Raw genomic sequence first — 57671 nt, forward strand, 5'->3', positions numbered from 1 at the left:
GCTTTAAAGAAGTATAAACTAGATGATGATTATAGTTCTAAAGCTTATGTGAGCTTTGGGAAGTATTTTTAAGTTTTTAAAAAATTATTTTTGATTAAATATTTAATGCATATAATTTATATTGCCATAAAAGCTTTTAATGTTATAATTTAGTATTAAAAGCAAATGTCAAGGATAAAAATGCAAGAAAATTTACTCGAAAAACAATTTCTAAATCACCCTTTATATGCTAAAATACAAGAACTTAAAGCTCTCAATCTTGCTTGTAATTTTTCTTTAGATGATAGTGTAAATTTATCTACAAATTCTCAAGCCAAAGATGAAATCTTAGCTATAACAAAAGAACTCAAACCATGGAGAAAAGGTCCTTTTAAAATAGACAATCTTTTCATCGATACAGAATGGCAAAGTTTTATTAAATTCAACATTCTAAAGCCTTTCATGAACGAAATTTCTCAAAAATGCGTTGCTGATATAGGCTGTAATAATGGTTATTATATGTTTAAAATGCTTGAATTTAATCCTGTAAAACTCATAGGTTTTGATCCTTCTATCAAATACCGTTTGCAATTTGAACTCATTAATGCTTTAGCTAAAACTCCTATAAAATACGAACTTTTAGGTGTAGAGGATCTTCCAAGCTATGGATTGAAATTTGATGTGATTTTCTGTCTTGGCGTGATTTATCATAGAAGTGATCCTATAAAAATGCTAAAAGATTTAAAAGCAGGACTTAATAAAAATGGAGTTGTTTTTTTAGATACCATGTATATAGAAGATGAGAGAGAAATCGCTCTTGTACCTAATAAAACTTATTCTAAAATTCCAAATATTTATTTTGTGCCAAGCATTAGTGCATTAAAAAACTGGTGTGAAAGAGCAGGATTTAAAGAATTTGAAGTTTTGGCTACAAAAAAAACCGATGAAAACGAACAAAGAAAAACAGAATGGATAGACTCTTTTTCGCTGGAAAATTTCTTAGATCCAAAGGATAAAAATCTTACCATTGAAGGCTATGAAGCACCCAAAAGAGTTTATATACGCATTAAAATATAAATTCTTTTTATTTTTTGCCGATATTGAAATTTAGATATTTTGAAGTAGATAAGTAGAATTTAAAGGTTAGATATGGCAAAAAAAGATAATTTTGAAGAATATGCACAACTTGAAGAATACGCATCTGCAGAAGATATATCTCGCGTTAGAGCAGAATTACTTACTTGTCCTGAATTAAACACCTCGCTTACTGGAACCATTATCGAAATTGATAAAAACTATGCCAAATCAATTTTAATAACTACAAGCGAAATGGTAGCAGATGATCAAGGATTGATTTTTGATGCCTTTATTTTCGCTGCGGCAAACTATGTAGCACAAGCCTCTATCAATAAAGAATTTTCAGTGATTATTGGATCAAAATGTTTTTTTTATGCTCCGCTTAAATTAGGCGATGTTTTAGAACTTGAAGCTCATGCACTTTTTGACGACACCTCCAAAAAAAGAGATGTAAAAGTGGTTGGGCATGTTAAAGAAATTAAAATGTTTGAAGGAACGATACAAGTTGTTAGCACCGATGAGCATATATTTAAACTCAAGCGTCCGCCACTTAACACTGTTAAACCTACGGAAAATCAAGAACAAGATACCAAAATCAAAAATCCAGAAGCTGTAGCAGCTGCATTAATGGCCTCTGTGGGTGGAAAATAATCAAGGAGTCATTTTAATATCCACCCAATTTTTTGGGCAATCCTTATGATAAGTTCCGCTTCCATCATAATACTCTTTACAATCATCATAAAAACGATTTGAAATCCCTCTTTCATTTACAAAACATCCAGAAATTCCTAAAGCTAATAGTATCATTAAAGTATATTTTTTCATGTTTTTCCTTAGAATTTATTGTGTTTTCTCCATTTATAAGGCTCTATAGGATTACTCTCTTTCCAAAGACCTAAATGATTTTTCTTAGCATTTTCTTGTTCTTTGATATAAGCATTGCTATAGTAAGTATCAGCCCAAGCATAACCTTTACTTACTAAAAATCGATTAATATCAACATCATTAAGCTTTACAATAGCAACAATTCTACCATAAGTATCTTTATTTTTATAAATAATTTCAACTTGTTTACCACTTAAAATTCTACTTAAAGCTTCTTTTGATTGCTTCCCAAAACTTTGTTTAAGTTCTGGTGCATCTATACCAAAAAATCTTATTTTAGCGAGTTTGTTTTCATGATTAACTTCTATAGTATCTCCATCAATAATTCTAACTACTTTTCCTTCAAAACTAGAATTTTGGGCAATATAGTTCTGAATAAAAACAACTACAAGAGTGAAGATTAATACAGAAAAAAGTTTTTTTGGATCACTTAGCAATTTTCTTAAATTAAATAATTTTTTATAATTTATTCTCATTTTTTAATCATTTTGCCTTTAAATTTTAAAAAATATGCCATAATTTTATCAAAACAAAGGAGATAAAATGCAAAATGTTATAGAAAATTTTAAACAATTATGCAAAATTCCTCATTGCAGTTATGAAACAGAACAAATGAAAGAATTTTTAAGCTCTTATGCTAAAGATAAAGGCTTTAAAGTGAATATAGATAAAGCAGGAAATATCCATGCCATAAAAGGCAAACCAAAAATTTGCTTACAAAGCCATTATGATATGGTCTGTATGGGCGATGCACCAAACTTAGAAGTTTATGAAGAAAATGGCTTTTTAAGAGCCAAAAATTCAAGTCTTGGCGCAGATAATGGTATAGGTATAGCCATCATGATGAGTGCTATGGCTGAATTTGAAAATTTAGAGTGTCTTTTTACAAACGATGAAGAAGTAGGACTCATGGGAGTGAATTCACTCGAGCACACTTTAGAATCTAAAATGCTTTTAAATTTAGATCATGAAAGCGATGATGAGATCATGATAGGTTGTGCAGGTGGAGTAGATATAGAAGCTAGCTTGCCTTTTAATACCCTTACAAAAAAGGGTAAAATTTATGAACTTTGTGCACAAAATTTTAAAGGTGGACACTCAGGCATAAATATCATACGCAATGAAAAAAGTTCCATCAAAGAAATGGCTAAATTCATACAAGAAAATGAAGGAGAAATCATTTCTTTTGAAGGCGGAGAAAGAATCAATTCTATACCTAAACACGCCAAAGCTTTAGTGCATTTTAAAAATGAAGTAAAGAGTAATAACTGGATAAAATGCAAATTTAAAGAAGAAGGTGAATTTGAAATTTGCGATCAAAGTAAAAAACTTTTAAGCCTTATCAATTCTTTTACTCATGGAGTTAGAGCTTATGATGAAAATCTAGGTATAGTTCAAACAAGCATTAACCTAGCTACTTTAAGAATGCAAGATAAACAAATCAAATTCGCACTTTTTGCAAGATCTAATATACTTGATGGGCTTAAGCAAATAGAATTTGAAACTTTAGAATTTTTCAAAGCTTTTGATTTTAAAGTAAAAAGTTTTAATTTCTATCCGCCTTGGGAAGGCAAACCAAACGCACTTAGCGACATGGTTTTTAAAGCACTTAAAAAACTATCGCCTAATGCCAAAGTTTCAGCTATCCATGCAGGACTTGAGTGTGGTATTATAGAGAAAAAACAAGAGCTTTTATGTGCTTCTATAGGCCCAAATATCCATAATCCTCATTCAACTGATGAGCATTGTGAAATCGCTTCAGTTGAAAAAATATCTAAGGTTGTTTTTGAAGTTTTAAAAGACAATGCTTAATTCTTTAATCTTGCTTCTTGCAAAAACGCGTTTTAACAAAAACACACAAAGCAAGGAGCAAAATCCCACTATAGCAAGATAAATACCTAAATACTCTTTATAAAAAGCATTAACTACAAAAGGGGTTAAAAAGCCTAAAATCGCATAAGAAATATTATAAGCAAAACTAAGCCCACTAAATTTAAGCTCGCTTTTAAAAATTTGCGTCATAAAAACAGGCGCGAAAGTGATAATACCTTGTGCAAAACAAGCCAGTAAAAAATAAAATAAAAAATTCTCATCATAAAAACTAAAAAGCATACCAAAGATAATAAAAGCTATACTAAAAATAGAACAAATCCTATAGCTTCCCCATTTGCTTGCTAAAAAACCTTGAAATAAAGCTCCAAAAATCACCGCTAAGATAGCAAAATTTTGCACCCATAAAGCAGAAGTTTTACTCATAGCTAAAAGACTTTCAAAATACTTAGGTAAAATCATCAAAGTTGCCACACCGCTTGTTAAAACCATGGTCATTAAAAAACAAACAAGCATGCTCATTTTATGAGTTTTTAAAGCTTCAAACAATGGAAAATTTAAAATTTTCTTTTCATTTTGAACTTTTATAAATTCTGGAGTTTCGCTGAGTTTATTTCTTAAAAACAAAGCTAAAATTCCAAAAAATCCTCCTATGATAAAAGGAATTCTCCAAGCATAGCTTTGAACTTCTTCAGGGGTAAAATAAGATCTTATGCCTAAAGTGGCAATATTTCCTAGCAATAAACCTATGGTTAAAGTCGCTGAAATAAAACCAAGAGCTAAAGGAATTTGACGCCCTTTGACAAATTCGCTCACATAAATCCAAGCTCCGCTCACCTCGGTTCCAACGGCTAAACCTTGCAAAATACGAATAGTAAATAAAATCAAAGTAGCAAATATACCTATACTTTCATAACTTGGTAAAAAAGCTAAAGCAAAACTAGGCAAAACCATCAAAAGCATAGAAATATAAAAAATATTCTTTCTTCCATATCTATCAGCAAAATGTGCCATCACAATAGAACCAAAAGGACGCGCTAAATAAGCAGCACCAAAGGCTATATAAGCATTTATCTGCATCCAAAAAGCATCATTTTGCGGAAAGAATACCTTAGCAAAAATATCCAAAAAAAAGGCAAAAAGCACAAAATCATAAAATTCTAAAATTCCACCCAAAGAAGCATAAATAATATTTTTGTATTTTTTTTGCATATTTTATCCTAAATCAATATAAAGGGCAAAAAAGCCCTTTGTTAAATTTTTCCACCTTCAATCACTACATCATCAGCCTTAACATCATCTCCAAAATGAGCTTTTAAAGTTTCATCATAAGCCTTGTGAAAAAACTGCTCTTGGCCTAGTTTAATGATCAAATTATCGATAAATTCTTTAAGTTCTTTATCGCCTTTTTTAACTGCTGGTGCAATAACATCTTTATTACCTAGCTCTTTAATACCCATTTTAAAATCAGGATGATCTTTCACCCAAGCAAAAAGCAAGGTATTATCATGACTTAAAGCATCGCCTCTTTTATCCATCAAAGCGGCAAAAGTTTCGGTATTTTGATCATATTTTAAAGTTTTAATATTAGGATAATTTTGCGTAAAGTAAGCATCCGCTGTTGTGCCTTTGTTTAAAAGTAAAGTTTTATCTTTTAAATCTTCTACGCTAGTTATATTACTATCCTTTGGTACAGCTACACCTAAAGCCACTTTCATATAAGGCAAGCAAAAATCAACCTGCTCGGCTCTTTGTGGAGTTTGAGTAAAATTAGCCAAAATAATATCTACTTTATTTGATTTTAAAAACTCAACCCTATTTGCAGCTTCAACAAGAACAAATTGCACCTTATTTTCATCGCCAAAAAGTTCTTTTGCTATGCGTTTAGCTAAAGCTATATCATAGCCTTGATTGTTTCCTTTTTCATCCACATAACCAAAAGGTGGTTTATCGCCAAATACCCCAATCCTAACAACTCCATTTTGCTTGATCTTATCAAGAGAATTTAAAGTTTTAGAGTCAGAATTTCCTCCACAAGCAGCCAATACTACTGCAACAAAGGCCGTTAAAACACTTAGAAGTATTTTTTTCATACATTTCCTTTCTTTAAAAATAAGCTTAAAGCTATTGCAAAAATATATAATAATTGCAAGGTTAATTATACTTAAAATTATAAATAATGCATTTGAAACAAACTAAAAAGATTTTCCTATGTGTAAAAATGTAATTAATCTCACACTCTCTTTTAGCATTGTTTAAATTTTAAGTAAAAAAAGATATAATCTTTTTTTTAAATTTTTAAGGAGAAAACTATGAAAAAAGGTATTTTTCTCTCTATTGGAATAGCTGTTTTGTTTTCAGCTTGCGGAAATTCCATAGATGAAAAAACAGTTAAAAAATATGAAAATCAACTAAATCAAACAGTTAAACAAGAAATTGCAAGCCTTTCTCAGGATTCTGGAATAAAGATTGAATTTTCTGATTTTAAATGCAATGCAGATGGTGATTTTATAGCGTGTTTAAGTCCAAATTTCAAAACTCTTGCAAAAGATAATAACGATGAGTATCAAGAACTATTTCAAGCAAAAAATATCAAAATTCGCTCAAATGAAATTTACAAAGGCAAAGCAAATACATCAATTAGCATTAAAGAATATTACAACGATCTTTTTAAAAACCAAAAAAGCATACAATCAAATTTGGTTTTTGAAGATTTTAAACTTGGAGAAAAAGTTGCTGGTGACATCAATGCAAGCTTATTTCAACAAGATCCAAAAATCAGCTCTTTTATCAATAAATTAAGCTCGGATTCTTATACTTTATCATTTGACAACTCTATCAACAAACAAGAAAACAATTATCTAGATAATCTTGATATAAAATTTTATAACGCAAAATTAAATTTCAATACAAATCTAAATATAAATCTAAAAGAAGATTTGCTTAATTACCTTGATTCTAAGGGTATAAAATTTAACACTCAAACTTTAGCTATGGATGAACAAGCTATCAATGAACTTCTTAATATAGCAAACTACGAACAAGCTTCAGATTTTAGTAATACAATCCAAAAATACATCATCTTAAATAATTTTAAAATTGATTCAACTCTTAAAACCGAAGGCGTATTTAGTAGCTATGTAGCAACTGCTAAGGAAAATTTACAAACCTTAAAAGCTCAAAGTCAAAATGAAGAACAAGCATTAATCTTTGATAAAGCTTTAGCTATTTTAAACAATATCACTCAAAATGATGATTATAAACTCAATCTTGATTTAAAATTTAAAAACATCCCTGTTAGTGACTATAGCGCACAGGGAATCGACAGCATCGAAAAACTAAGCATCAACAATCAAGACGCCACAGAAGCGTTAAAAATTATACTTCCATTTATCATGTTTTCTATGTTAATGGGCGGAGCGTCGTTTTAAATTTTAAAATGATAAAAACTTCAAAAACATTAAAAGCAAGATTAAATTCTTTGCTCTTAATGTTTCATAACATTAACAAAAAAGGCTAAAATGAAAATTTTATTCTCCCCTAGTGAAAGCAAAAATGAAAATTGCGTAAAAAATCCTATCAATGAAAACTCATTTATATTTAAAGAATTATTTCCTTATAGAATGGAAGCTTTAAAGCATTATGAAGAATTTATCAAAAACGCAAGTTTACAGAATTTACAAGAACTTTTTGGCATTAAAAATGAAAATGAAATTGATAAATTTAAACACGACTTAAAACAAGCTCCCACTCAAGGAGCTATATTGCTTTATACTGGGGTAAGTTATGAATATCTTAATTTTAAAGCTTTAGATAAAAAAAGTCAAGCTTATATTTTAGAAAATACTCTTATATTTTCTAATCTTTTTGGCGTTGTAAGAGCTAATGATACCCTACCCTTTTATAAATTCAAGCAAGGGGCTAAAATAGGAAATTTTGCCATAGAGAAATTTTATAAAGAACATTTTAGTAAAGCCTTAGATGAATACTTGGAAAATGAAGAAATACTTGACCTTAGAGCAGGATTTTATGATAAATTCTATACCCCAAAAAAGAAATTTTATACCTATAAATTTGTAAAAAATGGTAAAGTCATCAGTCATTTTGCTAAAGCTTATAGGGGAATTTTACTCTCCATAAGTGCAAAAAACCAAGTAAAAAACAATAAAGAGCTTTTAGCAAACCTTCCTTCAAACCTAAAACTCAAAGAAATTCAAATCAAAGGTTTAAAGGAAGAAATTGTGCTTGAAATTCTAGATTAGTTTTTATTTTAAGTATTTTAAAGCTAGCTTCGCATAATAACTTGCAGCCCTAGCTAAAAGCTTATCATTAAAAACATAACTAGAATTATGTAAATAAATGTCGTTTTCATTTTCTAAAAAAGCATAGGCACATTTTTTCATTTCGCAAAAAAATCCAAAATCCTCACTTGCCATTAAAGGACGATGATTAAATTCACAATTTTTTTCTCCAAATAATTCTTTTGCAACCTCACTAGCAAAATCCACAGCTTCATCGTTATTCATAGTCACTGGTGCAACAACATTTTTATTGATTTTAATCTCTATATCATTAGCCTGTGCAATACCTTTACAAATTTTATAAATTTTTTCTTCAGTTAGCTTTCTAGTTTCATTATCTAATGCTCTAACACTCATTTTAATCGTTGCAATATCTGGAATGATATTAAAAGCATGTCCTGCATTAAAAGCTCCTATGCTTACAACTGCTGAATTTTGGGGATCAACATTGCGAGATACTATACTTTGTAAAGCCACAACAAGCAAAGAAGCAGCATAAATAGGATCTTTTGCCTTTTCTGGAGCACTTCCATGACCACCCCTTCCAATAACTTCAATACTATAACCATCCGAAGAAGCCATCATCGCACCTTTTTTAAGATAAAATTTCTTATCGCTACCAAAAGGCATATTGTGCCATCCAAAAACATAATCACTATCAAATTTTTCAAACAATCCATCTTCTATCATTGCCTTAGCACCACCCAAACCCTCTTCAGCAGGTTGAAAATAAAGATTTAGAGTGCCATTAAAATTCTGACTTGCTAAATATTTTGCAGCAAGCAATAAAGAAGTAGTATGTCCATCATGACCGCAAGCATGCATTACATTTTCTTTTTTGCTTTTATAAGGCAAATTTGTGCATTCTTGTAAAGGCAAAGCATCCATATCTGCACGAAGTCCTATTTTTTTATCGCTATTTCCCTTTTTTAAAACCCCAACAACGCCTGTTTTTCCTATTTCTTCATAAACCTCATAACCAAATTCTTTTAATTTTTGTGCCACTAATTTTGCAGTACATAATTCATCAAAACCAAGCTCAGGATTTTCATGAATTTGATGACGAATTTTTTCAAATTCGCCTTGTAAGTCTAGTATTTCTGGAATTAAATTCATTCTATTTTTCTCCTTGTATAAAATTTTCTCTTCTAGGTAAAACAAATTGTGCTAAGATCGCTGAAATAAAAATCAAAGCAAAAATATAAACAAAACCCAAAGTAAAACTATGGGTTTTATCAACACTCCAAGATACTACCCATAGATTAAATGATAGTATAACAAAGGTAATACTCCAAAAAGCACTCATAATATAAGCAGTTTGATTTGGATTGGAATTTTTTAATTCTGAAGGTAGATTAAAGAAAAATGGAAACCACATAGAATAAAAAATACCCGATAACACAGCAAAAATCTGTATCAATACTAAATTTTGTAAAAACAACATACAAAATCCGCATATAAAAATACACGCTCCTCCAGACAATAGCATTATTTTAAAAGAAATATTTTTTCTTTTAAAAAATAATCCAAGATAAGGACCAAAAATAATAGCAAAATTAGCCAAGGCTGGAATTTCTTTTTTAGCAAAATCAGCTAATTCTTTACTAAAACCTGCATATTGTGCATAAAAAGTTGGTAAAAAAGTAAAAAGAGAATTTAAAAATAAAATAGGTCCTATGTAAAAAATAATCATACCCCAAGCAACACGAGATTTTAAAGCATAAATAAGATCTTTTGCATTATTCTTTTTTTCTTCTTTTTTATTCTCATCTTTACCTATAAAAAGCCACAAAATCAATAAAATCAAATTAATCCAAGCATAAAATGATAAAGAATCTCTCCAATTTCCAAAATAATTTGAGATGCTTTCAGCTAAAACAAGTCCTAGGGTAATGCCTACTAAATTTGAAGCTATGTTAAAACTAATTACAAAATGTAAAGCTTTTTTTCAAACCATTGCTGTGCAATAGGCACTAAGCAAACTAAAGCACAAGCTGAACCAAGCCCTGTTAAAAATCTTATAACCAAAATACCGCTATAACTATCTACAAAACTTAAAAATATACCCGAACTCATTAAAATACAGCCTAAAAAATATCCCTTTTTTAATCCGAATTTATAAACTAAAAAAGCAGTAAATGAAGCACCAAAAATTTTCGCAACTACTATCATGCTAGTGATTAAAGTAGCTTGCTGAGTATTTAGAGCAAGATCATTTGAAATCAAAGGCATTAAAGATCCTGTCGCTGCCCAAGAGATACTAAAAACAGCATAAACACTAAAAATTATAAATTCAACTCCAATGCGTCTAAAATGAAATAAAAGTGATTTTTCCATATTAAAATCCTTTTAGATATTTATTAAAATATAACATAAAAAAATAAGATATTTATTATCTTTAATTATTTTTTTAATTTAATTATTTTTTTATATATTTTTTTGTTACTTTTTGAAAATTTATATATAAGTTTAAAGATAAAAAAACTAAAATACAAAATAAAAAACCCGTAAAAGTTTTTTGAAGTATTTAAATGATATATTTCAAAATCTAGTTTTAAAAAGGAAAAATATGGAATTTTTAGCATTTATTTTTTTGATTATTATATTTTTATTTGTAGTCTTTATCATCGTTACTCGCTATGAAAAAAAGATAAAATTACTCAACCAAAACATACAAAACATGAAAGAAGATATAGCCGATCTTAAAGAAACAACTCAAAAAAATCGCTCTTTAATTGAAAAAAATCGCTCTAATATAGAAAATATAATAAAATAAAACTAAGAAAGATTTGTGATAAGCTTATAGCGTTTTTTCTGATTTATCATTAAAGTAAAAATTTTTTCACTTGAATTTTCACTTTTATTTTTATAAATCATACTTTTTAAAAACGGAAAAAGCATCGTACTAGAAGTTTTACCTTGTAAAATAATATGCATAGAGCCTTTTAAAATTCCGTACTTATAACTCATACCGCTTGGAAATATATCAAGATTAAAGCTTAAACTATCTTCATTACTATCATAATTTAAAATTTCAATTTTAACAAAGCTAATTTCTTGATCTTCTTGAGATAAATTTTTAAAAATTTCAAGTTTTTCGTGTTTTTTGATAGTAACAACTTCTTGCTTACTTTCTTTAAAATCAGAAAGAAAATTTTCATTTTTAAAAATTCTTGAAAAAAATTTTAAATTTTTAAATTGTATACTTGTTTGTTTTGTGTTTTCATGTATTATTTTTTCGGATTTTAAGATGTTGTGTTCTATATCATCTTCTTGGTTTTGATTATCTTTGTTTGATTTCATGTCAAAATCTTCAACGATAATCATATCTTCACTATTACAAATATTAAAATGTTTTACAATTTCTTCAAAAGTAAAACTGTCATCACTAAATTCCAAAAGATCTACATTTGAAGTGATAAAATCAACACCATCTCGTTCTTCAATCTTATCTTTAATCACAAAAGCATCAACACAAAAGCACGATCTTTGAATTTCGTATTCAGAACTTTTGCCTTTAAATACTATCTTCATCATCACAAAGCTTTTGCTATAAGTTCTAAAGGACTAGCAAAAACAACCTTGCTTGAATTTTGTTCTAATGCATTTGAAATTTGCATTCTGCAAGCTGAACACTCGGCGCTTACCACACTAGCCTTAATTTCATCGATCATTTGTGCTTTTTTAAGCCCTACACTTAAAGCTCTATCATAATAATCCGTTTGCATACTCACTCCACCAAAACCGCAACAAGCATTAGAATTACTCATTTCTACAAAATGATAATTTGTTTTTAAAAGTTCTCTTGGCTCTTTAAAAACCCCTTGCATTTTTCTTGCATGGCAAGGATCGTGATAAGTAATGCTATAATTAAATTTATTTTTTGTTTTTAAAATTTCTTCCAAAGAAGTAAATTTATAAAAATACTCGCTAGCCATATATATCTTAGATGACACACATTTTGCGCGTTTTGCCCAGTCTAAATCATTTTGCATTATAAAAAAATGTTCATAATCTATCTTTAACATAGCCGAACAAGTGGCCTCAGGAACTATAATAGCATCTAATTTTTCTAATTTTTTTTCAAAATACTCAATATTTTTTTTAGCCAAAACTTCAACACTTTTAAAATCACCCGTAAAAAATTGCGGCGCTCCACAACACACTTGTTCTTTCATCAAATCCACATTGATTTTTAATTCCTTAGCGATTTTAAGCACTGCATTAGCCGTATCTATGTAAAAATAATTCGCCAAACAACCTACAAAAAAACCTATTGTTTTTTCTCCATCATTATTGATAAATTTTGGATTAGAATTTAAGAAACTTTTTTTATTAAAACTTGTAAGCAATCTTCCCTTTTTAACAAAAGGCATGGAAAATCTTGCCTTCATACCTGTATTTTCATTCTCATTTTGAATTTTAAACGCACAACTTTGAAACACATAGCCAAGCTTAGCTACCAAATCTAAAATTTTGCGTCTTCTTAAAAAGAAAAAAATAAGTTTTTTATACCAAGCTATACCAAATTTTTTAGCTATATCATAACGAACTTCTTCTATGGCATTATCTACTCTTAATTTACTTGGACATACTTCAACACAATTGGTGCATAAAAAACAAGATTCAAAAACTTTCTTAGCTTCTTTATCAAGTTCTAGACTTCCCTCTTTATAAGCAGCTAAAAGATCTAAAAATCCTCTTGGACTAGTAATTTCATCGCGATTTTCTTCATGTATAGTACAAACAGGTATACATTTGCCACATTTAACACAAGCATCACTTATTTGACTAAATTTCATCTTACACCGTTTTTGAGAATACTTTTTTATCTTCACTAATGTTTTTCATATAAGCATCAAAACACATGGCAATATTTCTTATAAGCAAAACGCCTGTTTCATTGACTTTGATAAAATTTTCATCAAAATTAATAAAATCTTTGTATTCTTCTAAAGCTTTTAAATCCTCTTTAAAATACTCCTGAAAATCAATGCAAAATTCTTTTTCTATTGACTTGATATCAAGCTTAAAATTTGCCATTAACTCCATAATCACTGCTTTTCTAAGTTCATCATCATCGCTTAAAGCTACGCCTCTTTCAAAAGGCAAAACTCCTCTATCTAATGCAGCTTCATAACTTGACATATCTTTAAAATTTTGTGCATAATGTCTTTGTCCTTCACCTATACTTGTAAGCCCGACACCGACTAAATCAGCACCGCCTTTAGTAGTATAACCTTGGAAATTTCTATGCAAAGTTCCATTTTCTAAAGCTTTAAAAAGCTCATCATTTTCTTTTGCAAAATGATCCATTCCTATCATTTTATAGCCATTTTTGCTTAAAAATTTCTCACAAAATTCTAAAATTTCAAGCTTAACATCAGGACTTGGCAGGGTATTTTCATCAAATTTTCTCATATTTTTCTTAAGCCAAGGCACATGAGCGTAATTAAAAATCGCCAAACGATCAGGGTTTAAAAGCATAACTTTTTCTAAAGTTTGTGTAAAGCTTTGCAAATTTTGATAAGGCAAACCATAAATTAAGTCCATATTTACAGACTTTATCCCTTTGCTTCTTACAAGATTTAAAGCATTTTGTGTTAATTCAAAAGGCTGGATGCGATGAATTTCTTTTTGAACTTTTTCATCAAAATCCTGCACTCCAAAGCTGATACGATTAAAGCCATTTTGTGTTAAAACTGTGGCTTGTTCGTCATTTAAAAAACGCGGATCGATCTCACAGCTAATCTCTGCATCTTTAGAAAAATTTCTAAAAATAGATCTGATTTTTAAAATCAAATTTTGAAGTTGTTTAGCACTAAAAAAAGTTGGAGTTCCGCCCCCAAAGTGCATTTGCACCACTTCACGCTTGGTATCCAAAATGGTACTTAAAATATCAAGCTCTTTAAAAATATAAGTTAAATACCTTTCTTTACTCTCTTCTTTGGCTGTATAAATAACATTGCAACCACAAAAATAACAGGCACTCCTACAAAAAGGTAAATGAAAATAAAGCGATAAAGATCTATCTTGCTTTTTTAAAATTTCTATATATTCTTCGTATTTGAAATTTGCATTAAACTCTACTGCTGTAGGATAAGAAGTGTAGCGTGGTCCTGCTTTAGAGTATCTTACAAAAGCTTTATAATCTCTCATTTTGATTTACCCTTTCTATCATCGCTTGCATATCTACAAATAAATTTGGATGTTCTTGTTTGATTTTAGAAATTAATTTTTCAAGATCAATACTAACTTCCATGGTGCCATTTTGTGCCTTTTGCTTGATCTCATCCATAGCAACCGTCCAAACATCGTTAAAATCTACAGGAATTTGTTGATAAATCGCCTTTTCTAAACGCAATTCAAAATTCTCTTTTTGACTTTGTTTTAAACTTTCAAGTATATTCTTAAGACTTTGTAAAGAAAGTAAAGTGTGAATTTCATCGTTTTCATCGATCACAAACCAAGGCTCAGGAGAATCAAAACTTCCATTTTCAAGAACTAAACATTTTTCGTTTTCATTCTCGCTTTGCTTCATTTTAAAAATCGTTCTATCTTTTTTCTTTATTCCTAGATTTTGACTAAATTCATCAATGCGTTTTAAGCAAGTGCTATACTTTTCTAGCTCTTTCATTCTCTTCCTCTCTGATTATCCAAAAAGCAAAGCAAGGCTTTTACCACATAAAGGCGATTTCTTGCTTCTTTAAAAATCACATCTGCATGTTTTTCAAAAATTTCTTCACTCACTTCATAACCCCTATAAGCAGGCAAACAATGAAGCAATATCGCGTCTTTATTGGCAACACTCATAGCCTTTTCATCAATCATAAATCCTTCAAATTCTTTAATCTTGCGTTCTTTTTCATTCTCTTCACCCATAGAAACCCAAGTATCGGTAATGACTACATCTTTATCCTTTAAGGCTTCAAATTTATCATGACTTAAGGAAATTTTAGCTCCTGAAATCAAAGCCTGTTTCATAGCAAATTCCCAAATTTCAGGGCTAATTTTATAGTTTTTTGGTATAGCTATACTAAATTCAAAGCCCAAAATCGCAGCCGTAATAAGCCAAGAATTGCACATATTGTTACTATCTCCGATAAAAGCAACTTTTGCTATACCATTTTGCATTTTATTCCATTCTTTAATAGTAAGCAAATCTCCTAAAACCTGAGTAGGGTGATAAAGTTCGCTTAAAGCATTGATCACAGGGGCTTTAGAATATCTTGCAAATTCGAGTAAAGTTTCATGTTTATTGACTCTCATCATCACAAAATCAACCATCGCCCCTATCACCCTAGCTGTATCCTTTACAGGCTCGCCACGACTAAGTTGTAAATCATTGCTGCTTAAAAATAAAGCCTTTCCGCCAAGCTCTGTTATGGCTAATTCAAAGGCCATTCTTGTTCTTGTAGAATTTTTCTCAAAAATCATCGCTAAAGTTTTATCTTGTAAAAGTTTTTTAGGCTCTTTTTTAAGCTCGCTAGCATGATTTACAAGGCTTAAAATTTCCTCCTTAGAAAAATCTCTTAAAGTTAAAAAATGTTTCATTTTTCTCCTTTTAACATTTTAGCTAATTCTTTGGCATGATAAGTGGTGATAAGCTTTGCTCCTGCTCTTTTAAAAGCTATCATAGTTTCATACAAAACTTTTTCATAATCAATCACTCCTGCATTTTTAGCTGCCTTTAACATAGCATACTCTCCGCTTACATTATAAACACACAAAGGCAAGTTAGAATGAAGGGATATTTCTTTAACCACATCAAGATAAGCAAGAGCGGGTTTTACCATCAAAATATCGGCTCCTTGTGCTTCATCTTCTAAGCTTTCTTCTAAAGCTTCTCTACCATTAGCAAAATCCATTTGATAGCTTTTTCTATCTCCATAACTTGGAGCTGATTCTGCCACATCTCGAAATGGCCCATAATAACTTGAAGCAAATTTAGTAGAATACGCCATTATAGGCAAATTTTCAAAACCTTCTTTATCCAAAGCTTCACGCAAAGTAGTGATAATACCATCCATCATTCCACTAGGTGCTATCATATCTACCCCTGCTCTTGCGTGAACTAAGGCTTGTTTGGCTGAAATTTCTAAAGTGGCATCATTATCTACACTTTTTGTTTTTGGATCGATAATCCCACAATGCCCGTGATCTGTGTATTCACAAAAACAAAGATCGCTGATTATAAAAAGATCTGGAAAATTTTTCTTAATCTCTCTTATACTTCTTGCAACAAGCCCTTCATCATCTAAAGCATCGCTTCCACAGCTATCTTTTTTCTCATTTTCCAAAACGCCAAAAAGTATAATGGCTTTAATGCCTAAATTGACTACATTTTGACACTCTTTTAAAATTTCATCTAAACTCATTTGAAACACATCAGGCATAGAAGAAATTTCTTTTTTTATCCCCGTTCCATTAACCACAAAAAGCGGATAAATCAAATCATTTACACTTAAAGAATTTTCTCTTACCATGGCTCTTAAGTTTTCATTAAGCCTTAATCTTCTAAATCTTTTAAACATTTTTTTGTCCTTTTTTTGCTAAAATCTTAACATAAATTTGATTATAGAGGGTAGTAAATGAAAATAAAAATTTCAGAAATTGCGAATTTACCTAGCAAATGGGGAAATTTCCAAATACAAAGTTTCAAAGAAAATGATAAAGAACATTTATGTATATTTAAAAATACTCCAAAAGACACGCTCAATCTAAGAATTCATTCAGAGTGCTTAACAGGAGATGCTTTAGGAAGTTTAAAATGCGACTGCGGAGAACAGCTTGAATTTTCGCTAAAATATATAGAAAAGAATGGCGGAATGGTGATTTATCTTAGACAAGAAGGAAGGGGTATAGGGCTTTTTAATAAGGTTAATGCTTATGCTTTGCAAGATAAAGGTTTTGATACGATTAAAGCAAATCATCAGCTTGGCTTTAAAGCCGATGAGAGAACTTATGAAATTGTAGAATTTATACTCAAAAACTATGAAATTTCTAAGGTTAATTTACTCACAAATAACCCTGAAAAGCTAGATTCTATCAAAGAAAAAATCATCACACGCATACCGATTTTAATAGAACCTAATCGTTTTAATGCAGAATATCTAAACATAAAACAAACTCAAATGGGGCATCTTAAATAAATGATTTTTAAAGATTACGACTTTTTACAAAACCATGATTTAAAAAACTTTGAAGAAAAAATAAAAATTTATAAAGAATTATTATCTAAATTTAACCGCATTCACAATCTTACTCATTTAAAAAATATAGATGAAAATATCTTTGATAGTATTAAAATTTTAGATTTTTATGATTTCTCTAAAGCAAAAAATATTGCCGATATAGGAAGTGGCGCAGGATTTCCAGCTGTATTTTTAGCTTTTTTACTGCAAAGCAATTTTCATCTTTTCGAACCCAATCCCAAAAAAGCTGCCTTTTTGCGGACACTAAAAATAGAATGTGAGCTTTCAAATTTACATATTTACAAAGAAAAAATTCAAGAATGCAAAAATACCTTTAAAGCTGATATCATCACCTCAAGAGCCTTGATGGATGTTAAACCCTTGCTTGAAATTTGCAAAAATCTAAAAGATGACAATACGGTTTTTATTTTATGGAAAGGTAGCGAAATTTATCAAGAACTTGAAAATATAAAAGATTATGAAATTTTTGAAAATGATTTAAGAAAATATTGTATTTTAAAGTAGCCCTAAGGCTACTTTTTATTCTGCTAAGTCAGCGTTAAAACTGATATCAACCAAAGGCCAAGAAATTCCGCCATGTCCTGGAGCAGCATCGCTTAATGCTTTTAATGCTTTAGAGCCATTTTTAAAAGTATGCAAGTCAAGTTGTCCTTTAGCTTCAAATTTATTATCTTTGATGGTATAAGTTAAAGGCACAATAGTACTTTTTTTATCCATAGTAATTTTTGCTGAAATAACACCTTTATTTTCACCCGCAATCACATCTTGAAAAACAACTTTAATATCTGTATCTCCCAATAAAGCAGGGAAAAATACTTTTGTGATATTATTGGTTATAATATCATTGCCTTCACCCATAAAAGCATTACTTGGCTTTATGGTAGCTTTAGCGCCTTTAAGATAACTTGCCAAATCCTTTGTATTTTTAGAAAATTTATATTCTACATTTTTAAATTCACCTTTTGTTCCTATCATATCTTTAGTTTTATATCCCTCAAAAGAAACCTTTAAACCATCTTCTTTAAAAGATACAGCACTTAAAGCCGAAGCCAATAAGCAAGAACTTAAAACACTTACAAGAATTTTTTTCATCTTTATTCCTTTTTTTAATAAATTTAATTAACGAGTTAAATTATATTCTTAGTTAGTTAATAAAATAAAATTTTCTAAAAAATAATTTTTACTACCAAAGCATACCTTTAAAAGCTAAGGTTAAAAAATATCCTCCAAAAATCAAAACAAGTCCCAAAACAAAAGCCAAGCCAAACACTCTAGAGCCACTTTTTAAAAATTTTTTAAAGTCAATTTGCAAGCCTAAAGCTGCCATAGCAAAAACGATACATAAAGTACAAAGTGTTTTACCTAAAGAGATAATATCACTCGTAGCAATACCTAAAATACTTTCTTTACTTGCTAGATATGTATTTAAAACTATCATACCTAAAAATGCGAATGCAAAATAAGGTATAGTGATACTTTTTGCAGTTTTTCCACTGCTTGAATGCTGATTTTTAGCGAAAAAATAAGTCACTATAAGCAAAAAAGGCACAAGTAAAATCACTCTCATCATTTTTATAATCACTGCAACATTAGAAGCTCCTTGCTCAAATCCTGCCATATCCTTTGCCATTTCAGCAGCACCTGCGACATTTGCCACCTCATGCAAAGTAGCTCCCATAAAAACACCCATAGCATTTTGATCAAAAAAAGGAAAAAGATTTAAAGAAAAAGCTATGGGATACAAAAACATAAACACAAGTCCAAAAATCACCACCGTACCTACAGCTAAAATTCCCTTAAAAGGATCACTTTTCAAACTTGACTCTAGTGCTAAAACCGCTGCCGCACCGCAAATCGCACTTCCGGCTCCAACAAGCATAGAAGTTTCTTTATCGAGTTTAAAAATTTTCACTCCTATAAATAAAGCAATCATAAAAACAAAAAATATCACTATAGCAGAAAGCAAAAACCCTTTCAACCCTACACTTAAAAGCTCAGTTAAAGTGATATTAAAACCATATAAAACAATACCGAGTCTTAAAAGCTTTTTCGCACTAAAATGCACTCCAGCTTGAAAATGATGTTGGTATTTAAAAAACCAAGGAGAAAGCAATACTCCTATGATGATAGCAAAGGCAGTCGCTGCTAAATGGGTAGTATCTTTGATACTTTGAACACTAGAAAGATACATAGCAAAAATCACTATACAAGCAGTAAAAAGCAAACCCTTAAAATTTGATCGCACTATAGCCACGCTATGTGCTAAAAAACTTGTTTTCATTTATTTTCCTTTTTTTGTAAATTTTGTGTTATTATATTTTTTTTATTAAAATTATAAAAATATATTATTTTAATTTTTATAATAATTTTTTTTTATTAAATAAAGGAATCACTCATGAAAATCAAAGATATGGAAATATTTTTAGATCTTTTAAACACTCAAAGTCCAACTCATACAGCCAACAATTTTTCCATAACTCAACCTAATGTTTCAATAGTAATTAAAAATTTAGAAAATAAATTTGATGGTATTTTATTTGAAAGACTTGGAAAAAAACTCTTACCTACACCAAAAGCTTTAGAACTAGGAAAAAATTGGTTAAAAATTATACAAGCCTACTACCAAAGCTTAGAAAAATTAAACGACGAAAGTATGCTCTTAGGGGAAATAAAAATAGCCTCAACTCAAAGCATTTCTGAACATTTTTTAGCTCCTATTTTATTTGATTTTAAAGCAGAATTTAAAAACATAGAAATTCACTCTCAAACGCAGAATTCAAAAGAATGTTTAAATTTGCTAAAAAACGGAAATATAGAATTTGCAATCATTGAAGCAGAACTTGATCCGGCTTTAGTGGAGTATGAAAATTTAGAAATAAATTTTTGGCAAGATGATGAACTTATAGTAGCTACAAGTGATAAAAAACTCAATGAAAAAGAATTTTATATCGATGAACTTTTAGAACAAAAGTGGATTTTAAGAGAAGTAGGCTCAGGCTTAAGGGATAAATTTTTAAACGAAATTGGTGCAAGCTCAAAAAAACTTAATATTTTTCTTGAGCTTGATAGAATGGCCGCGATTAAAGAACTTGTTTTACAAAAAAAAGCAATCTCTATTTTTTCCAAAAAAAGCATAGAAAAAGAATTAAAAAATTCAACACTTTATGAAATTAAATTAAAAAATATCAACCTAAAGCGTAAATTTTACACCTTAAAAAGAAAAAATTATAATTTTAACAGAGCTTTAGAAAAATTTGAAAAAATATTCAAATCATAAGCATAATAACCGATTTATATAGAAAGTTAAGCAATTTTTAGATAAAATCCAAAGCTTATATAAATTTCAAGGATAATCAATGAACGCCAAAACTCAAGAAGCTGAATTAGAAGAATTATTTCAAGAAAATGCAAAAGATTATATCACATATGAAAAATTGGTAAAATATCTTACAAAACAACCAAGTGCATCAACCGCTAAAAAAGTGCAAGCATTAATGAAAAAACACAAAGTGCAACTTTTTTCAGCAGCCGAAATTGCACAAATGAAAAACATAGAAGATGCAAAAAGACTTCAAGAAGAAAAACAAAAACTCCAAGATACAAGCCTTGAGAACGAATTTGATTTAGCCAATGAAAACGATTTATTAGAATGGAGCAGATCAGACTCTCCTGTTCGTATGTATTTAAGAGAAATGGGACAAATTGCTTTATTAAATAAAGATGAAGAAATTGAAATTTCCAAAAAAATAGAACTTGGCGAAGATATTATCATTGATGCTTTTTGTTCTGTACCTTATTTGATAGATTTTATTTTAGATTATAAAGAACCTTTAATAAACAGAGAAAGAAGGGTAAAAGAACTATTTAAAAGCTTTGACGATGAAGAAAAAAGTGATGATAAACTTGATGAACTTGATATAGATGAAGATGAAGAAAACGAAACAGAATTAGAATCAGATGAAGAAAATGCTAAAAAAAACAGCAAAAAAGAAGATGAAAGAACTTTAAAAGTTATAGAAAAATTTAAAGCTCTAGAAAAAGCTAAAAAAGATTGGCTAAAAACATCCAAAGACAAAGAAAGTGAAGACGAGCTTTTAGATAAATTAAGCATTGCGTTCAAAAAAAATATTTTAAAAGAAAAATTAATGGATCTAGGCCCTACTTCAAAACTTATTAGTGAAATCGTAAAATCAATGGAAACTGCACTAAAAAGCGATGAAGAATTTGACAAAGAACTTAAGCGTTTAGAATACCGCTTACCTATGTTTTCTGATGAACTTAAAAAACGCCATGCAGATATTTTAAAAGATATTACAAAATTGAGCAAAGAAGAAATCACAGAGCGAGCTTTAGAAACAACCATGGTAAGCACTTATATGGAAATTAAAAAACTATTTCAAACTAAAGAAGCTAGTGAAAAAAGCTTTGATCTTGAAAAATCACGTTTAAAAGAAATTTTAGAGCAAATTAAACGCGGTAAAAAAATCTCTGATGAAGCAAAAGGAAGAATGGCAAAATCGAACTTGCGTCTTGTTGTAAGCATAGCTAAACGCTACACAAATCGTGGTCTACCTTTCTTAGATCTTATTCAAGAAGGAAATATAGGTTTAATGAAAGCTGTGGATAAGTTTGAATACAAAAGGGGTTATAAATTTTCCACTTATGCAACTTGGTGGATCAGGCAAGCTATTTCAAGGGCTATAGCTGACCAAGCAAGAACCATAAGAATTCCAATCCACATGATAGAAACCATCAATCAAATTAACAAAATTATCCGCGAACATCTACAAAAAGATGGAAAAGAACCTGATGTCAGTGTTATAGCCAAAGAAGTAGGTTTAAGCGTAGATAAGGTTAAACAAGTTATTAAAATCACAAAAGAACCAATTTCTCTTGAAGCTCCAATAGGAAATGAAGATGATGGTAAATTTGGAGATTTTGTTGAAGATAGAAATTCACTTTCTCCAATGGATCATATCTTAAAGGATGATTTAAAAGAACAAATTGATGAAGTTTTAGATCAATTAAACGATAGAGAAAAAGCGGTAATTCGTATGCGTTTTGGTTTAATGGATGATGAAAGTGATAGAACTTTAGAGGAAATTGGAAAAGAGCTTAATGTCACTCGAGAAAGAGTGAGACAAATAGAAAGTTCAGCTATAAAAAAACTCAAACACCCTAAAGTAGGAAGAAAACTAAAAAATTATATTGAAGGTTGGAAGTAAGAGTCAATCTCTTACTAAAAACCCAAATCTTTTTCTTCTTTTAACTTGCGCACATGTTCAAAAAAAACTAATTTTCCGCTATGTTTTTTTAAATTTTTAAATTCCTTAATATCAAATTCTAAACACAAGATAGAAGAAGTTGGAAAAGAAGCCAAACATAGCGAGCTTAATAACTCTCCAAGCTCCATTAAACCAGGATTATGACCCACTAAAAATACTTCGTTAAACTCATCATCAATATCTTGCAGAATTTTTAGCAAATTTTCAACATTGCAAAGATACAATCTTTCATCAAAACAAATTTTATTTTTATCAAAATTATAAAATTTGGCTATTTTTTTCGCTGTTTTAGCGGTTCTAACAGCAGGACTTGATAGCACCAAATCAGGATGAATTTCATGCAAGGCAAGATTTTTAAAAAGTTTTTTTAAATCTTCCTTTCCACTCTTAGTAAGTTTTCTTTCAAAATCATCAATATCCCCACTCTTACTTGCTTTTGCATGTCTTATAATATAAATTTTTTTCATTTTACCTCTTTTATTTTAGCTAAAATATAACCACACATAAACCCGAAAATATGACCATACCAAGCAACATTTACCCCCATAAGCAATGGCGCAAAACTCATAAGTAAAATTGCCACTATAAGTCCTTTTGTGCTATTTTTATCAAGAACAGCATAAAAGCCCATTAAAACACAAATTGCACCACTAGCGCCTATGACATTTATATTTTCTCCGAAATATTTAAAATCAAAATACACATAAAAAACACTTAAAAGTGAACACAACAATCCGCCAATAAAATAAATAAAAATAAAACGCAAAGCACCTAAATAAGTTTCTAATATACGCCCAAATTGAAACAAAACTATCATATTTAATATAAGATGAGTTAAATTTCCATGTAAAAACATTGAACTTAAAAGTTGCCAATAAGCTCCATTAAAAAATAAAATATTCAAACCAAGGATATTATAATAATCATAAGAAATCAAAAAATAACATAAAATATTTAAAAAAATTAAAAAAATTGTAAGCAAAGTATAAAACCTTTATTTTTTATAATATTGTCTTAAAATTCACATAAAATTCACATAAATTCTTTACAATTTTACTAAAAAATAATTAGGAAAAATATTGAAAATTAAATTTTTAAGTATTATTACTATTTTAAGTTTATCTTTAAATGCTGATATAATAATTTCTGCTGATAATTTGCCAAGTGTTTCTAAAGAATTTTTACAACATAATTTCAAAGCACCCATAGGGATCGTACAAAAAGACAAAAATTCCTATGAAGTCTATCTTAGCGATGGGACAGAACTTGAATTTGACATAGATGGAGCTTGGAAGGAAATTGAAAATAAAGCCTTTCCTTTTGATCTAGATTTTTTACCTCAAAATTTAGTCAATATCATTAAAAACGAATTTCCAAATATAAAAGCTAGAGAAATCGAAAGAAAAATCAACCATTACAAGATTAAACTTGATAACGATGTAAAAATTCTTATAGATTTTAATGGAACTATCTTGCACAAAGAAATTGATGATTAAAATATAATCAAACCTGCATTATATTTTTAACATCATCATATTCTATCTTTTCTTTTTCAAGCAAAAGCTCTGATAATTTTAAAATTTTATCCTTCATAGAATTTAAAAATTCATCCATTTCTTTTTTTTGTTCATTTAAATTTGACTCTTCTAACATATCAAAACTCAACATATAATCAAGCAATTCTTTAATCTTTAAAAAATCATCTTGCGAGTTAGTATAACTTTCATTATAAATCAATCTCATAGCTCTAGAACCAGCCAAATAAACTTTTATACGATTGATAAGCTCTGATTTTGATCTTATATTATGCTCATATTCTTTAAAACGATCTTCAATAAGAGTGATTTTTTCAAATCCTATGTCAAAATAATACGCACTCAAAGCTTTTGCAGCCTGATAAGTGGCTTGAATTTTCTTCTCTTCATCATTAAAACTTAAAATCTTTTTCTTGCCTAAAAGAACTTTATTTAATACAGCATAAAAATCACTTTCCTCAACTAAAGCACTATTTCTTCTTAAAGCATTAATTGCCGCTTCATTGACCAAAGTTTCAAGCCCTGCTCCACTAAAACCTACGCTTGCTTTGGCGATTTTATTTAAATTGACATTATTGTTTTTATCTTTCATATAAATTTCTAAAATTTTAAGTCTATCCTTAAAATCAGGCAAAGATAAAAAAATTCTCCTATCAAAACGCCCCGAACGCAATAAAGCAGGATCCATAAGTTCGATTTTATTTGTCGCAGCTATAACTATAACCCCACTATTGTCCTCAAAACCATCCATTTGAGTTAAAAGTTGATTTAAAGTGCTATCTCTTTCAACATTTGACATTTCTCCTCTTGCCTTACCTACAGCATCTATTTCATCGATAAAAACTATACTAGGAGCCATCATTTTAGCTTTTGAAAAAAGCTCTCTAACTCTTTTTGCACCCATACCTACATAAATTTCAACAAAACTTGAACCGCTTTGATAAAAAAATGGCACCTCTGCTTCTCCTGCAACTGCTTTTGCTATCAATGTTTTTCCTACACCAGGTGGGCCTACCATTAAAACACCTTTTGGCATTTTTACACCAAATTCTTTATATTTTTTAGGATTTTGTAAAAAATCCACAAGTTCGCTTAGCTCCATTTTAACTTCATCAACACCTGCTACATCATTAAAAGTAATATTTGAAATCACAGGTTTTATATGAGAACTTTCTAAATTTATATTTGAATTTTGTGCCTGAGTGTGATTTTGATTCTTATTTGATATTGGATATTTAGCTAACTCTTTTTTACGAGCAAAATAGCCAAGACTTATAAAAAGTGCGATAATAAAAACAAGTAAAATAAAAAACACCCAAAGCGTGTTATCTTTTTTAACTTCTACGGGAACTTTTGCTAAAAGTGTTTTTATATCTATGCCATCTTTTATAATTACGTAATTTTCACCTTCCGCCTTAAGCCAAATTTCGTCTTTATCAATCACAGCTTTTTGGATTAAATTTTGACTTAACAGACTTTGATAAAGATTTTCATCTATATATTTAGGTTCATTTTTAAAATATAAAATTCCCAAAAGCATACATAAAACCATAAAAGATGCTAAAATTATCTTTTTATTTTTCATTATCTAGCCTTTTAAATTTGCAAAGTTAGACTTTTCTTGTACTTCATATTGAGATATAACAATCCATTCTTTAGCTATATCTTTATCACTTTTAATTTTGATCTTATTAAAAAACTGATCATAACCCTCAAAAAAACCATCTTTTTGATTTTCTACCAAAACTTCAAGTGAAACTTGATTTTTTTTTCTAAATTCATAATTATTTTTTTCTACTATGGATTTTAAAGTGTTTAATCTTTCTTTAGCTAAAGTTCCATTTATCACATCTTTCATGGTAGCAGAATGCGTGTTGTTTCTAGGACTAAAAATAAAAGCATGAATATGAGTGAGTGGAAATTCTTTAAATTTTTTCAAAGCTTCTTGCCACACTTCTTCACTCTCGCCTGGATGAGCTACTATAAAATCCGTCCCTAAAGCATATCCTTTGCTTGCTATAGTATTAAAAAGCTTTAAATCATTATCCGTATGCGATCTTCTTCGCATTATGCGAAGCATTTTTTCACTTGTATGTTGCAAAGCAATATGTAAATGCCTTTCAAGCCAAGTCTCATCTAAAATTTCTAAAAAACTTTCATCAATTTGTGCGGGTTCTAAACTACCTAACCTTATGCGTTTTATACCTGAAATTTGTCCCATTTTTTGCAAAAGCTTGCCTAAACTTGTGCCATTTTTAAGCCCATATGAACCTATATTAGTCCCTGTTAAAACAATTTCACTATAGCCATTAGCCCCCAAAATTTCAACTTGTTTTAAAAGAGCTTTTTCATCTACACTTCTTGATTTACCTCGCACGCTAGGGATAATACAATAAGAACAAGCAAAATCACAACCTTCTTGAATTTTCACAAAAGCTTTGGTATGATTTTCATACTCACAAACTATATCTTTATCAATAAAATTTAAATTTCCAAGTTCATAAAAACTTGTCTTTGCTCCTAAAAATTCATTGATTTTATCTTTATTTGACGCTCCAAGCACTCCAAAAACTTGTTTTTTATCTAAAAGCTCCTTACCTTTGCTTACAGCACCACAACCTGTAAGTATAACTTTAATGCCTTTTTTTTGCATGGTATTTACATAAGACTTTATCCCGCTATCAGCTCCATTTGTAACCGTGCAAGAATTTACAACGATAATTTGTGCTTTATTCTCATCATTTATAATCTCATAATCTTTTACATAACTTTTTAAAAGCTCTGTATCATAAATATTTGTGCGACACCCAAAGGTTTTAAAAAAAACTTTTTCTTTCAATCTTTATTCCTTGCATAAAAATGCGTATTTTCATGATGTTGTTCAAAATGATTTTGATTTAAATTTCCTAAATATAAATTTTGCGATGGATAAGCGATTTTTATATCTTTATGCTTATTAAATTCTTTTATAATCTCTTTGCTAATCGTACTTCTTAATACCAAAGCCGCATAAGCATTAGTCATATACCATGCAGAAATTCGCATTCCCCAATGTTCAAAAAACATAAAAAACCTTGGCTCCACTTTAGGATTTTTAATACTATATTCATGTTGTAAACGAGCTATATTTTTTCTAGCAAGCTCAGTATAACCTTTAGCATGGCGTGTAACAATATTTTCCACAATTTCTTGCGCCTTATCAAGATTGCTATCAAAAGTAACACTTATATCAATGCCATCAAGCACGGTTTTCATACCATGGTGAGTATAATTAGCAAGCAAATTTGTAAAAACATAGTTATTAGGAATAAATATAATACGCCCACTACGACGATTTTTATTATAAGTTTCAAGTGTAAGCTCTTCATAAAGAGTAATGCGTAAAAAAGAAATGTCTATAATATCTCCTATATAGGTAGTATCATTTTGAAAAACCTTTACACGATCCCCTACTCTAAAACTTCCGCCAAAAATAATCACACACCATCCAAGCATAGACATAAACATATCTTTCATAGCAATAGCTAAGCCCGCAGAGGCAAAACCAAGTATAGTTACAAGATAAGTAATATTTTCTATATAAGCAAAGAGCAAAATAAGAAAAATAATATTTATATTAATAAAATTAATAATCTTCGTAGCAGTATAATATCTTTCACTATCTTTAATGTATTTTTTAGCAATAAATTTCAACATAAAAGCTATAGCTATAACAATAACAATAGCAACAAGTATATTTACAGCCCTTAAGCTTTGAACTTTAATCTCAGCACTTACTCGAGAAAGCTCTTCATCAATTTTTTTCTCATAAACAGAATAAGAAACACTGGCAAAATTTAAAGCTTGCTCAAATTCTTCCAACTTTTTATCCGAAGCTTTTAAAGCTTCTATATTCTCAACACTTGGTTTAAGCTCAACTAATTCCTTAAGTTCTGAGTTTTTTTCTCTAATTTTATCTACTAAATTTTTAAAATCATTAAATTTAAATATATACTCTTCCTTTTCTCCTTTTAATTTCTTAATATGAGAAAAAGCTCCTATAATAGCCAAAGGATTAGTAAGCTTAGATAAAGTTTCTATATTATCAGGGGCACTAAGACTTTGTGCAAAATTTAAATCTTTATATTCTTTAAGCAAGCTCAATTGCTCTTCTAAATTTGCTATCTTACGTTTAAGTTCTTCTTGTTGGTGAATATCGGAAGTCTTTTTTAAATTAAGATTTAAAATGATTAATTCATCATTTATATCTTGATATTTTATAAAATTTTCATAACGTATATTCCAAATACTAGCACTGATTACAGTATTTAAAGTATTAATTTTCTCATTTATGTTATTAATAATAGTCCGATTTACATCACCAAAAGCAAAAACAACAAAAAAGGTTAAAATAATAATTTTTTTCATCGGAATTCTCTTAAAGTTGCAATTATATCTTCTTTAGAAATATCACCTTTTATCAAACCCTTGCCCAAAGGACTAGCAAGAACAAAATTGATTTTTTTATTAGAGCTTTTTTTATCCATGAAAAAAGCTTCATAAAATTCATCTACATTGTTGATTTTATATGATATTGGCAAACCGAATTTAAGTAAAATAGCTTTTATTTTTTGACTTTGCATTTTATCCAAAAGCCCTAAATTTAAAGCCAATTGATTTGCCATAACCATACCTATAGCTACCGCTTCTCCGTGTAAATAAAGCTTATAATCTGTAAAATTTTCTATAACATGAGCAAAAGTATGACCATAATTTAAAAGCATTCTAAGCCCTGATTCTTTTTCATCTTGTTCAACAACCCTTGATTTAAGTTCTATGCTTCTTGCTATAATTTGAGTAAAAATTTCATTCTCACAAGTAGCATTTAAGAAACTTTTTTCATCAATTTTTTCTATAAAATCAAGTATACCATCATCAAACATTGCTGCCATTTTAATAAATTCAGCCATGCCTGCAGCAAGTTCTCTAGAGCTCAAAGTCTTTAAAAAAGAACTCTCGCAATATACAGCTTTAGGTTGATAAAAAGTGCCAATAAGATTTTTACCAAAATTATTATTAACACCTGTTTTTCCACCTACTGCTGCATCAACACAAGCTAAAAGTGTAGTAGGAATATTTATAAAATCAATACCTCTTTGATAAATACTAGCAGCAAATCCGCCCATATCACTAATCACGCCACCGCCAAAACTTATAAGCACGCTTTTTCTATCCAATTTAGAATTAAACATTTGGTTTAAAATTTCTTCTATGGTGCTTAAATTTTTATATTCTTCACCATCTTTTACAGTGGCAATAAAAATTTCTTTTGCCTTAATTTTAGAAAGTAATGTTTTCAAATGAAGACCTGAAATCTTAGGATTTGAAAGTATAAAAACCTTACTATCAAATTCTAATTCTTCAAGTTCATCAATATAAACCTTATAAGCATTTTCTTTTAACTTAACTTCTACTTGCATTGAACTACTCTTTTTGCGTTTATTCTATCACATTTAATTAATTATTTATTCTACTGGTATGAAAAGTTGGTAATTTTGTCTCATTTTATAATAATGCCTATTTAAATTTGTACTTAAATTTCTGCCAAAATCTCTATTTAGTAATTCTTTTTGAAAACTCACAAATTGTAACAAATCTTCGCGATATTGCAAATTTAAAAGAGGGTTTTCATCATTTTTATTAATAATTTGTATATTTTTATCATAAAGCTTAGATAAACTTCTAAAATACTCCTCCATATCTGTAGTATTTTGAGAATTTGGATTATAATAATATAAAATAACTCCAAAATCAAGCTGTTTACTTAAATCAGTAATGACATTTGCATTGTTTTCAAGTTCACTCTCATCAGCACTTAAAATAATCGCTTCTTTAAGTTCATCAAAAGAAGCTTCACCCACTTTCATAATAGGAATTTTTAAATCAAAAAAAGCTTGTTTTTCTTTCTCAAAATTTTTTATATCGGTTACAACTAATCCTATATCATTATTTTGCAACCATGTGGAAATTTGTTTAAAATCTGTGTTGAAATAATCAAAAAACACACCTTCTTTATCCTCAGAAAGTTTTTTTAATTTTTCATACATTACCCCTAATTTAGGATTGATAACATGTATAAAAAATCTTTTTGCATTGCTTTTTTGAGTTAATTTTAAAGTAGTATCAAGCACTCTTTCTTGCATATTTTGATTCATATTTTTCATATCAATTAAAGCAAAAACATTACTTCCAAAAGGCATAGGAAATTGCCCTGCTTTGCCTCTTATATTATGAAAAATACTTTGTAAAACAACAGGATCTCCAACGATCAAAATGCTATCATTTGGCTCTAAAACAAAAGATGGTTTTACAAAATAAATCTTAGAATTTCTATAAATAAGGACTATGCGCCACCTTTTTTGTTGTATTGAACTTATGTGCCTATAAGCAAAAATAGATCCTGCTGGAATTTTTACTTCCATAATCTCTCCAACCCCAAGTCCTATATACTGAGCTGTTAAAGCAATATCTGGTAAAAAATCCATAAATCTACGGCTTAAAGTCATTCTAGCATCAGCTAAATTTGCATGAGTATCGTTAACACTTAACCCCCAAAAATCCATTATTTCTATTTCTAAATTTGGATTTAAAGAACGCAAAGCCTCATAACTTTTTTTAGTTTCAAATTCATCTTGCATATAAATAAAAGCCTGTTTAAAATCTTTACTCATAATATTTTCAAGACGCGCTGTGCTTGTAGGATCAAAATAATGCAAGTCAATATACTCACTAGAAATATTTAAGTTATTTTTTTCACTATTTTGACACACTACTGTAAAAAAGTAACCTAAGCCTTTTTCAAAACAAAGCCTTTCTAAGAAATGCTTTGCTAAAATACCGTCTATTATAATTAAAATATTATTCATTTTAAACTCCAAAAAGGAAATTATAACAAATGGAATTTAAATTAAAGCATAAAGATGGAATGGCAAGGGTTTGTGAAATCATTACCGCACACAGCACTTTTTTAACCCCTGTTTTTATGCCTGTTGGCACAGTAGGAGCGGTTAAAAGTCTTGATGCTAATGATATGAAAAACGAGCTTGATGCAAAAATTATTTTAGCAAATACCTATCACATGTACTTGCGTCCAACTTCCAAAGTGGTAAAAGATTTTGGAGGTTTACATGGTTTTACGAAATTTGATAGAAGTTTTTTAACCGATAGTGGTGGTTTTCAGGCTTTTTCTTTAAGTAAAAATTCCAAACATTTTAACGAAGGTATAGAATTTAAAAGTCACATCGATGGGAGTCGTCATCTTTTTACTCCAAAAAGTGTTTTAGATACTCAATATGATTTTAACTCTGATATTATGATGATTTTAGATGATTTAGTAGCCCTACCCGCAACCAAAGAAAGGGTTAAAATTTCTGTTGATCGCACTATACTTTGGGCAAAAGAGGCTATTACTTATCATAAAAGTATGCAAAATAAAGGTATAGGTATAGGGCAAAATATTTTTGGTATTATCCAAGGTGGTACAGATTATAAAGAAAGAAAGCGTTGCGCTTTAAGTTTAAATGAAATGCCATTTGATGGTTTAGCTATAGGTGGGCTTAGCGTGGGCGAAGAAAACGCCTTGATGTACGAAACAGTCCAAAACTTAAACCCTTATCTAGATGAAAATCGTCCAAGATATTTAATGGGCGTAGGAACGCCTGAAGATTTGGTAGAAAATGTTGAGCGAGGAGTAGATATGTTTGACTGTGTGATGCCAACTAGAAATGCAAGAAATGGAACATTTTTCACAAGTTTTGGAAAATTTAATATCAAAAAAGCAGAATTTATCAATGATCATGAAGCTATAGATCCTGTTTGCTCATGTTATACTTGTCGTAATTTTTCAAGGGGTTATTTGAACCATCTTTTCAAAGCTAAAGAACTTACTTTTTTTCGTTTGGCAAGTTTGCACAATCTACATTATTATCTTGAACTTGCAAGAAAGATGCGTGAAGCAATTTTGAATAATTCTTTTACGCAATTTAAAAGAAATTTTTATCACTTAAGAGGCAAATAAAATGCTAGAACTACACGAAAATCTAAAAAAAATCCTACAAGCAAAGAATTTAGAAACTTTCTATAGTGAAATTTATGGACAAAAAATTTTTGTTTATGTGGGATTAAATTTGGAAACTTGGCTTTTTAACGATGAAAAAATTTATAAACTTCAAGATGAAGAATTTAAGCTTTCTAGTATAGAAGAATTTTCAAATTTTATTAAATCCATTTTAGAAGATTTTAAAGTACAAAATACTCATTTTCAAAACCTTTTAGAACACAAAGAAGGTATTATCTTAAAAGGTGGTTTTGTTAAAAATTTTTACAAAAAATCCTTTGTGTTAAGACAAAAAATCAACAAAAATCTAAAGCAAATCAATCTTCTAAGCGAAGCTTTCAATCTTTTGCTTAGCGAACAAGCGCAATACAAAAAACATTTAAAAATTCTAAATTTATCCATTAGCATCTTGAGTAAAAACACCAAAGAACATCTAGCAAGAGTTGATACTCTTTATGCATTAACAAGTGCAATTAAAAATGAAAAAATGAATAAAAGTATTTATCTTTTAAGTATACTTTCTTCTATTTTCTTGCCTTTAAATTTGATCGTAGGATTTTTTGGAATGAATACTAATAATCTTTTTTTCAAAGATAGCCCTTATGGTACACTTTATATTTTTTCTTTGATTTGCTGTATTTTGATTGTAGGTTTTATATTTTATCATTCAAAAAAGACTAAAGAATTTGATTTAGATGAAGGTAAAAAAGCTAAAAAACAAACAAAATAAGCAAAATTTTGCTTATTTTAAGAATATTTATATATAATTTTAACTTATTTTTGCGCTCATAGCTCAGCTGGATAGAGCATTTGATTGCGGTTCAAAAGGCCAGAGGTTCGAATCCTCTTGAGCGCACCATATTATTTATCTTCTTTAATTTTTCTTTTAGCTAATCCCATATGCTCATAAGCATCAATTTCTTTTTTGTAAGATCCAGAAATTTTCTTAAGTTCTTTATTTAAGTAACTTACTGTTTGTGCACTTGCATTAATATTTGCAGCCAAAGCAGAAACAAATTCTAGTTTCTTTTTTGTTGGTTCATCTAATTCTTTAGAAGTTTTTGAACCAAGTTTATGTGTCTGCACATAAAGTTTGGCAAGTTCTTTTAATTCAATATCTGTTAGTTTAACATCGGAAGCAGCAATTATCATTTTATCTAAGTCTGTATCAAATTTTTTAGTCTTTTCAGCTACATGCTGCTTTTGGCTAGCTTTTTGCTTTTTAATTGTTTTTTTGCCATCACTTGTAATAAGATAAGCAATCATGCCTAAAAACAATAAAAGCGCTAAAGCAGCACAAAAAATAACCAAAAAAATATGGCTCATTTACAGTTTGCCTACAAAATTTCGCTTCCTTCTTGCAAAAAGAGCTAAAACCACCATCAATGCAAATCCCCAATAAACATAATTAGGAATTTGAGCCGCTTCGCCTGCAGCGTAAGAATGAAGTCCTGTTAAAAAGTAATTTACTCCAAAATAAGTCATAATAATAACCCAATAAGCAAACATACTCCATAAAGCAAACACAAATTGATTACAATATTTTGGAATCATTCTAAGATGTAAAATTGCTGCATAAACCAAAATGCTAACTAAAGCCCAAGTTTCCTTAGAATCCCAACTCCAATATCTCCCCCAACTTTCATTTGCCCAAATTGCACCTAAAAAATTTCCTACAGTAAGCAAACAAAGTCCAAAAATCATTGCCATTTCATTAATTCTTGTAGCCTCTGTAATATTTCTCAAAATATTAAGATTATATTTTCCATCTTTCTTAAGAAAACACATTAAGAACAGTGTAAAGATACCAAGTAAGGCACAAAGTCCTAAAAATCCATAACTAGCAGTAATAACAGATACATGAATACTAAGCCAATAAGAATTGAGCACAGGAACAAGATTTGTAATTTGCGGATTCATTTCGCTTAAATGTGCAACCATTAATACAACACCGGATAAAATAGAAGTTAATGACAAGGCTATAGGACTTTTTCTAGAGAAAAATATACCCGACAAAGACAATGCCCAAGCTATATACACCATGCTTTCATAGCCATTACTCCATGGAGCATGACCTGATAAATAAGCACGAAGTCCAAGACCTACTGTATGAATTACAAAAGCTAAAACATTTAAAACATATACCACTTTAAATATAAAAGAGATTTTTAAATTCGGTACGACCATTTTAGAAAAAACAAGAATCAAAAGTAAAAAACCCGCAATTAAATATACAGGAGCGAGTTTAACGAAAATTTCAGCCTTATTAGAAAAAATTTCCATTTCAACCTTGGTTTTACTAGGCATGACTTTATATCCTATTTTTTCTTGATATTCTTTGATAAATTTCAAGCCTTCATCAGCTCTAGTCCAATTACCATCTTTAAAAGCATTTTCCACGGCACTAAAATAATTCTGTATTAAAGCCAAAACAATATGCCCTTCATCCCCCTTAAGAGTAGTTACAGCAGAAAAAGGTGCAAGCCAAACATTATTTGGATTATTTTGAACAGGAATAAATTTAAATAATTCACCACTAAAAACTAAATTTACAACATTAGCTCTTTCATCTAGTTTTATAATTTCCTTATCAAAAACTCCTCTTGCATTTGGGTTTTTACGATTTGCATTTTCAACATATTTTTGAAGTTTATATCGGTTATTCTCATCAAAGAAATCTTTATAAGAAATATATTTAGTGCTAGGAATTTCTAAAATATTTGCAATAGCATCACGAACTGCTTGATTTTGTGGCATTAAAATAAAAGGTTCCATTTGCCATTTATCTACATCAACGAGCATGGAAAGCATAACAGCGTTAGAATTTTGACCCTTATAGCTATCACTTTGATGAATTTTTTCTAAAATTTCTCTTGATAGCGTATCAAAAGGCACCATTCTTCCATCTGCTGATTTTTGAACTATTAAAGTAGCAAGAGCTTTAGCATGATTAGTATTTACCACAGGTAAGGTCGAATTTAAATCTTGAGCAAAAGTCTTTTCAGAACCAAAAGATAGCAATAAAATAAAAATAATCACACTTGCATGTTTTAAAGTGTCTTTATTAATTAATCTTGCCAAAGTTCTAAATCTAGAATGTGGATTTAAAAAATTCATAAACATTCCAAGACAAAGCAAAAAATAACCTATATAAGTTGGTATTTTACCTGGATCTTTATTTACAGATAAAACAGTCCCTTTTTCATCTTGATCATAAGAACTTTGATAAAATCTATAGCCATCATAATCTAAAACATTATTCATAAAAATTCTATAATCAAAATTTTCATTATTATTTTTTACGGTAATTTCACTTGCATAAGAAGCTGGAGACATAGAACCTGGATAACGATCTAATACAAAATCTCTCAAATAAATATCAAAAGGCAATTGTTCATAAGAAAGTGCCCAAGAAATAAAGAATTTTTGACCTGCAAGTTCTATCATAATAGGTTTATTATATTCAAAAATATAAAATTCTTTACTTTCATTTTTATAGCTTAATTCTAATTTTAAAGCATTAGAGCCAGTTAATTCTAAGTTTTTATTCTCATTACTTAAAGCAAAATCTTTAAAATGCAATAATAAAGAATTTTTCCAATTTTGAGGCTCGCCAAAAGTAGAAATCAACATAGTTCTACCCACTTCCAACCAAGCAGATTTAAACCATAACCAAAAACTTTCATCTTGAGGTCTATTAGAACCTTCTAAAGCTTCTTGTGCGTGTAAAGAAGCAGCTTTAACTACAAAACTAATATCTTTAATTTCATAAAGCCTTCTTTCCTTAGCATTTGCCTTTTCTCCAATTTTAAGGTCTAAATTTTGTCCATCTAGCATACTTAGAAAATGTAAGTTTTCACTTGAACTTAAAGTTAAATTTTCATCAATTTTTACAAAAGGTGCTTTAACATTATCATTCATAAAAGCAAAATTAACCCCTTCTATATTCTTAACTTCACCTTTTTCAAATTTAACATCAACACCTTGAGATCCTTTTTGAGAAAGCATCAAAACCAATAAAGGATCAGAATTATTATTTTCTTTATAAGTATAATGAGCATTTAAGATTAAATCTTTATATTTTAATACAGCTTGATCATCACCTAAATTAAGTTTTAGTTTAAAAGAATTAGCAAAAGGCAAATTTCCTATATAACGATCATTAACCGCACTATAGCGTTCTCCATCTTTTATAGCAGAAATGCGCAAAGAAGTCTTAGAACTTTCTATAAGTGAATTTTGAGTATGCTCTCTAATAGGTAAAATACCTTCAAAACCAGCATATCTTGTCATTGCAGAACCCACTAAAATAAATAAAAAAGAAATATGAAAAATCATTAAAGGCAATTTTTTAAGCCCAAACATTTTATAACGAAACATCCCGCATAGTAAATTAATACCAAGTAAAAGTTGTATATATTCAAACCAAAAAGTATCATAAACCATTGCCCAAGCCGTAGGAGTTCCATAAGCACTTTCAATAAAAGTTGCCAAAGCACAAAAAAGCGCAAAAAGCAAAAACAATACAACCGAAACTCTTAAATCCCCTATGCTTTTTATTATATTTTTCATTCTTTTTCCTTTAAATTTTAAAGCCCTAAATATTTCTTTCTAATCTCATCATCACCTATTAAATTTTTAGCCTCGTTTTCCATTACAATGCGACCATTTTCCAAAACATAAGCATAATCACTTATTTTTAATGCAGAATAAGCATTTTGCTCTACCAAAAGAATAGTTATACCCTCTTCTTTTAAACGCACAATAATATCAAAAACTTCACCCACAATCTTTGGAGCAAGTCCCAAAGAAGGCTCATCCAACATCAAAAGTTTTGGTTCGCTCATTAAAGCCCTTGAAATCGCAAGCATTTGCGCTTCCCCTCCACTCAATGTTCCAGCTAAAGCATGCTTTTTACTTGCAAGTCTTGGAAAGAGTTTATACATTTGCTCTCTTAAATGCTCATAATTTTCAGCATTATTAAAAGCACCTATTTTTAAATTTTCCTCTACGCTTAAATTAATAAAAACACGCCTTCCTTCAGGAACTAAAGCTATACCTTTTTGAACTAAAGTATGAGTTAAATGCCTTTTAGTATCATAACCTAAGAAATTAACCCCACCAGTTCTTTTAACTGAGTTTAAAAGCGCATTTAAAGTTGAAGTTTTACCTGCTCCATTTGAACCTATAAGAGAAACAATATGGCCTGTTTCCACTTTAAAATCAATCCCTTTAACAGCTTCAATTAATCCATAATAAACATGCAAATCTTTAACTATTAGCATCAAAATCCCCTAAATACGCAGCAATTACTTCTTTATGATTTACAGCATCGCAAAGTTTACCTTCAAAAATTGTTTTTCCATAATCAAGTACCAATACGCGATCGCACAATTTATTTACAAATTTCATATCATGCTCTATAAGCAAAACGCTAATTTTATAATCTTTTCGTAATTTAAAAATGAGCTCAGCAAGTTCATCGCTCTCAGAGCTATTCATCCCAGCGGCTGGCTCATCAAGCAATAATAATCTTGGCTGAGTAGCCATTGCTCTTGCAATCTCAACTTTTCTTTGTTGTCCATAACTTAAGCTAGTAGCCTTTTCATTGGCAAATTCTGCAATACCAAGTTCTTCTAATATTGCATAAGCCTTCTCTTTAAATACTTGTTCTATTTTTCCAAAACGCCCTAAATGCAAAAAGGCTTCAAAAATATTATATTTCATTTGTTTATTAAAACCAATAAGAACATTTTCAAGCACATTCATGCTTGAAAAAAGCCTAATATTTTGAAATGTTCTAGCTATTCCTAAATGCACAATCTTATGAGGTTTTAAGTGGTCAATTCTTTCTCCTAGAAATTCAACCGAACCTGAACTAGGTTTATAGTTACCTGTTATAATATTAAAAAGAGTTGTTTTGCCAGCCCCATTAGGTCCAATTAAAGCAAAAATTTCACCCTCATTGATTTTAAAAGAAGTTTCATTAATAGCCTTAACACTACCAAAACTTTTTGAAATTTGTTTTAATTCCAAAATCATTTTTCACTCCTTTTAAAACGCTTTTTAATCCCTCTAATCACATCACTCAACTCATAATAACCCATTATGCCTTTTCTTGCAAAAAGCATTACTAAAATCAGAACAATAGAAAAAACAACCATTCTAAGCCCTGGCGTTGATTGGATATCAAGATTTAAAGAATCTATTTTTATATTTAACTCATCTAAAAATCTAAGCCACTCACTTCCACCAATAACTAATATCGCACCTATAATAGCACCTGTAGTAGAACCAAGTCCGCCTAAAACAATAATAATCAAAAGCTGAAAAGTAAGTAAAAAATCAAATTGAGTTGGAGATACGGTAGTCAACAGACAAGCCAAAAGTCCCCCACCTACACCTTCTAAAAATGCTGAAGTGCTAAAAGCTAAAGTTTTTATCCAAAAAGTATTTATTCCCATAGCACTTGCAGCATCTTCATCATCTCTTATAGCCTTCATTGCACGACCATATTTAGAATAAACTATATTTAAAATTAAAATAACCGCTACAATAGCAATACCACCTGTCCAATAAATCGTGGAAAATTGTGGAATATCTACCAGTCCTCTTGAGCCATTAGTAATAGAAGGAAAATTAATAGCAGCTATTTTAATAATTATTCCAAAGCCTAAAGTTACAATAGCCAAATAATCCCCTCTCACGCGAAATACAGCAAAAGCCAAAATCAGGGCAAGTAAAGATGAACAAATTCCAGCTACAATTAAAGCTAGAATAAAGGAATTTGAATGGATGGCTAAAATAAAAGAACTAGGACCATCTAAAAAAAACTGATCATTTTTCGCATCAGCACTCAAAAGAACTAAAGCAGCCGCATAAGCTCCAATCGCAACAAATCCATTGGGTTCTAGTGAAAATTGTCCAGTTACACCATTAATAAGGTTGTAACTCACAGCCAAAATAATAAAAATAGCAATTTGATTAACAATGTTTAATCCATAGTCCCCAAAAATACAAGGAGAAATGAAAATAAAAATAATTGAAGCAATTAAAAAGATTAAATGTGAAACCTTAATTTTAACCATCATTAAAACCTACTCTTTTCAAAATTTATACCTAAAATTCCCGTAGGCCTAAATAACAATATAAACACCAAAAAAATAAAAGCAAATGCATCTTTAAAGCCTGATAAATCTGGAAAAAAAGCCACAACAACAACTTCAGTAAATCCTATAATAAGTCCACCCAAAACTGCACCTACTACAGAACCTATACCCCCTAAAACTGCAGCAGCAAAAGCTTTTAAACCTATTAAAGTTCCCATAGTAGGTTCAACAGAGTAATAATTTGCAGCCCAAAAAACACCCCCAATTGCTGCCAAAGCTGAACCTAGGGCAAAAACTATAGCAATAATACGATTTGCATCTATACCCATTAAATTTACTGTTTGTATATCAAATGCCAAAGCACGAATAGCTATACCATATTTACTTTTATACAAAATCCATAACACTGCTATTAAAATAACAAATGTAAGAGCAGGAACCATTAAAGAACCATAAGTTGTTATCACTCCACCAAAATTAACACTTTCCTCAAAATAACTTGGCGGTGTAAAAGTTCTAGGTGTTGAAGTAAAAAGCATATTAAAAAGATTTTGCAAGAAAAAACTAATACCAATTGCTGTAATCAACAATGAAATTCTAGGAGCCTGTCTTAAAGGTTTATAGGCGATTCTATCTGTAGCTATTCCAACACAGGCAGCAAAAATCATTGCCAAAGATAAAGCTCCTAGAAAAGGAACATTTAGATTAGTCATGCAAAAAAGAGCTGCATAAGCACCAACCATCATAATATCGCCGTGAGCAAAATTAATAAGTCTTAACACGCCATAAACCATAGTATAGCCAACAGCAATAAGGGCATACATACTGCCCAAACTAAGTCCATTAACAAGTTGTTGTAAAAATAAAGTAGAATCCATAATCTTTCTATTTTTCCTTTAAGGATTGATAATATCTTTATAATTTTGCTTTTGATTTTTAATTTCTTTAACCACTACAGAACGAGTTGCATTTCCTGTTTGATCAATACTGATAACACCAGAAACACCTTGATAATTTTTAGTTTGGTGAATTTTTTCATTGACACACTTACTAGTAAGATTTTCAACGCAAGCATTCATAGCATTTAGCATTACAAAATACGCATCAGCACCCATAGCTGAAAAATTTGGAACTTCTTTTGTTCCTTTAGCTTTTTCATAAACACTGATAAATTCTTTGCTTAATTTTGTAGTTGGATTATTAGCATCAAAACTATCTGTGAAAATATAACCCTCGCTTGCATCTCCAGCTAAACTAATAAAAGTTTGATCAGCAACTCCATCTGCAGAACCCATAGGAATATTTAAACCTGCGAGTTTTGATTGTCTTGCAAACAAAGAAGCTTCACTATAATAAAGCGGTAAAAAAATAAATTCTGGATTTAAACTTTTAACTTGAGCTACAATAGCTCTAAAATCTTTATCACCTGAATTAACTCTTAAAATTCTAAGAATTTGACCGCCATTAGACTTGTACTGTTTTTCAAAAGCTTTTGCTAAACCTAAGGAATAGTCAGTGCTTTGATCTACTACAATAACAGCACTTTTGTAATTAAGTTTTGAAAAAACATATTTTGCTAAAGATGAACCTTGGAAACTGTCCATAAAACATACTCGAGAAGAATATATTTTTTTATCAAGCAATCTATCACCAGTTGCAGCAGGAGCGATCAATGGAATTTTATTATCTTCTGCTACGCGCATAACTTGCAATGTATTAGCAGTAACCATTTCCCCTATAAGACCTATAACTTTATCTTGAGAAATTAAACGATTTGCTCCACTCGAAGATTCTAATTTATCACCTTTAGTATCAATAATAGCAAGAGAAACCTTATCTCCATTACTTAAAGTTGATTGCATTGAATTTGCAAGTTTAATCCCTTCTAGTGCACTTTGTCCATATGCTGCAGTAGCTCCGCTAAGTGGTAAAACAACTCCTATTTTGACTTCCGCAGCGCTTAAACTTAAACTTAGAATACTTGCTAAAATTAAACTTTTTTTCATTCTCTACCTTTATTTTAGTAATTATGGATTTATAATTGTTTTATAATTTTGTTTTTGATTTTGAATTTCTTTAATCACAACAGAACGAATAGCATTACCGCTTTCATCTATGCTAATCACACCACCAACAGCTTGAAAATCTTTAGTTTGATGAATTTTGCTATTAATACATTCACTGCTAAGATTGTCAACGCAAGCATTCATAGCATTCAACATTACAAAATACGCATCAGCACCCATAGCCGAAAATGCTGGAAGTTCTTTTGTTCCTTTAACTTTCTCATAAGCTGCAACAAAATCTTTTCCTAATTGTGTAGATGGATTGTTATAATCAAAACTATCAGTGAAAATTACTCCATTAACAGCACTTCCGCCAAGATCTATAAAAGTTTGATTATTAACACCATCTCCTGCTGCTAAAAGTTTATCAAAACCAATTTGTCTTGCTTGTCTCGCAATTAAAGCAGCTTCAGGATGATAAATAGGCATATAAACAAAATCAGGATTTAAACTCTTAAGTTGAGAAACCACAGCTCTAAAATCTTTATCTCCTGAATTAATAACAAGTTTTTTTATAATTTTCCCACCATTATTCTTAAAAGAATTTTCAAAAGCTCTTGCCAAACCTAAAGAATAAACATTGCTTTGATCTATGATGATAACAGCATTTTTAAGCTCTAAATCCTTAGATACATAAGTAGCAAATTTATCTCCTTGAAAAGTATCTTTAAAACAAACTCTACTTGCATATTTCTTTTTATCTAGCAATTTATCTCCAGATGCCACTGGAGCTATTAGGGGAATTTTTTTCTCTTCTGCTATGGAAATAGCTTGAATGGTATTTGGAGTTGTAGCTTCACCAATAATCCCAAGGACTTTATCTGTTGCTATTAAACGATTAACTCCGTTTGAAGTTTCAAGTTTATCTCCTTTTGTATCTATTGTGATAAGTTTAATAACATCTCCATTTGAAAGTTTTGGTTGTAGCTTATTAGCCAGTTCAATTCCGTTAAAAACATCTTGCCCATAAGCTGCCACAGTTCCAGTTAAAGGTAAAACTACTCCTATATTAATATCCTTAGCATATAAGCAATTTACCATAGTTAAAACACTTAAAGTTAAAGTTAGTTTTTTCATAGCATTCCTTTTAATTATAGTTTTTACATTTTATTTTAGAAATATATTATGTTTTGTTTTTTGCACAGGTTCTTCTTCAAGAAGATCTTTTACTTGCAAATCAAGCGCAAAATTTCCACCTTTAATATAAGCAATAATATTATCTATATCCTCGTGGCTTAAATTTCTAGCATAAAAAGCCATTTGAGAAGCTGTTGTAGAACTACTACTATCAAGAGTATAACCTATCAAAGCTCCTTTAATATCCTCAGGAGACATATCTTTTAAAATTCTAGATCCTATAACACTCTTTTCAGCATTATCTCCATGGCAAGTATTGCATTTATTTTGAAAATACAAAGCCTTCGCTTTTTCCATATCATATTGCTTATTTGCATCAAAGGTATAAGTAAAAAATGATTTCAAGTTAATACCAAAAAGCGCAACAACAAATATTGAACTAATAAACAACCATCGTATAATCATGATTTTCCTTATTTTATTGTAATTTCCGTTTGTGTTTTATTTTGATATCTATGTGTTTTTTTGTTGTATTTTTTTCTTTTTTAATATCATAGCGATAACGAACAGTCCCTGAAACTTCTATATCTTTAAAGACTTCATCTAACGGAGCTGCAAAAACAAAATGATTTAAAATCATACCAATTAAAAATATTTTTTTCATTTTTATTCTTTAAACACAAAAAACGATTATATCAAAAAAAGATAATCCTTGTTAATGACCACCTTTATGTAAAAAATAAAGTCCTACACAAAGAGCTAAAATCGATCCAGCAAGAAAAGCCATATCCACAGGAGTAGCAAATTTCATCTGCAAAACCCTTTGAAAGAAATTTACCACTAAGACCATAATGATAACTTTTGCAAGCTTGTCTTTTAATTGATCTAAACTATGCACCTCTAAAACCTTGCTTTGTTTTGTTTGTTTAAATTCTTCTATTTCGCTGATAAAAAGCTCATAAACTCCAAAAGAAAAAATAAACAAAACTAAAGCCATAAGATAAAGATCAACAGCTCCTATAATTAAAGCCACCACATCCTCATGCAAATCCACATTAGAACCTGCATCAAAAAAATAATTATAAGTATAAAATATAACTTTTAAAACATCATAACTTGCAATAAAAAACAATACAAAAGCTCCAATTAAACCAAAAATTACGGGTAAAATTGTAACAATACGACTTCTAACAAGTAAAGATTCAAATATTTTCTCTAACATTTTTTTCCTTATTTATTTTTTAATTCTAACCATTTTTGCGCAATACGCACAGCATTTGTTGCAGCACCTACACGAATTTGATCTGCCACACACCAAAGATGGAGTATTTTTTTATCATACACATCAGCACGAATTCTTCCTACATAAGTTTCATTAGTATCGCTAGTCATTAAAGGCATAGGATATTTTTTATTTTTAGGATCATCTATGACAACAACACTTGGTGCTTTTTCTAAAATTTCTTTAGCTTTTTTTACATCTATTTCTTTTTCAAAATGCATAGTAATGGCTTCGCTATGACTTCTTAAAACAGGCACTCTTACACAAGTTGCTGAAACTTCTAAATTTTTATGTAAAATTTTTTGAGTTTCATTGACCATTTTAAGTTCTTCTTTAGTGTAATCATTATCCATAAAAACATCAATTTGTGGAATAAGATTAAGTGCTAAAGTATAAGGAAAAGTTTGAGGTTCAAATTCATCAAGTTTAAAAGCAAAAAAACTTTGCATGGCTTCAACCAATTCTTGCATTCCTTCTTTTCCTGCTCCACTTGCAGCCTGATAGGTACTTACATCAACACGCTTTAAATTAAATGCATCATTTAAAGGTTTTAAAACTTGCACCATTTGTATGGTAGAACAATTTGGGTTAGCAATAATCCCTGTTTTTTTCCAATCTTTAATATCCTCAGGATTGCATTCAGGAACCACCAAAGGAACATCTTTTTCCATTCTAAAATGACTTGTATTATCAATAACAACAGCACCAGATTCTACTGCAAATTTAGCATATTTTTCACTCACACTTCCACCTGCGCTAAAAAAAGCAATATCGATAGGATTTTCTTTAAATACATTTTCAGTAAGTTCTTTGACTTTATAAGCTTTACCTTTAAATTCTACTTCACTACCTACACTTTTTGCACTTGCTAAAGGTAAAATACTTTCCACTGGAAAATCAAGTTCATCTAAAACATTTAAAAGCTCTTCCCCAACCGCACCAGTAGCACCCACAATGGCTATTTTTTGTTTTTTTGACATTGCTTATCCTTTATTTGATATTTTTTAATTTTTTCATTTAAAATTTTTATATCCATACCTAAAATTTGAGAAGCTTGATCCTTGTCATAATCTACACTTAAAAGAACTTCACAAATCAATTCTTTCTCTAAATTCTTTACATCTTTTTTTATACTTCTAGCTTCTAAGAACAAATCTTCACTTGAAATTTCATCATTTTCACTTAAAATACAAGCTCTTTGTACAACGGATATTAATTCTCTAATATTACCAGGAAAATCATATTCAAGTAAAGCATTTTTAGCTTCTTGGCTGAGCTGTTTTTCCTTAAAATCATATTCTTTACAAGTATCTTCTAAAACCTTTTGGGCTATACCTAAAATTTCTTCTTTACGCTCTCTTAAAGGCGGGATATTAATAGGAACAGTGTTTAAACGATAATATAAATCTGAACGAAATTCGCCATTTTTTATTTTTTCATCCAAATTTGCATTAGTTGCACTGATAATTCTTACATCTATTTTGATACTTTTCGTACTTCCAAGTCGCGTAATTTCTTTTTCTTGCAAAGCTCTTAAAAGTTTGGCTTGAATTTCATAAGGCATTTCGCCAATTTCATCTAAAAACAAAGTGCCCTCATTAGCCATTTCAAAAAGCCCTATTTTAGTTGCATTGGCATCAGTAAAAGCACCTTTTTCAAAACCAAAAAGCTCGCTTTCAATCAAATTTGCAGGAATGGCTGCCATATTAATAGCAACAAAAGGCTTATTAGAGCGTTTAGAATGAGTGTGAATATAACGAGAAAATACCTCTTTTCCTACTCCACTCTCTCCAAAAAACATTACAGAAGCATCAGTTTTAGCCGCTTTTTGACTTAAATTTAATGTTTTTTCTAAATTAGGAGAAGTTGAAAAAAAATCTTTATTTTCTTCTTTTTTTTCATTTTTTTTGCTTTTTTTATCGGCTGTTTTTTCTCTTATGATTTTAGCACGCTTAATAGCCTCGACTAAAGTATCAACATCAAAAGGCTTGGTTAGAAAATCTTTTACTCCCAAACGAACCGCTTCTATAGCACGGCTTAAAGTAGCATTTCCCGTCATAATAATAAAATCATATTTATTTTCACAGGCTTTAACAAATTCTATACCATCAATTCCTGGCATATTAATATCTGTAATAATCAAATCTGTATTCTCATCTATTTTTTTTAAAGCTTCAGTGGCAGATTTATAAGATTTAATATTAAATTCTTCATACTCTGCTAATGCAATTTCCAAGGATTTGCGCATATTAATATCATCTTCTACTATGACTAAATTCATCCTAAGCCTTTTAAAAAATTTCTGCTATAGTATCCAATTTGCGCTTAATTTTGAATTTACTTTTTTTTAAGATAATAAATTATCGCATTTTGTTCGCCAAATTCCACGGTAAAACGCAAGGGTAAAATTTTAATATAAGTTTCACTTTGAGCACGCAATAAGTCGGTATTAACAATATCCTTAACACTGATTTTAGCTCCTATAAAGCAATCACTTAACTCATCTTTATGAGAATTTAAAAAATTAAATTTAATTGTTTTTAGCATATTATCATCAATTAATCCTAAAGAAGTTCGAGGTAAAACTTTTAAATCTTGATCACTATAAGAAATTTCACATACCCATTGTTCTTCAACATTTTCACTTTGCGTCATTGCTAAGGATAAATTTTGATTTTGATGAAAGAGAATGAAATTTTTACTAGAAAGCTCTGCCCAAAAAATAAATTCATCTTGGGCAAAAAGCTTAAAGCTAAGAAAAATTAATAAGCAAACAATTCTTTCCACTTGTCTGCATCGATTTTAAGTTCTAAGTTTACTCTATAAAGCCCTTGATTAAAATTCTCATCAATAATACTTGCATTTTTAATCAAACCATTCACTTGCGCAGTAATAGTTGAACTTCTAAGCATTGCATCTTTTACAGTGTCTTTACCATTCACTTTCACACCATAAAGCTTACTTGCAAGCTGTCTGTAAGCATCTGTAATCGCTGCTCTTTTTGCTAAAGCTAGAGCTTGAGCAGTAGAAACTGTATTCATCGGAGCAATCCCTTCACCAACTGCTGTAAAACTAAGTTCCGTTTCGCTAGCATCTGGAGCCAACATTTTTTCTTCTCTGATAATATCACGCACATCATCTTTATCGACTTTTTGCACGATAACATCTTGAGATGGAGCAGTGCTATTTGCACTTGAATTTTTAGTTGCACTGTTTGCACTTGGTACACAACCAGCGAAAATTCCTGCTATTGCTAGCATAAAATAAATTTTTTTCATTTTTACACCTTCAAAATATTGTAATTAGTAAAATAAAAAGCAATAAGCGTTCCAACTTTAAACTTATTGCAAATCTAAACCAAAGTTTTCATCGCTTAACTCATCCTCATCATTTTCCTCTTTAGGACACTTAGCAATGCTAACCACCTCGTCATTTTCCACATTAACTACAATGACACCACTCGTATTACGCCCTGCTTTTCTAATGCTTTGCATATCAACACGTATCATCTTACCTGAACTTGTAAGAGCCATCAAATCCATAGTTTCATCTACTATAACTACACTAATAAGATCTTTGGTTTTTTCTGTAAGTTTCATACAAATTACACCTTTGCCACCTCTGCTTTGTAATCTATATTCTCCAGCATTTGTGCGTTTTCCTATACCTTTTGCACTTATACTTAAAATTTCTTGCTCATCATTTTCTATAACAACTGCACCTACTAATTCGTCATTTTTCTCTTTAAACTTAATAGCCGTCACCCCACGACTTACACGGCCGATTTCACGCACTTTAGCAAGTGGAAATTTGATACACATACCTTTTTTGGTTACCGCAAAGAGCATTTTACCTTGTGTGCTTACACTTTCTTCATTTTCAAGATTTTCATCATCTAAATTTTCAATTTCTTGATTTTCTAAATTTTCTTCACCACCACTGACAAAAATTTCATCTTCATCTCTTTGAACAATAATAGCAGTTACCAACTCATCATTTTCATCCAAGTTGATCGCTCTAACTCCTACACTTCTGATATTTTGATATTCACTCAAATTTGTACGCTTTACAATACCATTTTTAGTAAAGAAACATAAAGATTTACTCTCATCAAAATCCGTGGTTGGAATAATAGCCATGATTTTTTCTTCAGCTTGTAAATTAATAAGATTTACCACTGCTTTTCCTTTAGCCGTTCTTGAGCCTTCAGGAATTTTATAAACTTTAAGCCAATAAAGCTGTCCACGATCTGTTACAAACATAAGCGTATCATGTGTATTTGCCGTAAAGAAACTTTCTATAAAATCATCATCATAAGTCGTAACGGCTAATTTTCCTTTTCCACCTCGTTTTTGCTTTTCATATTGTTTACTAGGCACACGCTTAATATAACCACGATGGGTAATAGTTACAACCATATTTTCATTAGGAATCAAATCTTCAATATCAATATCATCATAATCATCTTCAATTTGAGTAATACGTGGCACATCAAATTTGCTTCTAATTTCTTTTAATTCATCGCGAATTAAATTTTCAAGCAAGGTTTCACTTTTTAAAATTTCTTCAAGTCTTGCAATTTCTTTCATTAATTCTGCAAGTTCATTTTCGATTTTTTCTCTTTCAAGTCCTGTTAAACGACCTAGTTTCATATCTAAAATAGCATTGGCTTGAAGCTCACTAAGGCCAAATTTAGCTACCAAAGAATCTCTTGCGGTATTATTATCAGAACTGTTTTTAATTAAAGCAATCACTTCATCTATATTATCAAGTGCAATTTTAAGACCTTCTAAAATATGAGCTCTTGCTCTTGCCTTTTGAAGTTCAAAAATCGTTCTTCTAATAATAACTGTTTTTCTATGGGTTAAGAAAAGATTTAAAAGTTCTAACAAAGAGAAAATTTTAGGTTCTTTATTGTGAATTGCCAACATAATCACACCAAAAGTACTTTCCATAGTGGTAGATTTAAATAGATTATTTAAAACAATTTCACTCATAGCCTCACGTTTAAGCTCTATAACAACGCGGATTCCTTCTTTATTGCTCTCATCTCTTACTTCAGATATTCCTTCAATTTGCTTTTCTTTAACAAGCTCTGCAATCTGCTCTATAAGCCTAGCTTTATTGGTTTGATAAGGAAGCTCATCTATAACAATAACATCTTTATTTGTCTTTTTTTCAATATGAGTTTTAGCTCGCACTTTCACACGACCACGCCCTGTGCGATAAGCTTCTATAATACCTTTTTTACCATAAATTATTCCACCTGTTGGAAAATCTGGACCTTTAATAAACTGCATAATCTCTTCTAAGCTTGCATCTTTATTATCAAGCAAATATAAAAGTCCATCTATCAACTCATTTAAACTATGAGGCGGGATATTTGTCGCCATACCTACAGCTATACCACTTGAACCATTTAATAATAAATTTGGAACCCTAGAAGGTAAAACATCAGGTTCACTTTCTGAACCATCATAATTTGGAACAAAATCGACCGTATCTTTATCTATATCTTTTAAAAGCTCATGAGAAAGTTTACTCATTTTTGCTTCAGTATAACGCATCGCAGCAGCGCTATCACCATCTATAGATCCAAAGTTGCCTTGTCCTGTAATACTTGGATATCTCATAGAAAAATCTTGAGCCATTCTAACCAAAGCATCATAAACTGCTGTATCTCCATGTGGGTGATAACGACCTATAACAGCACCCACTATACGGGCTGATTTGACAAAATCTGTTCTACTTTTTGCCTCATCATTTTGCATAGCATATAAAATTCTTCTATGAACAGGCTTTAAACCATCTCTTGCGTCAGGCAAAGCACGACCTATAATAACACTCATAGAATAGTCTAAATAACTACTTTTTATAGAATTTTCTATATCTACAAGTTCAATATCAGAATCTTTGCTAAAAATATTCTCCATAAAAATCCTTCTATTAGTTCAAAGTTTTGATTATAGCATATTAAACTTTTGCATCAGCTAAAACAAGAGCAAAAAGTACAGAAATTTTATTTTCTTCTAAAACTTTTTTAGCTTCCAAAAGGCTAGAACCAGTTGTTACAATATCATCTACTAAAATTACAGGTTCGTGAATGGTTTTTAAGAGTTTGTAATTTCTTTTATGTTTTTGACGAAATTCTAAACTTTTTCCAGAATATTTAATATGATTTTGTGCTTTTAAAACATTAAAAACAGGTTTTACAAATTTTGTTTTAAGATATCTAGCTAAAATAGCAGAATGTGAATAAAGCATATCTTCAACCTTATCGTCTAACGCTATAACATTGATTATCATTCTAGGATCAAAAAAATCTTTAAATTTTGCAAAACTTAATTTAGCAAGCATTTTATAAACGAAATAACCATAAAAATAATGTTTAGAGTGAAGCAAGTGTTGTATTTCATGGTATTTATAAAAAGAATAGACTTTGAAATTATTATCAAACTTTCTTACATTTAAGGAAAATTCAGAAAGCTCTAGCTCACATAAATCACAAAAGCAGAGCAGAGCAAAAGCTCCGCAATTTATACACCTCAAAGTTCAGAGATTAAACTAGCTGCTTTATTTGCCATTTGTTTTATTAACAAATGAGTATAAAAAGTTGTTTCTTTTAGATCATCGAAACCTTGTACGTCTTGCTTGGTGCGGATTGTAAATTTCTTATTTTTGTTTATATCGCTAACTTGTAAAACTCCTACTAGTTTTGAATGTAATCCTGTAGTATCTTGAGTTGCTCCATAAGATATAAATTCTAAATCAATCTTACTCACATAAGGTGAATTTTGATCGTTATTGTCAAGCACAACTATTCCTCTAGCTTCAAGTTCTTGTTTTAAATAAGTATAAAATACCGCATTAAAATTCACATCAACAAATAACTTTTTCCCTTTAGCATTTAAAACTTTTTGCCCTTCTTTTAAATCATAAAATCTATGCAAATAAACCTTTTTTAAAGCAATACCAGTGTCTAAAGTGCGTTTATTGGCACAACATTGAATTCCAACATCGCTAATGTATAAAAGCCCTTTAATCTTTGCTTCAAAGCCATCAGGACTTTCACAAGAACTGCATTGAGAATTTTTAGAAATTTGATTAACTTGAGTAAAAGTATCTTGTTTAGTTGCACAAGCACTCAAAAATAAAATAGGCACTATAAAAATCAAAAATTTTTTAAACATTTTTTCTCCTTAGAAAATTATTTTAAAATTGTATTAAAAATACAAGCAAATTTCAAGCCAAGTTTTAAATTTATCATCAATCTATCTTTAAAACACTCAAAAAAGCCTCTTGAGGTAAATTTACCTTACCTATAGCTTTCATTCTTTTTTTACCTTCTTTTTGCTTTTCTAAAAGCTTTCTTTTTCTAGTAATATCCCCACCATAACATTTTGCTGTCACATTTTTACCCATAGATTTAACAGTTTCCCTTGCGATGATTTTATTTCCAATACTTGCTTGAATAGCCACTTCAAAAAGCTGCCTAGGAACTATTTCTTTCATAGCACTAACAAGCTCTCTTCCTTTACTTTGTACTTTTTCATTGGGCACGATAATGCTTAAGGCATCAACATTTTCACCTGCTACCTTAATATCAAGTTTTACCAAATCTCCTACTCTAAATTCTATAGGTTCATAATCAAAACTCGCATAGCCTTTTGTTAAGGACTTTAATTTATCATAAAAATCCATCACAATCTCATTTAAAGGCACATCATATTCTAGCAAAACACGCTCAGGTGTAATATAGTCCATTTTAACCTGCACTCCTCTTTTGCGATTTAAAAGAGTGATTAAATTCCCTAAAAATTCACTTGGAGTAATGATAGTGGCTTTAACATAAGGCTCTTTTATATGATCGATTTTATTAACAGGAGGAAGTTCGCTAGGATTTTGAATTTTAACAAGCTCTCCATCGGTTTGACAAATTTCATAAGTTACAGTTGGAGCTGTAGCAATCAAATCAAGATTAAATTCTCTCTCAAGCCTTTCTTTAATCACTTCCATATGTAAAAGTCCTAAAAACCCTACCCTAAAACCAAAGCCTAAAGCCAAAGAAGTTTCAGGCTCATAAGTAATAGAACTATCGTTAAGCTTTAGCTTATCCAAAGCATCTCTTAAATCTTCAAATTTATCCGTTTCTATGGGATAAAGTCCTACGAACACAAAAGCTTTAGCCTTTTCAAAACCCCCTATAGCTTCTTTAGCTTTATTTTTTACTAAAGTAATAGTATCGCCTACTTGTACATCACCTACGGTTTTAAGCCCTAAAACCACCACACCTACTTCACCTGATTGTAAAGATTGAGTTTTAATTGGACTTAAAGGGTGGGGATAAAAAAGATCTTGAACTACATGTTTTTTATCCGTGCTCATGACTAAAACTTCATCATTTTTAGCAATACTTCCCTCATAAATCCTAACCAAAGCCAAAGCACCCAAATAATTATCAAACCAAGAATCATAAATTAAAGCCTTAGTAGGAGCTTCATCATCTGTTTTTGGTGCAGGGATTTTAGTAATAATTGTTTCTATAAGCTCTTTTATACCCACTCCTGTTTTTGCACTCACGCAAATGGCATCTTTGCAATCTATACCTATAATATGCTCGATTTCATGCTTTACTTTTTCAACATCAGCATTAGGTAAATCGATTTTATTAATTACAGGAATGATTTCAAGATTATTTTCAAGTGCTATATAAACATTAGCTATAGTCTGTGCTTCAACACCTTGAGAAGCATCTACTACAAGTAAAGCCCCTTCACAACTTGCCAAAGAACGACTCACTTCATAAGAAAAATCCACATGGCCAGGAGTATCAATAAGATTTAAAACAAAATTTTCATTATTAAATTTATAATTTAAACGCACTGATTGTGCTTTTATGGTGATACCACGCTCTTTTTCTATATCCATAGTATCCATAACTTGCGAACTCATCTGCCTATCGCTAATAGCACCACACTCGCTAATAATCCTATCTGCAAGAGTAGATTTTCCATGATCTATATGAGCTATAATAGAAAAATTTCTAATATTTTTTACCGACAAAATTTCATCCTAAATATAAAATTCTAAAGCTAAGATTTTAACAAAATTTATGTTTAAAACAAATAAATTTTATTTTATATAAAAACTTCAATTGAAATTTATATAAAGCATACTAAAATATCAAATGTTTGAAAAATATTTAAAATCAGCTATGTTTTTAGCTCTTTATCCCTTAGCAATGTTAGCTTCTAATTTGCACGAATTTATAGCGCTAAGTCAAAATAACGAATCCTATCTCATTAAACAAATGCAAAGCGAACAAGCAAATTTGGACAAAGAACAAGCTTTTAGAAATTACCTACCCTCTCTTAGTCTAAACTCAGCTTATGTAGCCAACAATAAAGATCGCTTCATTATCGATCCACAAGAAAGTTTATTTGCTAAAGTCTCTCTTAATTTTTTACTTTTTGATGGGGGTGCTAGAGAGGCTAATTTAAGAGCTTTAGAAAGCAAAGAAAAATTAAGCCTTTTAGACAAAGAACAAAATAAAAATTACCTTGCTTTAAATGCAATCACACTTTATTTTAACACCCTAAGTCTTGAAAAAATTTTACTAGCAAATCAACAAAAAGTAGCTTTTTTAAAATCAACTTTTGAAAGATTGCAAAAATTTTACGATGCAGGACTTAGCCCTAAAGATGAACTTGAAAGCATTAAAGCTAAATACCATTTAAGCTTATTAGAGCTCAGTCAAAATGAATTAAAACTTGCCAATATACAAAAAGAGATTAAAATTTTAAGCGATACAGATTTTAAAGTGCAAGGGAATGCTTTTTTAGAAAATCCGCAACAAGAAAAAAGTCAAAACTATGAAGTAATGATAGCTAAAGAACAAATCAATCTTGCTAAAGAAAGTGTAAATTTAGCAAAAGCTGAATATTTTCCAAAATTTTATATTCAAGATAATTTTAACTTTTATAAAAACAATTATAATCCAAAAGTTCCAGCTCCTTTTGTAAACTTAGCAGATCAATTCTTAGAAAAATATTCTCAAGGCAATCAGTTTATTTTAGGTATGGAATGGAAAATTTTTGATTTCAATGCAAGGGCTAAAGAAGTTGAAAAAGAGCGTTTAAACGTTCAAATAGCCAATGCAAACGCAAGATTTAGTGAGAGAAAAAATAAAGAAGAATTAAATTATTTAGACAAAAGTTTAAAAGTTTTACAAGAACAAATTTTAGCTCTTAATCTTAGCTTAAATGCTGCAAATTTGGCTTTTGAAAGTGTAGATAAAAAATACCAAGCAGGACTTGTTTCTTATGTAGAATATCTTCAAGCTTTAGAGGCTAAATTTAAAGCACAAAGCGATTTAGAGCTTGCTAAAAATGAATTTGAAATTACTAAAGCAAATTATTATTTTAATGCGGGTATAGATCTTAATTTAAAGGTTAAAGAATGAAAAAAATTCTATTTTTACTTCTTGCTTTTAATTGCGCCTTTGGCGAAGAAATTTACGCAAGTTTCAATGTAGAAGCATCAAAACAAAGCAAACTTGCCCTTGAAAGCATAGGTTTGGTTCAAAAAATTCCTGTAGAAATTGGACAAAAAGTCAGCAAAGGAGAACTTTTACTTGCTCTTGATCAAGAAAGTGAAAAAATAGCTCTTCAAAATGCTCAAAATTCTTATCAACTTGCCCTTATAGAATACGAAAATACCAAAAGTAAAATGCAAAAAATACAAGCTGTAGAAAATGTTATAGACAAACAAAGCTATGAAGATATGAAAGCTAAGTTTGATGCTGCTAATTTAAATTTAAACAAAGCAAAAATCAATATAGCTTATTATAAAAATATCATGACAAAAAAAGAATTGCGCGCACCTTATGATGCTATCATCGCAAATAAATTTATACAAGTTGGCGAAGGAGTAGGAGGAGTAGCTCAACCTTTAATAGAAATTTTTTCCTATCCACAAAGCAAACTGATTTTAAGTTTTGATGAAAAATACAAAGATAAAGTTAAATTAGGTGATGATTTCTTTTATAAAATCGATCAAAATGGTACAGAATTTAAAGGAAAAATCAGCCTTATCTATCCAAGTATAGAAGTAAAAACAAGAAAAATTTATGCTGAAGTGCAAACTACAAATTTAACACCGGGGCTTTTTGGCGAAGGTAAAATCATCACTAAAGATTAAAAATGCTTAAACTAGTTATAAACCGACCTATTACCGTGCTAATGTTTTTCTTAGCTCTTATGATTTTTGGGCTAATCTCTGCTTTTAGCATGAGTGTAAATTTATTTCCTAATGTTTCCATACCTCTTATAAAGATTACAAGCAAGGTAAATGGAGATTTAAATTTCGTAGAATCAAAAGTCACTAAAGAAATAGAAAATGCTCTAAGCGAAATCGATGGAGTAAAAACTATAACCTCAGCTGCGTATGATAATTTTAGTGTGAGTGTAGTCGAGTTTAAACTAGGTAAAAATCTTGAAGTAGCTGCCAATGATGTGCGTGATAAAATAGGAACTTTAAGCCTACCTTCTAAGCCTGAAATTGAAAAAATCAGTTCGGATTCTGGTTCTGCTATTTCGCTTTTTTTATATTCTAAAGATAAATTACAACTCATGCGTGAAATCAATGACAAAATAAAACCTTTTTTGCAAAGAGTTGAAGGAGTAGGTAAAATCGAGGCTAAGGGGTTTTTAGAACCCCAAATTCGCATAGAATTAAAACCAAATGAACTTAGAAAATACAATCTTAACGCCCTTGATGTAGCAAATATTATCAAAAGTCAAAATTTTAAACAAGCCCTTGGCGAACTTAATAACAATCAAGATAACTATATCATCAAAGGCTATTTTGAAGCCACAAATTCAGAAGAACTTAGCAATCTTCGCATAAAAACAGGGGTATTTTTAAGCGATATTGCTAATATTTCAAGCCTTTATGAAGATGAAAAACAAAGTGCTTTATACGAAGGTAAAGAAGGGGTGCTTTTAGAACTCGGAAAAATCACAAATTATAATACCCTTGAAATGATTAAAAATGTCAAAAATGCCTTGCCTATTTTAGAAAAACAAATTCCTAGTGATATAAGTATTGACATACTTTATGATAAGAGTTTAAATATCCACAAACACCTTTCTCAAGTGATTTTTGATATGGTTTTGGGGATTTTTCTAACCCTTGTTATCGTGTTTTTATTTTTAAGAAATTTAAGTGCAACTCTCATTGCTTGCATAGCTATACCTACTTCTATCATTTCAACTTTTTTTATTATCGATCTTTTAGGTTATGATTTAAACCGCTTAACTTTCATAGCTTTAACCTTAAGCATAGGAATTTTTATCGATGATGCTATAGTAGTGATTGAAAATATTGCTAAAAAACTAAAAACTTATCCGCCTTTACAAGCTGCTTTTTTAGGTATCAATGAAATAGGTTTTAGCGTTTTAAGCATCAGTATAGTTTTACTTTGTGTTTTTATCCCTATTTCTTATATGAACTCTATACCAGGGCTTTTTTTCAATGCCTTAGGCATAAGCGTTGCAAGTGGGATAGTGATAAGCTTTTTGGTTTCTGTATTTTTAATACCTAGTATTGGAGCAAGATTTTTAAATCCAAAAGAAAGCAAGTTTTATGAAAAAACAGAAGCTTTTTTTGAAAAAATAGAGCAAAAGTATGAAAATTTACTCTATAAAATTTTACAAAATAAAGCAAAATTTATCCTAGCCACTCTTGTTTTTGTAGGGCTTTCTTTTGCTTTAGCTACTCGCATAGGGCTTGATTTTTTACCTATGGAAGATGATAGCGAAATTCAAGTTTTACTTGAAAGTAAAAAAGATTTAAGTTTAGAAGCCATGAAAGAAAAAAGTTTAAATTTGCTTGAAAAAATCAAAAATGATAGCAATGTCAAATACGCTTTTTTACTTGTAGGCTATGATGATGCCAAAGATGCTACAAAGGCTAAAATTTATGTTAAACTTAAAAATTTAGACGAAAGAAATTTAAGACAAAGCACTATAGTAAGTTTATATCGTCAAAAATTTCAAGATGAAAGTTTAAAAATTAAAATTTTAGAACTTCCAAAGATAGAGGGTGCAGGCATTGATGATCCCGTGCAGTTTTTAATCTTAGGAGATGATTTAAACATACTAAAAGAAGCTGCTTCTCGAGCAAAAGAAATTTTAGGCACTAATGCACGCATTGTAGATATAAGCGATAATGCCAATGCTACAAAAGATGAAGTAGCCTTACACATCAACAAAGAAAAAGCTAAACTTTTAGATGTCAATCCTGAATATATCGCTGGGGTTTTAGGGTATTCTTTCTCACAACTTAGCGTAGGAAGTATGGATAGAGGCAATTCAAAAGATGATATTATCCTAAGTTTTGCTCCAGAATTTAAAAAAGACATAGAAGCTTTAAAACGCATTAGTATTAAAAACAACCAAGGTGTAAATTTAGAACTTTCAAGCGTGGTGGATTTTATATACAGCAAAGATTTAAAAACTATCAATCGTTACAATAAAAACCGCTCTGTGAAAATCACAGCTGGAGTAAATGATCTTTCCTTAGGAGCGGTACAAAAACTTTTACTAGATAATATGGATAAAATTTTAAATAACAATGCAAATCTTAGCTATGCTTTTTCAGGCTTTATCAATCTTTTAGGTGAAACCGTGCAAGGTTTTGCTATGGCAGTAGTACTTGCTTTTGTTTTAATTTATCTTGTTTTAGCCGCACTTTATGAAAGTTTTATTCTGCCTTTAATCATCATGATAACCATGCCTTTAGCCTTTGGCGGAGCTTGTATAGGGCTTTTTATCACAGGGCATAATTTTTCGCTTTTTGTACTTATTGCCATCATCTTACTTTTTGGCATGGTGGGGAAAAATGCTATTTTACTTGTGGATGTGACCAATAAAA

The 57671-nt window shown here is 30.0% G+C and carries 56 protein-coding genes, 1 tRNA gene and 1 pseudogene (1 of these 58 running past the window's edge); 17 read left to right on the forward strand and 41 right to left on the reverse strand.

All coding sequences use genetic code 11. From position 1 onward, the window contains the following. Positions 1-165 precede the first annotated feature (165 nt). Both cmoB and ELQ05_RS00010 read left to right on the forward strand, forming a co-directional pair. The gene (gene cmoB, locus ELQ05_RS00005) at positions 166-1056 is read left to right on the forward strand and encodes a tRNA 5-methoxyuridine(34)/uridine 5-oxyacetic acid(34) synthase CmoB (RefSeq protein WP_079862153.1); all 891 of its coding nucleotides are present in this window, start codon (positions 166-168) and stop codon (positions 1054-1056) included. Between the two features lie 72 nt (positions 1057-1128). Beyond that, positions 1129-1707 (forward strand): hypothetical protein, encoded by a 579-nt coding sequence (locus ELQ05_RS00010; protein ID WP_070317136.1) that lies wholly within the window; start codon positions 1129-1131, stop codon positions 1705-1707. On the opposite strand, the gene ELQ05_RS00015 is transcribed toward ELQ05_RS00010, so the two are convergent. Next, positions 1708-1881, reverse strand: coding sequence for a hypothetical protein (locus ELQ05_RS00015; RefSeq protein ID WP_002855981.1), 174 nt, complete (start codon positions 1879-1881; stop codon positions 1708-1710). Between the two features lie 8 nt (positions 1882-1889). Beyond that, positions 1890-2417: a thermonuclease family protein gene (locus ELQ05_RS00020; protein WP_070317135.1), complete on the reverse strand. Its 528-nt coding sequence runs from the start codon at positions 2415-2417 to the stop codon at positions 1890-1892. A gap of 67 nt (positions 2418-2484) precedes the next feature. On the opposite strand from ELQ05_RS00020, the gene ELQ05_RS00025 reads away from it, so the two are divergent. Continuing rightward, positions 2485-3753, forward strand: a complete 1269-nt coding sequence (locus ELQ05_RS00025) for a M20/M25/M40 family metallo-hydrolase (protein ID WP_134239817.1) — start codon at positions 2485-2487, stop codon at positions 3751-3753. Here the strand turns inward: ELQ05_RS00025 and ELQ05_RS00030 are convergent. Both ELQ05_RS00030 and ELQ05_RS00035 read right to left on the reverse strand, forming a co-directional pair. After that, positions 3736-4983 (reverse strand): MFS transporter, encoded by a 1248-nt coding sequence (locus tag ELQ05_RS00030; protein ID WP_070317133.1) that lies wholly within the window; start codon positions 4981-4983, stop codon positions 3736-3738. The two genes, ELQ05_RS00025 and ELQ05_RS00030, sit on opposite strands and share 18 nt — an antisense overlap. 41 nt (positions 4984-5024) lie before the next feature. Beyond that, a complete protein-coding gene (locus ELQ05_RS00035; RefSeq protein ID WP_002853956.1) occupies positions 5025-5864 on the reverse strand; it encodes a cysteine ABC transporter substrate-binding protein in 840 nt (279 codons plus the stop codon). A 219-nt stretch (positions 5865-6083) separates the two neighbouring features. Between ELQ05_RS00035 and jlpA the strand changes: the two genes are divergently transcribed. Together jlpA and ELQ05_RS00045 are read left to right on the forward strand one after the other, a co-directional pair. Further along, positions 6084-7202 (forward strand): lipoprotein adhesin JlpA, encoded by a 1119-nt coding sequence (jlpA, locus tag ELQ05_RS00040; RefSeq protein ID WP_088303944.1) that lies wholly within the window; start codon positions 6084-6086, stop codon positions 7200-7202. A gap of 90 nt (positions 7203-7292) precedes the next feature. Next, a complete protein-coding gene (locus ELQ05_RS00045; protein WP_070317130.1) occupies positions 7293-8033 on the forward strand; it encodes a YaaA family protein in 741 nt (246 codons plus the stop codon). A gap of 3 nt (positions 8034-8036) precedes the next feature. Here the strand turns inward: ELQ05_RS00045 and ELQ05_RS00050 are convergent, their stop codons facing one another. Genes ELQ05_RS00050 through ELQ05_RS08470 form a run of 3 tightly spaced genes read right to left on the reverse strand, consistent with a single transcriptional unit; the run spans position 8037 to position 10409 of the window. Further along, the gene (locus ELQ05_RS00050; RefSeq protein WP_096702679.1) at positions 8037-9188 is read right to left on the reverse strand and encodes a M20 aminoacylase family protein; all 1152 of its coding nucleotides are present in this window, start codon (positions 9186-9188) and stop codon (positions 8037-8039) included. A gap of 1 nt (position 9189) precedes the next feature. Then, positions 9190-9999 (reverse strand): MFS transporter, encoded by an 810-nt coding sequence (locus tag ELQ05_RS00055; protein ID WP_180752891.1) that lies wholly within the window; start codon positions 9997-9999, stop codon positions 9190-9192. Then, positions 9999-10409, reverse strand: a complete 411-nt coding sequence (locus tag ELQ05_RS08470; protein WP_079862151.1) for an MFS transporter — start codon at positions 10407-10409, stop codon at positions 9999-10001. The genes ELQ05_RS00055 and ELQ05_RS08470 overlap by 1 nt, the downstream gene beginning before the upstream one ends. Positions 10410-10641: 232 nt before the next feature. Between ELQ05_RS08470 and ELQ05_RS00070 the strand changes: the two genes are divergently transcribed. Beyond that, positions 10642-10848 carry a membrane protein gene (locus tag ELQ05_RS00070; protein WP_002853356.1) on the forward strand — a complete coding sequence of 69 codons (207 nt, stop codon included), beginning with the start codon at positions 10642-10644 and terminating at the stop codon, positions 10846-10848. Positions 10849-10850: 2 nt separating this feature from the next. Here the strand turns inward: ELQ05_RS00070 and ELQ05_RS00075 are convergent, their stop codons facing one another. The 6 genes from ELQ05_RS00075 to hemB are packed head-to-tail and all read right to left on the reverse strand — an operon-like array spanning position 10851 to position 16606. Beyond that, on the reverse strand, positions 10851-11612 hold the full coding sequence (locus ELQ05_RS00075) for a DUF5416 family protein (RefSeq protein ID WP_079862150.1): 762 nt from the start codon (positions 11610-11612) through the stop codon (positions 10851-10853). After that, entirely contained in the window at positions 11609-12874 is a 1266-nt protein-coding gene (locus ELQ05_RS00080; protein WP_134224636.1) for a (Fe-S)-binding protein, read from the reverse strand. The genes ELQ05_RS00075 and ELQ05_RS00080 overlap by 4 nt, the downstream gene beginning before the upstream one ends. A gap of 1 nt (position 12875) precedes the next feature. After that, entirely contained in the window at positions 12876-14231 is a 1356-nt protein-coding gene (gene hemN / locus ELQ05_RS00085; RefSeq protein ID WP_070317126.1) for an oxygen-independent coproporphyrinogen III oxidase, read from the reverse strand. Then, a complete protein-coding gene (locus tag ELQ05_RS00090) occupies positions 14218-14709 on the reverse strand; it encodes a DUF2603 domain-containing protein (protein WP_002853412.1) in 492 nt (163 codons plus the stop codon). The genes hemN and ELQ05_RS00090 overlap by 14 nt, the downstream gene beginning before the upstream one ends. Then, a complete protein-coding gene (argF, locus tag ELQ05_RS00095; protein ID WP_088303527.1) occupies positions 14706-15626 on the reverse strand; it encodes an ornithine carbamoyltransferase in 921 nt (306 codons plus the stop codon). Before argF ends, ELQ05_RS00090 begins: the two co-directional genes overlap by 4 nt. Then, positions 15623-16606 carry a porphobilinogen synthase gene (gene hemB, locus ELQ05_RS00100; RefSeq protein ID WP_070317124.1) on the reverse strand — a complete coding sequence of 328 codons (984 nt, stop codon included), beginning with the start codon at positions 16604-16606 and terminating at the stop codon, positions 15623-15625. The genes argF and hemB overlap by 4 nt, the downstream gene beginning before the upstream one ends. Positions 16607-16663: 57 nt before the next feature. Between hemB and ribA the strand changes: the two genes are divergently transcribed. Together ribA and rsmG are read left to right on the forward strand one after the other, a co-directional pair. Then, the gene (ribA, locus tag ELQ05_RS00105; protein WP_070317123.1) at positions 16664-17224 is read left to right on the forward strand and encodes a GTP cyclohydrolase II; all 561 of its coding nucleotides are present in this window, start codon (positions 16664-16666) and stop codon (positions 17222-17224) included. Continuing rightward, the gene (rsmG, locus tag ELQ05_RS00110) at positions 17225-17791 is read left to right on the forward strand and encodes a 16S rRNA (guanine(527)-N(7))-methyltransferase RsmG (protein ID WP_087695440.1); all 567 of its coding nucleotides are present in this window, start codon (positions 17225-17227) and stop codon (positions 17789-17791) included. Between the two features lie 15 nt (positions 17792-17806). On the opposite strand, the gene ELQ05_RS00115 is transcribed toward rsmG, so the two are convergent. After that, a complete protein-coding gene (locus ELQ05_RS00115; protein ID WP_070317121.1) occupies positions 17807-18379 on the reverse strand; it encodes a hypothetical protein in 573 nt (190 codons plus the stop codon). 91 nt (positions 18380-18470) lie between these two features. Then, positions 18471-19568, reverse strand: coding sequence for a YeiH family protein (locus ELQ05_RS00120; protein WP_038817288.1), 1098 nt, complete (start codon positions 19566-19568; stop codon positions 18471-18473). A 114-nt stretch (positions 19569-19682) separates the two neighbouring features. Here ELQ05_RS00120 and ELQ05_RS00125 point away from each other — a divergent pair, with 114 nt between their 5' ends. Together ELQ05_RS00125 and rpoD are read left to right on the forward strand one after the other, a co-directional pair. After that, entirely contained in the window at positions 19683-20564 is an 882-nt protein-coding gene (locus ELQ05_RS00125; RefSeq protein ID WP_002932884.1) for a LysR family transcriptional regulator, read from the forward strand. Between the two features lie 79 nt (positions 20565-20643). Next, positions 20644-22512, forward strand: a complete 1869-nt coding sequence (rpoD, locus tag ELQ05_RS00130) for an RNA polymerase sigma factor RpoD (protein ID WP_002865625.1) — start codon at positions 20644-20646, stop codon at positions 22510-22512. A 14-nt stretch (positions 22513-22526) separates the two neighbouring features. Here rpoD and ELQ05_RS00135 read toward each other — a convergent pair whose 3' ends face one another. Continuing rightward, positions 22527-23039 carry a histidine phosphatase family protein gene (locus ELQ05_RS00135; RefSeq protein WP_002853673.1) on the reverse strand — a complete coding sequence of 171 codons (513 nt, stop codon included), beginning with the start codon at positions 23037-23039 and terminating at the stop codon, positions 22527-22529. Next, entirely contained in the window at positions 23036-23554 is a 519-nt protein-coding gene (locus ELQ05_RS00140; protein ID WP_002853517.1) for a rhomboid family intramembrane serine protease, read from the reverse strand. The genes ELQ05_RS00135 and ELQ05_RS00140 overlap by 4 nt, the downstream gene beginning before the upstream one ends. A gap of 97 nt (positions 23555-23651) precedes the next feature. Here ELQ05_RS00140 and ELQ05_RS00145 point away from each other — a divergent pair, with 97 nt between their 5' ends. Continuing rightward, a complete protein-coding gene (locus ELQ05_RS00145; RefSeq protein ID WP_002932882.1) occupies positions 23652-24068 on the forward strand; it encodes a PepSY-like domain-containing protein in 417 nt (138 codons plus the stop codon). Positions 24069-24075: 7 nt separating this feature from the next. Here the strand turns inward: ELQ05_RS00145 and ELQ05_RS00150 are convergent, their stop codons facing one another. From ELQ05_RS00150 to ELQ05_RS00170, 5 genes are read right to left on the reverse strand one after another with little or no spacing between them, the layout of a single operon-like run. Further along, the gene (locus ELQ05_RS00150) at positions 24076-25692 is read right to left on the reverse strand and encodes an AAA family ATPase (RefSeq protein WP_002932876.1); all 1617 of its coding nucleotides are present in this window, start codon (positions 25690-25692) and stop codon (positions 24076-24078) included. 3 nt (positions 25693-25695) lie between these two features. Continuing rightward, entirely contained in the window at positions 25696-26946 is a 1251-nt protein-coding gene (gene mtaB, locus ELQ05_RS00155) for a tRNA (N(6)-L-threonylcarbamoyladenosine(37)-C(2))-methylthiotransferase MtaB (protein ID WP_002932875.1), read from the reverse strand. Then, entirely contained in the window at positions 26943-28514 is a 1572-nt protein-coding gene (locus ELQ05_RS00160) for a mechanosensitive ion channel family protein (protein ID WP_002865744.1), read from the reverse strand. The genes mtaB and ELQ05_RS00160 overlap by 4 nt, the downstream gene beginning before the upstream one ends. Next, entirely contained in the window at positions 28511-29566 is a 1056-nt protein-coding gene (gene aroB, locus ELQ05_RS00165) for a 3-dehydroquinate synthase (protein WP_038817426.1), read from the reverse strand. The genes ELQ05_RS00160 and aroB overlap by 4 nt, the downstream gene beginning before the upstream one ends. Positions 29567-29611: 45 nt before the next feature. Beyond that, positions 29612-31012, reverse strand: coding sequence for a COG3400 family protein (locus ELQ05_RS00170; protein ID WP_002856550.1), 1401 nt, complete (start codon positions 31010-31012; stop codon positions 29612-29614). Between the two features lie 29 nt (positions 31013-31041). Here ELQ05_RS00170 and tgt point away from each other — a divergent pair, with 29 nt between their 5' ends. The 3 genes from tgt (at position 31042) to ELQ05_RS00185 (ending at position 33061) form a co-directional block, all read left to right on the forward strand. Next, positions 31042-32163, forward strand: coding sequence for a tRNA guanosine(34) transglycosylase Tgt (gene tgt / locus ELQ05_RS00175; protein WP_134239818.1), 1122 nt, complete (start codon positions 31042-31044; stop codon positions 32161-32163). A gap of 1 nt (position 32164) precedes the next feature. Next, the gene (locus ELQ05_RS00180) at positions 32165-32932 is read left to right on the forward strand and encodes a magnesium transporter CorA family protein (protein ID WP_038817424.1); all 768 of its coding nucleotides are present in this window, start codon (positions 32165-32167) and stop codon (positions 32930-32932) included. 52 nt (positions 32933-32984) lie between these two features. Next, positions 32985-33061, forward strand: a tRNA-Arg gene (locus ELQ05_RS00185). Between the two features lie 2 nt (positions 33062-33063). Here the strand turns inward: ELQ05_RS00185 and ELQ05_RS00190 are convergent. The 19 genes and pseudogenes from ELQ05_RS00190 to lepA all read right to left on the reverse strand — a co-directional run bounded on the left by ELQ05_RS00190 (position 33064) and on the right by lepA (position 52799). Next, positions 33064-33513 carry a hypothetical protein gene (locus ELQ05_RS00190; RefSeq protein ID WP_079862155.1) on the reverse strand — a complete coding sequence of 150 codons (450 nt, stop codon included), beginning with the start codon at positions 33511-33513 and terminating at the stop codon, positions 33064-33066. A gap of 15 nt (positions 33514-33528) precedes the next feature. Next, positions 33529-36774 carry a cytochrome c biogenesis protein gene (gene ccsA / locus ELQ05_RS00195; protein WP_088303530.1) on the reverse strand — a complete coding sequence of 1082 codons (3246 nt, stop codon included), beginning with the start codon at positions 36772-36774 and terminating at the stop codon, positions 33529-33531. 17 nt (positions 36775-36791) lie between these two features. Further along, complete coding sequence (locus ELQ05_RS00200; RefSeq protein ID WP_002881782.1) at positions 36792-37487, reverse strand: ABC transporter ATP-binding protein; 696 nt, start codon at positions 37485-37487, stop codon at positions 36792-36794. Further along, positions 37474-38244, reverse strand: a complete 771-nt coding sequence (locus ELQ05_RS00205; protein WP_002893211.1) for an ABC transporter ATP-binding protein — start codon at positions 38242-38244, stop codon at positions 37474-37476. Before ELQ05_RS00205 ends, ELQ05_RS00200 begins: the two co-directional genes overlap by 14 nt. Further along, positions 38241-39293, reverse strand: coding sequence for a branched-chain amino acid ABC transporter permease (locus tag ELQ05_RS00210; RefSeq protein WP_134239819.1), 1053 nt, complete (start codon positions 39291-39293; stop codon positions 38241-38243). Before ELQ05_RS00210 ends, ELQ05_RS00205 begins: the two co-directional genes overlap by 4 nt. Beyond that, positions 39293-40189, reverse strand: a complete 897-nt coding sequence (locus ELQ05_RS00215) for a branched-chain amino acid ABC transporter permease (protein ID WP_134239820.1) — start codon at positions 40187-40189, stop codon at positions 39293-39295. The genes ELQ05_RS00210 and ELQ05_RS00215 overlap by 1 nt, the downstream gene beginning before the upstream one ends. Positions 40190-40207: 18 nt before the next feature. Then, positions 40208-41317 (reverse strand): ABC transporter substrate-binding protein, encoded by a 1110-nt coding sequence (locus tag ELQ05_RS00220; RefSeq protein WP_070317113.1) that lies wholly within the window; start codon positions 41315-41317, stop codon positions 40208-40210. Positions 41318-41338: 21 nt separating this feature from the next. Then, positions 41339-42454, reverse strand: a complete 1116-nt coding sequence (locus ELQ05_RS00225) for an ABC transporter substrate-binding protein (protein ID WP_134239821.1) — start codon at positions 42452-42454, stop codon at positions 41339-41341. 30 nt (positions 42455-42484) lie between these two features. Beyond that, entirely contained in the window at positions 42485-42919 is a 435-nt protein-coding gene (locus tag ELQ05_RS00230) for a c-type cytochrome (protein ID WP_002882652.1), read from the reverse strand. Positions 42920-42927: 8 nt separating this feature from the next. Beyond that, positions 42928-43118, reverse strand: a pseudogene (locus tag ELQ05_RS00235) (mini-MOMP protein). Positions 43119-43169: 51 nt separating this feature from the next. Beyond that, on the reverse strand, positions 43170-43676 hold the full coding sequence (locus ELQ05_RS00240) for a YqhA family protein (protein ID WP_002852919.1): 507 nt from the start codon (positions 43674-43676) through the stop codon (positions 43170-43172). A gap of 8 nt (positions 43677-43684) precedes the next feature. Further along, positions 43685-44716 (reverse strand): aspartate-semialdehyde dehydrogenase, encoded by a 1032-nt coding sequence (locus tag ELQ05_RS00245; RefSeq protein WP_002866058.1) that lies wholly within the window; start codon positions 44714-44716, stop codon positions 43685-43687. Continuing rightward, positions 44695-46017, reverse strand: coding sequence for a fla regulon two-component system response regulator (gene flgR, locus ELQ05_RS00250; protein WP_002871767.1), 1323 nt, complete (start codon positions 46015-46017; stop codon positions 44695-44697). Before flgR ends, ELQ05_RS00245 begins: the two co-directional genes overlap by 22 nt. 56 nt (positions 46018-46073) lie before the next feature. Beyond that, a complete protein-coding gene (flgQ, locus tag ELQ05_RS00255; RefSeq protein ID WP_002882648.1) occupies positions 46074-46523 on the reverse strand; it encodes a flagellar assembly protein FlgQ in 450 nt (149 codons plus the stop codon). Further along, positions 46499-47014 carry a flagellar assembly lipoprotein FlgP gene (gene flgP, locus ELQ05_RS00260; protein ID WP_002852972.1) on the reverse strand — a complete coding sequence of 172 codons (516 nt, stop codon included), beginning with the start codon at positions 47012-47014 and terminating at the stop codon, positions 46499-46501. The genes flgQ and flgP overlap by 25 nt, the downstream gene beginning before the upstream one ends. 63 nt (positions 47015-47077) lie before the next feature. Next, on the reverse strand, positions 47078-49669 hold the full coding sequence (gene gyrA / locus ELQ05_RS00265; RefSeq protein ID WP_002861757.1) for a DNA topoisomerase (ATP-hydrolyzing) subunit A: 2592 nt from the start codon (positions 49667-49669) through the stop codon (positions 47078-47080). Between the two features lie 40 nt (positions 49670-49709). Next, positions 49710-50285, reverse strand: coding sequence for a ComF family protein (locus tag ELQ05_RS00270; protein WP_134239822.1), 576 nt, complete (start codon positions 50283-50285; stop codon positions 49710-49712). Then, a complete protein-coding gene (gene mapA, locus ELQ05_RS00275) occupies positions 50282-50926 on the reverse strand; it encodes an outer membrane lipoprotein MapA (RefSeq protein ID WP_088303533.1) in 645 nt (214 codons plus the stop codon). Before mapA ends, ELQ05_RS00270 begins: the two co-directional genes overlap by 4 nt. 76 nt (positions 50927-51002) lie before the next feature. Continuing rightward, on the reverse strand, positions 51003-52799 hold the full coding sequence (gene lepA / locus ELQ05_RS00280) for a translation elongation factor 4 (protein WP_088303534.1): 1797 nt from the start codon (positions 52797-52799) through the stop codon (positions 51003-51005). A 124-nt stretch (positions 52800-52923) separates the two neighbouring features. On the opposite strand from lepA, the gene cmeD reads away from it, so the two are divergent. The 3 genes in view from cmeD to cmeF are tightly spaced (at most 2 nt apart) and all read left to right on the forward strand, a layout consistent with a single transcriptional unit that may run on beyond the window. After that, positions 52924-54198, forward strand: a complete 1275-nt coding sequence (gene cmeD, locus ELQ05_RS00285; RefSeq protein WP_134239823.1) for a multidrug efflux RND transporter outer membrane subunit CmeD — start codon at positions 52924-52926, stop codon at positions 54196-54198. Beyond that, a complete protein-coding gene (cmeE, locus tag ELQ05_RS00290; RefSeq protein WP_134239824.1) occupies positions 54195-54935 on the forward strand; it encodes a multidrug efflux RND transporter periplasmic adaptor subunit CmeE in 741 nt (246 codons plus the stop codon). The genes cmeD and cmeE overlap by 4 nt, the downstream gene beginning before the upstream one ends. A 2-nt stretch (positions 54936-54937) precedes the next feature. Then, on the forward strand, positions 54938-57671 hold the 5' portion of the coding sequence (gene cmeF, locus ELQ05_RS00295; RefSeq protein ID WP_134239825.1) for a multidrug efflux RND transporter permease subunit CmeF. It continues 284 nt past the right edge of the window; only the first 2734 of its 3018 coding nucleotides appear in the window; the start codon lies at positions 54938-54940; its stop codon lies beyond the right edge, outside the window.

Origin of the sequence: Campylobacter sp. US53 (assembly GCF_004378995.1) — a bacterium.
In the GTDB taxonomy this organism is placed as follows: Bacteria; Campylobacterota; Campylobacteria; order Campylobacterales; family Campylobacteraceae; genus Campylobacter_D; species Campylobacter_D jejuni.

Excerpts from the sequence above, each read along its gene's own strand:
- cmoB (WP_079862153.1), top strand. The coding sequence starts at position 166 with ATGTCAAGGATAAAAATGCAAGAAAATTTACTCGAAAAACAATTTCTA.
- ELQ05_RS00125 (WP_002932884.1), top strand. The coding sequence starts at position 19,683 with ATGAAAATCAAAGATATGGAAATATTTTTAGATCTTTTAAACACTCAA.
- flgP (WP_002852972.1), bottom strand. The coding sequence starts at position 47,014 with ATGAAAAAAATTTATTTTATGCTAGCAATAGCAGGAATTTTCGCTGGT.
- rsmG (WP_087695440.1), top strand. The coding sequence starts at position 17,225 with ATGATTTTTAAAGATTACGACTTTTTACAAAACCATGATTTAAAAAAC.
- ELQ05_RS00245 (WP_002866058.1), bottom strand. The coding sequence starts at position 44,716 with ATGTCAAAAAAACAAAAAATAGCCATTGTGGGTGCTACTGGTGCGGTT.
- ELQ05_RS00240 (WP_002852919.1), bottom strand. The coding sequence starts at position 43,676 with ATGTTAGAGAAAATATTTGAATCTTTACTTGTTAGAAGTCGTATTGTT.
- hemB (WP_070317124.1), bottom strand. The coding sequence starts at position 16,606 with ATGTTTAAAAGATTTAGAAGATTAAGGCTTAATGAAAACTTAAGAGCC.
- aroB (WP_038817426.1), bottom strand. The coding sequence starts at position 29,566 with ATGCAAGTAGAAGTTAAGTTAAAAGAAAATGCTTATAAGGTTTATATT.
- tgt (WP_134239818.1), top strand. The coding sequence starts at position 31,042 with ATGGAATTTAAATTAAAGCATAAAGATGGAATGGCAAGGGTTTGTGAA.
- ELQ05_RS00220 (WP_070317113.1), bottom strand. The coding sequence starts at position 41,317 with ATGAAAAAAAGTTTAATTTTAGCAAGTATTCTAAGTTTAAGTTTAAGC.
- ELQ05_RS00170 (WP_002856550.1), bottom strand. The coding sequence starts at position 31,012 with ATGAATAATATTTTAATTATAATAGACGGTATTTTAGCAAAGCATTTC.
- ELQ05_RS00025 (WP_134239817.1), top strand. The coding sequence starts at position 2,485 with ATGCAAAATGTTATAGAAAATTTTAAACAATTATGCAAAATTCCTCAT.
- ELQ05_RS00090 (WP_002853412.1), bottom strand. The coding sequence starts at position 14,709 with ATGAAAGAGCTAGAAAAGTATAGCACTTGCTTAAAACGCATTGATGAA.
- ELQ05_RS00215 (WP_134239820.1), bottom strand. The coding sequence starts at position 40,189 with ATGGATTCTACTTTATTTTTACAACAACTTGTTAATGGACTTAGTTTG.
- cmeE (WP_134239824.1), top strand. The coding sequence starts at position 54,195 with ATGAAAAAAATTCTATTTTTACTTCTTGCTTTTAATTGCGCCTTTGGC.
- ELQ05_RS00200 (WP_002881782.1), bottom strand. The coding sequence starts at position 37,487 with ATGCTAATAGTTAAAGATTTGCATGTTTATTATGGATTAATTGAAGCT.
- cmeD (WP_134239823.1), top strand. The coding sequence starts at position 52,924 with ATGTTTGAAAAATATTTAAAATCAGCTATGTTTTTAGCTCTTTATCCC.
- rpoD (WP_002865625.1), top strand. The coding sequence starts at position 20,644 with ATGAACGCCAAAACTCAAGAAGCTGAATTAGAAGAATTATTTCAAGAA.
- ELQ05_RS00045 (WP_070317130.1), top strand. The coding sequence starts at position 7,293 with ATGAAAATTTTATTCTCCCCTAGTGAAAGCAAAAATGAAAATTGCGTA.
- argF (WP_088303527.1), bottom strand. The coding sequence starts at position 15,626 with ATGAAACATTTTTTAACTTTAAGAGATTTTTCTAAGGAGGAAATTTTA.
- ELQ05_RS00080 (WP_134224636.1), bottom strand. The coding sequence starts at position 12,874 with ATGAAATTTAGTCAAATAAGTGATGCTTGTGTTAAATGTGGCAAATGT.
- ELQ05_RS00150 (WP_002932876.1), bottom strand. The coding sequence starts at position 25,692 with ATGAAAAATAAAAAGATAATTTTAGCATCTTTTATGGTTTTATGTATG.
- hemN (WP_070317126.1), bottom strand. The coding sequence starts at position 14,231 with ATGAGAGATTATAAAGCTTTTGTAAGATACTCTAAAGCAGGACCACGC.
- ELQ05_RS00135 (WP_002853673.1), bottom strand. The coding sequence starts at position 23,039 with ATGAAAAAAATTTATATTATAAGACATGCAAAAGCAAGTAAGAGTGGG.
- ELQ05_RS00115 (WP_070317121.1), bottom strand. The coding sequence starts at position 18,379 with ATGAAAAAAATTCTTGTAAGTGTTTTAAGTTCTTGCTTATTGGCTTCG.
- jlpA (WP_088303944.1), top strand. The coding sequence starts at position 6,084 with ATGAAAAAAGGTATTTTTCTCTCTATTGGAATAGCTGTTTTGTTTTCA.
- ribA (WP_070317123.1), top strand. The coding sequence starts at position 16,664 with ATGAAAATAAAAATTTCAGAAATTGCGAATTTACCTAGCAAATGGGGA.
- ELQ05_RS00035 (WP_002853956.1), bottom strand. The coding sequence starts at position 5,864 with ATGAAAAAAATACTTCTAAGTGTTTTAACGGCCTTTGTTGCAGTAGTA.
- ELQ05_RS00225 (WP_134239821.1), bottom strand. The coding sequence starts at position 42,454 with ATGAAAAAACTAACTTTAACTTTAAGTGTTTTAACTATGGTAAATTGC.
- ELQ05_RS00180 (WP_038817424.1), top strand. The coding sequence starts at position 32,165 with ATGCTAGAACTACACGAAAATCTAAAAAAAATCCTACAAGCAAAGAAT.
- ELQ05_RS00015 (WP_002855981.1), bottom strand. The coding sequence starts at position 1,881 with ATGAAAAAATATACTTTAATGATACTATTAGCTTTAGGAATTTCTGGA.
- ELQ05_RS00160 (WP_002865744.1), bottom strand. The coding sequence starts at position 28,514 with ATGAAAAAAATTATTATTTTAACCTTTTTTGTTGTTTTTGCTTTTGGT.
- ELQ05_RS00030 (WP_070317133.1), bottom strand. The coding sequence starts at position 4,983 with ATGCAAAAAAAATACAAAAATATTATTTATGCTTCTTTGGGTGGAATT.
- flgR (WP_002871767.1), bottom strand. The coding sequence starts at position 46,017 with ATGAATTTAGTCATAGTAGAAGATGATATTAATATGCGCAAATCCTTG.
- ELQ05_RS00120 (WP_038817288.1), bottom strand. The coding sequence starts at position 19,568 with ATGAAAACAAGTTTTTTAGCACATAGCGTGGCTATAGTGCGATCAAAT.
- ELQ05_RS00020 (WP_070317135.1), bottom strand. The coding sequence starts at position 2,417 with ATGAGAATAAATTATAAAAAATTATTTAATTTAAGAAAATTGCTAAGT.
- ELQ05_RS08470 (WP_079862151.1), bottom strand. The coding sequence starts at position 10,409 with ATGGAAAAATCACTTTTATTTCATTTTAGACGCATTGGAGTTGAATTT.
- gyrA (WP_002861757.1), bottom strand. The coding sequence starts at position 49,669 with ATGGAGAATATTTTTAGCAAAGATTCTGATATTGAACTTGTAGATATA.
- mapA (WP_088303533.1), bottom strand. The coding sequence starts at position 50,926 with ATGTTTAAAAAATTTTTGATTTTTATAGTGCCTATTTTATTTTTGAGT.
- ccsA (WP_088303530.1), bottom strand. The coding sequence starts at position 36,774 with ATGAAAAATATAATAAAAAGCATAGGGGATTTAAGAGTTTCGGTTGTA.
- ELQ05_RS00070 (WP_002853356.1), top strand. The coding sequence starts at position 10,642 with ATGGAATTTTTAGCATTTATTTTTTTGATTATTATATTTTTATTTGTA.
- ELQ05_RS00050 (WP_096702679.1), bottom strand. The coding sequence starts at position 9,188 with ATGAATTTAATTCCAGAAATACTAGACTTACAAGGCGAATTTGAAAAA.
- ELQ05_RS00205 (WP_002893211.1), bottom strand. The coding sequence starts at position 38,244 with ATGATTTTGGAATTAAAACAAATTTCAAAAAGTTTTGGTAGTGTTAAG.
- ELQ05_RS00210 (WP_134239819.1), bottom strand. The coding sequence starts at position 39,293 with ATGATGGTTAAAATTAAGGTTTCACATTTAATCTTTTTAATTGCTTCA.
- ELQ05_RS00010 (WP_070317136.1), top strand. The coding sequence starts at position 1,129 with ATGGCAAAAAAAGATAATTTTGAAGAATATGCACAACTTGAAGAATAC.
- ELQ05_RS00230 (WP_002882652.1), bottom strand. The coding sequence starts at position 42,919 with ATGATTATACGATGGTTGTTTATTAGTTCAATATTTGTTGTTGCGCTT.